We start from the raw sequence: 56,064 nt of genomic DNA on the forward strand, positions 1-56,064 counted from the left end.
GGAGAGTAGGACGCCGCCGAACAATTGTTGTGGGTATGCCCCGTGTTGAAGGAGCCTGTGGTTTCTTCGGTGCGGGGCATACCTGCGTTTACAGGACGGTACGGCGCGGCCCGCTACGGACGGTCCGCCTTCACCAGGCCCGTGTCGTAAGCGAGGATGACCGCTTGCACCCGGTCCCTCGCACCCGTCTTGGCGAGAATCCGTGAGACATGCGTCTTCACCGTAGATTCCGCGAGATGCAGGCGCTCGGCGATTTCCGTGTTCGTCAAGCCCTTGCCGATGACGGTGAGGACTTCTCGTTCGCGTTCCGTCAGCGGGGCGAGTCGGGCGTCGAGGACGGCGGGCTCGGTGGTGTCGGCCGTCGCCTCTGCTGCCGGGGCAGGCAAGTGCCGTACGTACGCGTCGAGCAGACGGCGGGTGAGACCGGGGGCGACCACCGCGTCCCCGCTCGCCACGGCGCGGATACCGGACAGCAGCTCCTCCGGGAGCGCGTCCTTGACCAGGAACCCGCTGGCTCCCGCCCGTAGGCCCGCGTAGGCGTACTCGTCCAGGTCGAAGGTGGTCAGGACGAGGACGCGGGTACGCTCCCCGGCCGCCAGGATCCTGCGGGTGGCCTCGATGCCGTCCATGCCCGGCATCCGTACGTCCATCAGGACGACGTCCGGACGGTGGCGGGCGGCGAGCCGCACGGCTTCCGCGCCGTTGCCGGCCTCGCCGAGCACCGTCATGTCGTCCTGGCTCTCCAGCAGCATGCGGAAGCCCAGACGTTGCAGGGGCTGGTCGTCGGCGATGAGGACGGTCGTCACTGTTCTTCCGTGTCCTTCGGGAGGTGGAGGCGTACCCGCCAGCCGACGCCCGGCGCGGGCAGCGGTCCGGCTTCCAGTGTGCCGCCGTACAGTTCCGTTCTCTCCCGCATTCCGGTCAGCCCCCGGCCCGTCGGCGGAACCGGGGTGTCGACGGCCCGGCCCCGGCCGGTGTCGGTCACCGAGACCGAGACCGCTTCGGGACCGTAGGTGACGTCCACCGTGGCTGTGGCGGAGGGGCCCGCGTGTTTGAGCGTGTTCGTCAGCGCCTCCTGGACGATCCGGTAGACCGTGAGCTGTCTGCCCGCCGGTACGGACCGAGGTGCGCCGTCGACCGTGAAACGTATCGGCAGGCCGGCCGCTCTGGCGCCCTCGACCAGGCGGTCCAGGTCCGAGAGACCGGGCTGCGGAGCGAGTCCGGCCGAGGTGGCCGCCCTGGGATCGGCGGCCGCCGTGGGGGTCTCGCGCAGTACGTCGAGGAGGCGGCGCAGCTCCGCGAGTGCCTGGCGGCTCGTAGTGCCGATGGCCTCCAGCGCCTGGGCCGCGCGCTCGGGTGACTTGGCCGCCGCGTACGCGCCTCCGTCCGCGAGGCCCGTGATGACGGACAGGTTGTGTCCGATGATGTCGTGCATCTCGCGGGCGATCCGGGCGCGTTCGGCCGCGGTGGCGAGCTGCGCCTGCTGGTCGCGTTCCAGTTCCAGTTGGCGTGCTCGTTCCACGAGCGAGGCCAGGTGCTCCCGCCGGGCGCGGACGGCCAGGCCGATGAGCGCGACGATCAGGTAGCCGTTGAGCTGCGGTACGAACTGCTGGTCCCAACTGCCCACGGGGAAACGGGTCGCGCCCACCGCGATCGGTATCGTCACCAGGACGTACGAGGCCACCAGCGTGCGCAGCGGCAGCCGCAGGGCGATGCCGTAGACGGAGACCAACTGGACGAGCGACGCCTGGAGGTGGGCGCCGCTCCAGCTGTTCACCAGCGCGCACGGCAGCTGCGCCAGCAGTACGGTGAGCGCGTGGCGGCGCCGCCAGAACAGCGGTATGGAGAAGCCGAGGCTCAGGGTGAACACGAGCCACACCGGGACGTCTTGGTTGAACGTGGTGTTCCGCCAGCCGCCCGAGGCGTCCACGAGCGCGGCGACCACGAAGAAGCCGGTGAGGAGGAGATCCCACACCAGCGGGTGGCTGTCGTCGAAGCGCCGCGAACGCAGGGAGAGGCGGTTCAGGCGGTCGGTGAGCGGCCTGGCTCCCGCCGACCAGGCCGACGGCCCCGAGTCGTTCATACGTCGCGTCGCCGGAGCGTGAGTGCCGCCAGCGCCAGCGACCCGGCCGCCCACAGCGCCAGCGCGAGCAGCGCGGCCCCCGGGGACGCGGCGTCCGGGATCGGCCGGGCCGAGGTGACGGCGTCCAGTGCGCGGATCGGGAAGTACCGTACGGCGTTGCCCACGAAGTCGTACGGGAGCATCCCCAGCACCTCGGGCAGGATCATGACACCGCCGACGACGGCGCCGATGGCGGCCGGTACCGAGCGGGTCGACGCGCCCAGGCCGAGGGCGAGCAGCCCCAGCAGGGTCAGGCCCACGGCGTTGCCCGCCAGGCCGCGGGCGATCCCCGGGTCGCCCAGGGACGCCTGCTGACCGGTGCCGGCCAGGAAGAGCTGTGCGCCCAGGAAGGTGGCGAACGCGGTGGCGAGCGCGACGGCGAGGACCACCGCCGCGAAGACCGCGGCCTTGGCCCACAGCGCCGGCAGGCGCCGTGGCACCGCGGTCATCGAGGCGCGGACCATGCCGGTGCCGTACTCGCCCGCGGTGACGAGGATGCCCAGGACGACATAGGCGATCTGGGCGAGCTGGATGCCGATCAGGGTCATGATGACCGTGTCGAGGCCGGCGTCGTCGCCCTCTGTCCCGTAGGTCGCCCCCATCGTCAGACCGATGGCGAGGGTCAGCGCGCTCGCCGTCAGCAGGGTGATCCAGGTCGAGCGCACCGACCAGAGCTTGTGCCACTCGGAGCGCAGTACGCGGGCCTGGGTGACCTCGTAGGTGCGGGGGTGGCGCGGCAGCGGGAAGGCGGCGCCCTCGCCCGTACCGGGGGGCGCGCTCGTGCCTGTGCCTGTGCCTGTGGGGCTGTCTGTGCCTGCTGTGCCCGTGCTCATGCCTTGGCTCCTTCGAGGGCGGTGCTCGTCCGGTACTCGACGGCGTCGCGTGTGAGGTCCATGAACGCCTGCTCCAGCGAGGCGATCCGCGGGGTGAGTTCGAAGAGGGGAACGGAGTGGGCGGCGGCGGTGCGGCCTATGTGGGCGGCGTCCATGCCGCGGATCTCGAGCGTCTCCGCCAGCGCTTCCGCGGACGTCCGCGCTCCGGCCGCGGCGCTGCCCGAAGAGCCGATCTCCACACCTGGGGCGGCGAGGAGATCCCGTAGGCGCGCGGCTTGCGGCGTGACGACCGTGACGAAGTCCTGCCCGGACGCCCGTACGAAGTCGGTGACCGACGTGTCCGCGAGGAGCCTGCCGCCTCCGATGATGACCAGGTGGTCCGCCGTGAGCGCCATTTCGCTCATCAGGTGGGACGAGACGAAGACCGTACGGCCCTCCGCGGCGAGGGACTTGAGCAGGTTGCGGATCCACAGGACGCCCTCCGGGTCGAGCCCGTTGACGGGTTCGTCGAGGATGACCGTCCCAGGGTCGCCGAGCAGCGCCGCCGCGATGCCGAGGCGTTGGCCCATGCCCAGGGAGAAGCCCTTCACCCTGCGGCGGGCGACCCCGGACAGGCCGGTCAGCTCCAGCACCTCGTCGACGCGCCGACGCGGGATCCCGTGGGTGTGGGCGAGCGCCAGCAGGTGGTCGTGGGCGCTGCGGCCGGGGTGCACGGAACGCGCCTCCAGCAGGGCGCCGACCTCCTGGAGCGGGGCGGGATGCGCGGCGTAGGGCCGGCCGCCGATGGTCGCGCGGCCCCGGGTGGGCGCGTCCAGGCCCAGGAGCATCCGCATGGTGGTGGACTTGCCCGCGCCGTTGGGACCGAGGAAGCCGGTGACGGTGCCGGGGCCGACGGTGAAGGTGAGGTCGTCGACCACAGTCCTGTCGCCGTAGCGTTTGGTGAGGCCCGTCGCCATGATGCCGGGAGAGGAAGAGCTGGTCATGTCCTCGACGGTAGGCAGCGGGCCGGGGCGGATCGTCGGACCGCGGTCGGGTTGTGCGTACGGGGCGTAGTACCGGGGAAGTACGGCGGGCGCGGAGGGGGATCAGGGGGCCGTACGCGTGCTCGGTGGTTCAGCGGGGCGCCGCGGACGTCGGCGGGACGGGCGGCGGCTCCGGCAGGTCGTGCTGGGGCCAGCGGTCCTTGGCCTGTTGGCGGGAGCGGAGCAGGGCCAGCGTCGGCAGGCCTCGGTCCTGACCGGTGGCCAGCAGCTCCGGAAGGCGGGGGAGCGGGGCGACGGCGGCGACATCGTCCAGGACGAGCGTCATTGGTGGGTCGAGCCGACCGTCAGATGACCGTGCGGCCATGCGGCGGCCGTGCTCGACCACGTACGAGGCGAGTGCGGTGAGCAGCGGCATCGCACCCGGGCGGGAGCGCGGATCCTCGATCGGCTCGCCCACCACATAAAGCGTGCCCCCTTCGCGCGCGAAAGAATCCAACGCGAGCGAATCGGTTCGGTTTGTCGTACAGGCCTCCCGGACGTGGACCGAGGACAGCGCGGACAGCGCACGGGCCGTCAGCTGCTGGGCCTGGTCGCGCCGTTCGGGATAGGCCGTGAGCGCGGACTCCAGCAGGCCCGCCAGTCCCGACGCCGCCTTGGGGTGGGTGCGCAGGATCCGTACGGCGTCCCGCGTCCCGGTGCCCTGCGCCCAGCGGTGCACCTGTTTGAACGGCCGCCCGTCCACGGCCGCCGCGTGCAGCCAGCAGCGCAGGAGGGTCTCCGCGGTGTCGGCGACGGCCGCGTCGAGAAGGGCGTGCGGGCGTACGGGGGCGAGCAGCGCGACCGCGCGCTCGCCCGCCGCGCCGGGGTCCTCGCAGCCGGTGGCGGGAGACCAGTGGAGCCGGGCCGGCGTGTCGCACCGGTGGCCGGGGTCGTGGAGGAGCACGGGGCCGAGCTTGGCCCGCGCGTCCTTCGTCTCCGCCCAGAGCGTGGGGTCGGAGGTGACGACGAGGGCGGGGCCGGCGGCGTCCAGCACGGCCTGGAGGGCGGTGGGACGGCGGGCGGCGGCATCGCCGTAGCGCACACCGGGCAGGGGCGGGAAGGAGGCGGCGTTCCCGAAGGGCTCGGAGGAGGGAGAGGCCGTGGGAGACGCGGCAGGGATGGCGGCGCCAGGAGTGGTGTGCGATACGGGAGATACGTGTGACACGGGGGGCACGAGGGGTGCTGGATGTGCGACGGATGTGGGGGTGACGGGGGGCACGGGACTTGCGGAGGGTGCGGCGGACGCGCCGGTCACGGAGGAGGCGGTCGTGGCGCTGGTGACGGTCGTGGGTGGGTCGGTGGCGGTACGCGGCCCCGCCGTCCCCGCCGTCCCCGCCGACTCCGGTCCCGTCGGCCCCTGCCATGTCGGCTGCGCGGCGGGCGCCGCCTCCCATGCCGTCCCGTGCGGTGGTTCCGCCGCCTTCGCCGGTCTTCCCCGCGTCATCGCCGCCGCGGCCGCCTGTTCCCGGCGACGTGCCCGTACGACGCGGTAACGGGCCGTCACGCCCAGGACGAACACCGTCAGCACGGTCAGCACCATCAGCTGGCTTATCAACAGGCCCCAGAAGAGCCCGTATCCGGACAGCTCTCCCGGTGGGGTCTCGGGCCAGGCCGCCGGCAGGTCGTGCGGGGCCGACGCGAGTTCGCGCATGGCCATCGGCGTACGGGTGAAGGTCACGTTCTCCGGCCAGCCGCCGTGCGTGAGCAGGCCCGCCAGACCGGTGGCCGTCCAGACCAGCAGCGTCAGGCCGAGCAGGAAGCCCAGCAGGCCCACCAGCAGCCCGTCCGGCACCCCGCCGCCTTGCCGCCCGCCCCGGCCGTCGGCGGCGGAGCCGGCACCGGGCCCGGTGCCGTCGTGGTGGCGCGCCATCTCACGCCACCGTCGACTCGGTGGACTCGTTCAGCCTCCGTTGCCGCTCCAGCAGGGCCGTCCGCTGCTCCGCCTCCCAGTCCGCGGCCCGTAGGTCCTCGGGCAGGCCGTCACCGCCCAGGCCCCTGGCCTCCTGCGGTCGGTGCGCACCCGGTGTCCCCGGTGTTCCCGGCATCCCCGGGGCCCCTGCGGCGGCCGACGGGCCCGAACTCTCCGTCATGGCCCGGTCGGTGAAGACCAGCGGCCGTTCCGCCTCGGTCACCAGGTGCTTGACGACCTGGACGTTGCCGTTGACGTCCCAGACCGCGATACCGGGGGTGAGCGTCGGAATGATCTCCACCGCCCAGCGGGGCAGGCCCAGCACGAGCCCCGTCGCTCTGGCCTCGTCCGCCTTCTGGGCGTAGATCGTGCGGGTGGAGGCCATCTTGAGGATGGCGGCCGCCTCCTTGGCCGCCGCGCCGTCGACCACGTCGGACAGGTGGTGCACGACGGCGACGAAGGACAGACCGAGGCGCCGGCCGAACTTCAGCAGCCGCTGGAAGAGCTGTGCCACGAAGGGCGAGTTGATGATGTGCCAGGCTTCCTCGACCAGGAAGATGCGCTTCTTGCGGTCGGGGCGGATCCAGGTGTGCTCCAGCCAGACGCCGACGATCGCCATCAGGATCGGCATCGCGATCGAGTTGCGGTCGATGTGCGAAAGGTCGAAGACGATCAGCGGGGCGTCCAGGTCGATCCCGACGGTGGTCGGCCCGTCGAACATGCCCCGCAGGTCACCGTCCACCAGCCGGTCCAGCACCAGCGCCACGTCCAGGCCCCAGGCCCGTACGTCGTCCAGGCCCACGTTCATCGCCTCGGCCGACTCCGGCTCCGGGTGGCGCAGTTGCTCGACGATGTCCATCAGCACGGGCTGGCGCTCGACGATGGTCGCGTTGACGTAGGCGTGCGCGACCTTGAGGGCGAAGCCGGAGCGCTCGTCCAGGCCGTGGCCCATGGCGACTTCGATGATCGTACGGAGCAGGGCGAGCTGCCCGGTCGTGGTGATCGCCGGATCGAGGGGGTTGAGGCGGATACCGCCGTCGAGCGCCGCCACCGGGTCGAGCCGGATGGGGGTTATGCCCAGCTGCTCGGCGATCAGGTTCCACTCGCCGTGGCCGTCCTCGCCCTGTGCGTCGAGGACGACGACCTGGCGGTCGCGGAACCGGAGCTGGCGCAGGACGTAGGTCTTCTCCAGCGCCGACTTGCCGTTGCCTGACTCGCCGAGGACCAGCCAGTGGGGGGCGGGGAGCTGCTGCCCGTACAGCTGGAACGGGTCGTAGATGTAGCCCTTGCCGCTGTAGACCTCGCGGCCGATGATCACACCGGAATCGCCGAGGCCGGGGGCCGCGGTGGGCAGGTAGACGGCCTGGGCCTGGCCGGTCGATGTGCGGACGGGCAGCCGGGTGGTCTCCACCTTCCCGAAGAGGAAGCTGGTGAAGGCGTCCGTGAGGACGGACAGCGGGTCTCGCACGGCAGGCCCCTTTCGGCTGGTCGGTCAGGCGGGCGGGTCGGTCAGGCGGGCGGTAGGTCGGGCGGGTCGTCGGTCGGGCGGGCCGGCCACGGGGCGGGCGGTCGGGCAGTGGCCGGTGGCCTCCGCGACGGATACGGACGCGGATGTGGCCGCGGGTACGGTCGACGCGTACGGCTATGGCACGGCAACCGCTACCGGCGGATACCGGTCGCGAACGGCAACGTGTTCACGAAAGCCCGGTGGTGCTCACGATCGCACCACTCCAGCTTCAGGTACGACTTGCCGGCCGAGGCCCTGATCGTCCGTTTGTCCCTGGCCAGTGCCTCCGGTGACCTGGACGACACCGTGATGTACCCGACGAGGTTGACGCCCGCCGCACCGCTGGCGAGGTCCTCGCCGCGCTGGTCCAGCCGGCCGTGGGCGGCGACGTCGCGGGGGTCGACGGTGCGGTTCATCTTGGCGGCGCGGCTGGCTTCCGCGTCGTCGTTCGTCTTCTCCGTGAGCATCCGCTCGATGGCGATCTCGGTGGGTTCGAGATCCATGGCGACCGAGACCGTACGGATCACGTCCGGGGTGTGGACGAGCAGCGGCGCGAGGAAGTTCACGCCGACCGGGGTCAACGGCCATTCCTTGATCCACGCGGTGGAGTGGCACCAGGGCTCGCGCGTGGCCGACTCGCGCGTCTTGGCCTGGAGGTACGTCGGTTCCATCGCGTCCAGCTCGGCCGGCCAGGCGTTGCGTTTCGTCATGGCCTGGATGTGGTCGATGGGGTGGTCGGGGTCGTACATCGAGTGTACGAGGGAGGCCAGCCGGGCCTGGCCGAGCGGCTGCCGTACCCGGATGTCCGCCTCGGCGAGACGGGCGCAGATGTCGGTGAGCTCACGGGCCATCACGACGGCGAGCCCCGCGTCGCGGTCGAGCTTGCGCGGGCCGCCGGCCGCGCGCGCGGCGCGGGCCATGGCCTGGCCCTCGGCGGCCAGCTCGCGGGTGTAGTGCATGCAGGCGACCAGGTACGCGCGGTGCTGCTCGCTGGAGGTGGAGACCATCGACTGGAGCTGGTCGTAGGAGTCCTGGAGCCAGGCGGGCGCGGTGGAGTCGCCGCGCTGGGCCACGTCCTTGGCGTGCGCGTCGGGGTCGGCGGGCAGCGTACGGGCGAGCATCTGGAGGCGGGTGACGAAGCCGTCGCCGTTGGCGACGTGCTTGAGGAGCGTGCCGAACCGGTCGACCAGGGCCTCCTGGTCCTCGCTGTCGCGCAGCCCGACGCCGGGGCCCTCGATCTCGATGGCGGCGGTGACGGTACGGCGGTCGGCGTGCAGCAGGACGGCGATCTCGTCCGGACCGAACGGCGCGGACAGCCAGTTGATCCGCCCGATGCCCGGCGGCGGGCCGACCTCGACCTCCCGGCCGTCGAGCGTCGTACCGGCCTCCATGGCCCCGGAGCGGTAGGCGGTGCCGGCGCGCAGGGTGCGCTTGAAGCTGCGGTTGATCTCGAACCACTTGTAGAACGTGCGGTGCTTGTACGGCACGTACACCGCGGCCAGCGCGAGCGCCGGGAATCCGGTGAGCGTCACGATCCGCAACGACAGTACGGGCACCAGCAGGCCGCACATCATGCCGAGGAACGCGCCCGCGATGATCAGGGCGATCTCGCCGGTCTCACGGTTCTTGCCGACGATCGCGTTGGGCCGGGCGCGGCCGATGAGATACGTACGGCGGGGAGCGAGCGGATGGGACTGGGTGGTCAACGCCCTCCACCTCCTGTGCTGTTGTTGCCGGTGCTCGACGCGGACCCGCGGGAGCCGTGCGGGGTGCCGCCGGTGGGACTGCTACGGGGCGGGGGCGCGGACGGCAGGGGGCTGCCGCCGCCACCGGCCGGGCCGGAGGCGCCGCGCGAGCTGTGCGCGGCGACACCCCCGGAGACCGCGTTGGCGGGCCGGGCGCCGCCTCCGCTGCCCGTCTGCTGCTGGCCGCCGCGGCCGCTGTGGGCCTTGATGCCCTGGGAGACCAGCGCGGCGGGAGAGCTGATGACGGCGGCGGCCTTCGCCCCGTCGGTGGCCTGCTTGCGGTTGCTGCGGGAGGCGGCGATCTCGTCGCCGAAGCCGGGGACGAAGCGGTAGATCATCGCCGAGGCGAAGATCGCCAACAGGATGATGGCGAGTCCGGAGACGACGGCGGAGAACGCGTCGGGTCCGTCGTCGGCGGAGAGCGCGCCCGCGAGGCCGAGGACGATCACGATGACGGGTTTGACGAGAATGACCGCGATCATGATGCCGGCCCAGCGGCGGACGTGGCCCCACATGTTCTTGTCGACGAGCCCGGCGTAGACGACCGTGCCGAGCAGCGCGCCGACGTAGAGCAGCGCGGCCCGGATCACCAGCTCCAGCCAGAGGATCCCGGCGGCGAGGATCGACACGAGCGCGACGACGATCAGCATGATCGGCCCGCCGCCGATGTCCTCCCCCTTCTTGAGGGCCTCGGCGAAGCCGCCGAAGAAGACGTCGGTCTGGCCGCCGGTGGCGGTCGAGATGACCTCCGTGACGGAGTCGGTCGCGGAGACGACGGTGTAGAGGATGAGCGGCGTGAAGGCGGAGGCGAGGACGGTCAGCCAGAGGAACCCGATGGCCTCGGACAGCGCGGTGGTCAGCGGCACGCCGCGGATGGCGCGCTTGGCGACGGCGAGGAGCCAGAGGACGAGGGTGAGGATGGTGGAGGCGGCGAAGACGACGGCGTACTGACGCAGGAAGGCGTCGTTGGTGAAGTCGACGTTGGCGGTCGACTCCACGGCGTCGCTGAGCTTCCCGACGATCCACGCGGCGGCGTCGGCGCAGCCGCGGGCGAGGGAGGAGAGGGGATCGAGGGCGCCGGCGGGGTCGTCGACTCCGCTGGTGCGCGAGGTGCCGGAGGATCCTCCGTCGCTCTCGCAGTAGTCCTTGGCCCTGCCGGGGATGAGCTCGCACACGTTGTCGCTGGGGCTGGGCGACGGGTCGGGGGCCATCGGAGCGGCGGCGGCGCGCGCGGACAGGGCGAGGACCATCGCGAACGCTCCGGTCAGGGACAGGGATACGGAGCGGGCGGCCGCGCGGAGGCGGTGCGGGGCCGCCACCCCTGACGTTCGGCGGGGCGCGTCGTGGTGACGGCCGGCGTGCGGGGGGCGGCCGGTGAACAGCCGTCGGCTACCGGGCATAGGTGAAGCCTCCAAATCCCTCAACGGCCTTGGCGATCTCGTCGGCTGTGGAGGCTCGGTCGCCGCCGCTGACCGGCGTGGGGCCTTGGGACTGGGTCGACGAGGCGATCCTCCAGTCACCGTCGATCCACTTGAGCTTCTCCGTGATGGTGAACCAGCTCTCCGTCACCGGCTTGGTCGAGCCCTCCCCGGCGAGCCCCATGAGGCCGGTCGACCAGACCTCGACCGTGGCCGCGTCCCCGCTGATGTCCGTGACCTTGGTCCCGATCGGCACGGTCCGGGAGATGAAGGTGAGACCCGTGGGCGCGGTGCCGTCCTCGTTGAGCCCGACGCTCTGGAAGAAGGACGGCGAATAGGCCTCTTCCATCCTGCTCAGCAGACTGTCGGCCGTGGCGGGGTCGTGTGTGGCGCGGATGATCTCCTGCCGGGTGCCGGCGTCGAACATGCCGTCGGAGCCGAGCGCCACCGCGTAGTTGGCCGCCGCGCTCGCCGCGCCCTGTTCGTTCCGGGCGAAGCCCGACGGTATCGAACCGTTCTTGCCCGTCACCGGCTTGACGCCCGTCGCCGCCGTGGAGTCGGAGCCAGGGCGGGACGACGCGTCCTTGGGGGCGTCCGACGCGCCGCCTCCGCCGCCTCGGTTCGCGAACGCGATGGCCGCGATGAGGAGGACCACCACGCCGACCACGGTGATCAGGGACCGCGAGGAGCGGGCCGGGCGGCGGGGGGTGCCGTGGCCGTCGCCGGTTCTGTCCGGCAGGCGGGTACGCGTCTGGCCCGAGCCGCCGAAGCTCTCCTCCGTGCGGCCCGGGTCGCCCCCGTAGCCGTGCTCGTCGCCGAAGCTCATGCCGCGTACGCTCCCTCAGCCGAATGCGGATCCGCCACCGGTCCCGCGTGGTCCGCGTAGTACGACGGTAGCCGTGCTGGTTGCCGCGCGGGCGCGGTGTGGTGACTCGACATCAGGGAGACGCAACCTCAGCCGTTGGGCGCGACGGGCGGGTGGTGTTGGAGGTGGTCCGGCGCGGACAGCCGGTGCCGGGCGAGAACAGTTCGGTGCGGATGGGCAGCCGGTGCGGGCGGGACGCGGTGCGGTGCGAACGGTGCGGTGCGTACGTACGGTCCGTACGGCTCCCGCGGCGGGAACGCGCGCGTACCGCGAACCGCTCGCTCAGACCGCCATCCCGTACACGATCGTGAAGAGCGTGCCCAGCGAGCCGATGATGAAGACCCCGGTCAGCCCCGCGACGATCAGTCCCTTGCCCTGTTCCGCGCTGAAGGTGTCCCGGAGGGCCGTCGCGCCGATGCGCTGCTTCGCCGCCCCCCAGATCGCGATCCCGAGGCAGAGGAGGATGGCGACGGCCATCACCACCTCGATCATCACCCGAGCCTCGTTCCCCAGTGTCCCGAAGGGCCCCCAGTTTGGGGCGATGCCACCGATAATGGTAGTGATGTCGCCTTTTTCGGCTGCCAGGTACATGTAACTCACCGCCCCTGTATGGGTCGTTCACGCCTATGCCCCCATGGCACAGGTCCCGCTCTATCTTCGCTGATGGAACCGCCCGCGTATGCCGCTTGGCTGCTCTCTTTACCCGATCCCCGCACATATGACCGGCGTCACCGCCCTGACCAGGGTCGGAGTTTCCTGCTTCCGTCCCCGCTCCTTCGCTTCGTACCCCTCCCCCGGTGGGGCTTACACGTGCGCGCGAGCGTATGTCCGAAGGTGCGCGCGGTCTCTGACGTGCCCTTCCCGGCCACCTTCAAGTACCCCTGCTGAACAGCGCCTTGTCCGCCTACACTGGCGCAGGACGGAGCGCGTCCCCCGGACCCGGAGGGTGTTTGACGGTGCGTAAGGCATGGGTTGTGGCTTCCGCCGTCTGTGGGACCTGTGTCGGGTTCGTCGCGTTGCTGGTGGTCGGTACGTATTCCGCCGCGGCCGGACTGGCCGGCGGGGGCGGGGGCCGGGCGGTGGGGCTGGCCAAGGGGGCCGTGCCCGCCGCGTACCAGCCGCTCGTGCAGCGGTGGGGCAACCTGTGCCCCGCCATCAACCCCGCCCTGCTCGCCGCGCAGCTGTACCAGGAGAGCGGCTGGAACCCCAGCGCGCAGTCCCCCGCCAACGCCAAGGGCATCGGGCAGTTCATCCCCGGGACCTGGGAGGCGCACGGGATAGACGGGGACAAGGACGGGGACCGGGACATCTGGGACCCCGCCGACGCGATCCCCTCCGCCGCGACGTACGACTGCGAACTCGCCGGTTACGTCAAGGACGTGCCCGGTGACCAGACCAGCAACATGCTCGCCGCGTACAACGCCGGCGCGTACGCCGTCATCAAGTACGGGGGCGTGCCGCCGTACCGCGAGACGCAGAACTACGTGAAGATCATCCGAACGCTGGAGAAGAGCTTCGCCGCGCCCGTCGCCGGGGTCGAGCCGTCCAGGCAGGCGGCCGGCGCCATCACCTACGCGCAGGAGAAGCTCGGGACGCCGTATCTGTGGGGCGGGAACGGCACGGCCGCCCAGGGCGGACGGTTCGACTGCTCCGGGCTGACGCAGGCGGCGTACCGCAGGGTGGGCATAGAGCTGCCCAGGGTGGCCAACGACCAGTACAACGCGGGGGAGCATCCCTCCCGGGACGAACTGCTCCCCGGTGATCTCGTCTTCTTCTCGGACGATCTGACCAACTCACGGGCCATCCGGCACGTGGGCATATACGTCGGCGGCGGATACATGATCAACGCGCCGTACACAGGAGCCGTGATCCGGTTCGACAAGATCGACACCCCGGACTACTTCGGGGCGACCCGGGTCACCGAGGACGGCGCGAAATCGCTGCCGACCGATCTGCCCGGCAGCCGGCCCGGGGCCTGAGGCCAGGGGTCTTTGCCCCGGCGACCGGTCGGGGGAGGGCCGGCGGAAACGCGCGGCGCCCGGCCGGTGGCCGGAACCCTTCCTCGGAACGAGGCTCTGAGCTGCGACGATGTGTCACTCTTCGATAACGTCATGGTGATCGTTCGGTAGAGAGTGGAACGCTCATGGGGCACAGGCCGTTGCCTGAGCGACAGCTGCGGTGGAGAGCCAGCAGCATGTTCCGTACCGACCACGGGGGTTGGTGGAAGCCGCGCGCGGGCACGCGCCGCGGCGGGTGACAAGGCAAGGGGCCGCAGCAGATGGCTGGACTCTCAGCTGGACTCTCACTGGAGGGGGCGAACCCCGATGTCGGCCTGCTCTACGACATCAACGGCCTGGCCAAGGACGCTCCGGCGTGGTCGGACCGGGTCATGGAGTTCGTCGGCGAGTACGGGATCATGCTCGCGATGGTGCTCGTCGCGCTCTGGTGCTGGTGGAGTGTGCGCCGGCGCGGGTCGGCGGAGGACTCGGTCACGGCCGTCGCCGGGCTGGTCTGGGCACCCCTGGCCGCCGGCGTCGCGCTGCTGATCAACATCCCCATCCGGGGGTTCGTCGGGCGCCCCAGACCCTTCGTCGACCACAAGGGCCTGGAGGTCCTGGTGGACGGGAAGACGGACTTCTCGTTCGTCAGCGACCACGCCACGATGGCGATGGCCATCGGCGTCGGCGTCTTCGTGGTCCACCGGAAGTTCGGCCTCGTCGCGATCGGCCTGGCGCTCCTCGAAGGCTTCTGCCGGATCTACATGGGGGTCCATTACCCGACGGACGTGATCGGCGGGTTCGCGCTCGGTACGGCCGTGGCGCTGCTGCTCACGCCGCTCGCGACCGCCCTGCTCACGCCGTTGATGTGGGCGGTCGCGCGCTCCGAGCGCCTCGCTTGGTTCGTACGGTCACGGGCCGCGCGCGAGGCGGACCGGGACCGTACGCACGACACGGGGCGGCTCGACCCGGTCGCCGAGGGCGGGGCTCGTTCGCTCGACGTGTCCGAGGCGCGTCCCGACGACAACAATCTCGCTGCCTGACCTGCCTGACCTGCCTGACCTGCCTGGGGCGCGTGGGTCGCTGAACCGCCGAGGGCGCCTGAACCGCCCGGCCGAGCGGGTCAGACCGGCGTCCCTACGGCCCCTCCCGCACCGCGGACACCACCACGTTCGAATCCCAGTGACCGTGCGCGTCGATCAGCCCGCCGCAGGTGATCAGCCGGAGCTGCGGGTCCGGCACCGGGCCGTAGACCCGCGCCGTGGGGAAGTCGCCCGTCCGGTACGTCTCCACGGCCGTCACCCGGAAGGGCAGCCGCCGCCCGTCACCGCGCTCCGCCTCGACCAGGTCGCCCGGACGCAGCCGGCCCAGCTTGGCGAAGACCGCGTTGCGGATGTTGTCGCGACCGTTGCGAACGGGAACCGTACCGGGGTTGGCCGGGGCGTCCCGGTGGCCGACCAGGACGGCGGGGCCGGGCTCGCCGGGGCGCGGGCCCAGGGCGTACCAGCCGACCTTCATCGCGTCGCGGAAGCCCGGTGCGTCCAGCGAGCCGTTCTCGTCCAGCCCGAGCGGGAGGACGTCGGCGGTGAGGCGGAGCACCGGGATCCGCAGGCGTACCGGCGCGGACCCCGCGTCCGCCACCCGTACGGGCCGGGGCTCGGCCGCGGGCGCGGACGCGGAGGACGGCCGCGCGGGAGGCGGCGCGTACCACTGGGGGAACAGGTGCAGCAGTACGGCGGCCACGCCGCACAGCCCCGCGATCGTGAAGAGAAGCGCGATCGCCGCGTCGGCGGCGCCCGTGGCGCCCGCGCCTTCCCCTGCCGCCCTGTTTCTTCCGGTCAGTGGTGGTCCAACGGGGCACGGCGCCGGTAGCGGCGCGCCACGAGGACCGTGCCGGCGGAGGCCGCCGCGGTGGCGCCGACGGCCAGGGTGAGTTCCGCCGCGCCGGTCTGCTCCCGGGCCTCGTCCGGTGGGCCGGCGGCCACGTGCCGTGTGCCGTGAACCGCGCCGCCCCGTGCCGCGCCCGAGGGCGTCGCTCGCAACTGGCCCGCGGGGGAGGCCACGGCGGACCGGGGCGCGGCGGGCGCTGAGGTCGGGGGCACTGAGGACGGGGGTGCGGCGGCGGGGGCCGTACCCGTCGGGGGCGGGCTCGGTTTCGGCCGCGACGTCGACGAGATCGTCCCCGACACGGACGGGCTCGGCGGGGCCGTGGCGCCCCGTGGCGCCGCGGGCGGGGCCGCCGGTGCGCCGGCCAGCGGACCGGGTGGGCCGGCCGGCGGTGGGTCCGATTCCGGTGCGGCGTCGGCGATTACGGCGAAAAGAGTGGTGGCGGTGACGACGGCGAGTGTGCCGAGCGTGGCTATGCGGGAGGGGTGCGGGTGCGCGAGCCGGTGCGTGAAGCGGTGCATGAGGACGCCCCTGGAGGTCTGAGGGTCTGAGGTCTGAGGGTCGGGAACCGAGGCTGTCGGTGGCCGATGCCTGGTCGCTGTCGGCTATGTACAGGCCATCGCCCGTCGGTCCGTACGGCCACCTCGGTGGGCCGTACGGCCTACAGCGACCACTCCGCGCCCCGGCCCCCGGCCGGCCGCTCCGCGCACCCGCCGCCCCTGACCGCCGCCCCGCCCTGTCGCGGAGCGTCCGTGTCCGTGTCCGCGTCCGCATCCGTGTCCGCGCTCGCGTCCGTCAGAGCGCCTGCGGGAAGTCGAACAGCCGGTCCGGGTCGTATCTCCTCTTCAGCCGCGTCAGCCGGTCCGCCGCCGTCCCGTAGTACGACGAGCGCCAGTCGGACAGTTTCGGGTCGGTGTAGTTCTGGTACGCCCGGCCGGACGCGTGCCGACGCATCGAGGTATGAGCGTTTTTGAGCCAATCCTGGTGTGCCGTGCCGGAGGTTCCCGGCTGCCAGGAGGCGATGTACTGCGCCAGCAGCCGCGCGCGCCGGTGCACGAAGGCCGTCGCGGCCGGGTCCGTGCGGTTGATCGCGCCGCCCAGCGCCGTGAGGATGACCGAACCGCCACCGCCCCGGTAGGCCGGGAGCCGGGTGAACTCCTCGGTGGCGGAGACCAGGGCGCGTACGCCCGCGGGCGTCAGGGACCGGTCGTAGAAGTCCGAGGTGCCCGCGTACGTCTCGCGGCGCAGGGCTCCCCGAGGGCTCCGGCCGGGCGTCGTGCCGGGCAGCCGGCACTGCTCGTCGCTCAGCCCGGAGCAGCCGCCGAACAGCCGCATCGCCTCCTCGTACCCGCGCCGGCGGACCGAGACCGAGCGCGCGGACCCCGGACCGCCGGGGCCGTCGGCGAGCCGGTCGAGGGCGTTCTTCAGCTCCGTCTCACCGCCGAGCGAGAAGGCGGAGAGGGAGACGGTGGGGGCCACGCCGCCGGGCCCGGCGGACAGGTGGAGCGAGGACCAGATCTCGTCCGGCTGCTCGGGTCCCCACGCCTGCCACGCCCGGACCAGGGTCTCGGCCTTGGACCAGGGCCAGGAGGCGAACGCGGTGACGGCCTCGGGCGCCGGGTGGGTTCGGAAGCGCAGCTCGGTGACGACGCCGAAGTTGCCGTTCCCGGCGCCGCGCAGTGCCCAGAAGAGGTCCGCGTGCCGCTCGGAGTCGGCGGTCAGCCGCTTGCCGTCGGCCGTCACGAGGGTGGCGGACAGCAGGTTGTCGCAGGTCAGCCCGTACGCCCGGGATACGACCCCATGGCCGCCGCCGAGGGTGAGTCCGGCGATGCCGACGGTGGGGCAGGAACCGGCGGGGATCGTACGGCCCCGGCGCGCGAGCGTCCGGTAGACGTCGCCGAGCCGGGCGCCCGCGCCGATGACGGCGTCCGGCCCGGCCCGGTCGATCGCGTCGAGGCGCGAGACGTCGATGACGAGCCGGCCGTTGCCGCTGGACCAGCCCGCGTAGGAGTGGCCGCCGCCGCGGATGGAGACGGGGACGCCGCCGGAGCGGGCGAAGGCGAGGCACTCCCTTATGTCGTCCTCGCCGGAGACATAGGCGATCGCCGCGGGCTTCAGGTCGTCGAACCGGGTGTTGTAGAGCTGACGCGCGGTCGCGTACGCGGCGTCGTCGGGGCGTACGAGCTCACCGTCCAGGCCCTTGCCCAGGGCGTTCCAGGCGGCGGCGCCGACAGGCCGGGCGGAACCGGAGGCGGCGGCCGTACCGCCTGTCCCGGCCGAGGGGGAGGCGCCGGTCCTGTCCGGCGTGCTCTTCCCGTCGACGCCATCGGCGCCGTGCGTGCCGGAACCGCCGGAGCCGCCGGAGCAGGCGGTCGCCGTCGTGGCCGTGAGGGCTCCGGCCGCGGCCGTGAGCAGCGTGCGCCGTTCCATGCGGCGACCTCCTGAGGAGCGATGCCGGGGAAGGGCCTTCCCCGGGGAACGCGCGGTCGACGTCCTGGGAAACGGGACGAGACGCGCGGGCCGTCGGGTTCCGTCAGGCGGGCGGTGTTTCGTGTCATCGGTGGACGCGGGGCGGCGGTCGGCGGGGACGGCGGGAGCAGCGGGAACAGCGGGCCTGGTGGTGCGCGAGTGGTGTCAGCACGACGGGACGACAGCGCGACGGGGCAACCGCACGACGGGGCGACAGGGGCGACAGGCATCGCGGTACCGCGCGGGGTCTCACGGCGCCCGGGCCGTCAGCGTGCGCGGGCCGTCAGGGCGTTGCCGTGTCCGACTCGGCAGCGGCCGCCGCGTGCGCCCGCGCGTCCGTACGTGCCCGGTCACGCGCCCGGCGCGCGGGGCCCGACCAGCCGCACGAACAGCGGGCCAGGCAGAACGAGCCGCGTTCGACGGTGGAGGCGGTGTGGCCGAGGGGGCCGAGGGGTCCGGCGGGACCGGGGGAGTCGGTGGAGCTGACGGTGCCGGCAGGTCCGGGGGTGGTGCCGGCGCGGCGCTCGGGGATGTCGGTGCGGCGCTCGCGGGTGTCTGTATCGCACACGCCTCCACCGTACCGGCGGGGCGGCGGCCGTTGACCCCGACGGTCGGCCGGAATCCGTCCCGGCGTGACGGGGGACGCGGGCGGTCGTTATGGGGAACGGGCGGACTCGGACAAGCGGCGGCCAACTGCAGGGGGTTTGGCAGGCGATGGTGGTGCGGGAGCACAGACGCAGAGGCGCGGCGTTCGCCGCCGTGGCCGTGGCGGGTGTCGTGGCCACCGGCACCGGCTGCTCCACGAGCACGGGCGCCTCGGCCGACGACCGGCCGGGCCGGGACCCCGCGGCCGTGCGCGGCGCGGCGGATGTGCTGATCGCGGCCGGGAGTTCCAGGGCCCGCACGTCCATGGAGATGGCGGCCGGCGGGACGCGCGTGACGATCCGGGGCGAGGGCGGCTACGACTTCGCCAAGCGGATGGGGCGGCTCCGGGTCGTCCTGCCCAAGGACCCGGCGGGCACGAGCGAGCACCGGCCCATCACCGAACTGCTCTCGCCCACCGCCCTGTACATGAAGAACCGGGGCGCCGGGGTGCCCGCCGACAAGTGGGTACGGGTCGACTCGACCGACCTGCGAGACGGGAACCTGGTCACGGGCGGGGCGACGGATCCGCTGACCGCCGCCGAACTGCTGCGCGGCGCCCGGGACATCACCTTCGTCGGCGAGCAGGACCTGGCCGGCACGCGCGTCCGGCACTACCGGGGCGTCACGGACATCGGCCGGGCCGCGAAGTCGGCGGCGTCGTACGCGCGCGAGGCGCTGGCCGCCGCGGCGGACGGGTTCGGCGAGGACGCGGTGCCGTTCGACGCCTATCTGGACGAGGCCGGGCGGCTGCGCAAGGTCAGGCACCGGTTCAACTACGTGAACCAGGGGCGGACGTTCGAGGTCGCCTCGACCACGCTGCTGTACGCGTTCGGGGTGGGCGTCGCCGTCGCGCTGCCGCCGGAGGAGGACATCTTCGCCGGCGAGATCAAGATGTGACCTTCGGCGGGCGGCGGCCGGGGCGGGAGCGCACACCATCGGCCACCGCCGTGCGCGGGGCCCGGAACAGACGCCCGTACCTGCGCCGATGCCGGTGGCGGACGCGGGTAGACGCATCGCCGGGCAAGGGGCGGCAAGAACGGATCAAGCCGTAACCCCCGAGGGCCAAGACGGAAATGGTCCGGACGTGCCATGCGCGCGCGTAGCACGCTCCCTAGGCTGGAGACGAGACCGGCAGGGAGAGGTGACAGCACGTGGGTGCGTTGCGTACGCCGACCGTCCAGGACCACGTGGCCCTCGCCGAGATCGAGCTGTGCGGGGAGTTGATGATCGCGGCGTCCGCCGCGGACGGGGAACGGCTGAGTCCGGACCGTATCGACGAGGTACTGAACGTGACGGCCGAGCGCCCCGGAGCGGAGCTTCCCGGCCGGGCCGGGGTGGCCGGGCCGCCCCGGGTGGCGGCTGTCTCGTCCTGTCCCTCCCGTCCCGCCCGGCTCGTTCGACGGACAGGGGCCCACGGGGAGTGAGCGCGCCGGCACGGGGGCCACGGTGCTGTGACCATGCCCCCGGCCGGCGCTTCCGCCCAATAGCGCCGGCGGTCGCTTCCGCGACGTTCCGGCGGTCAGAGGACTTTCAGGTGCGGAGCAGGCGCGCGATCGCCTTGGTCGCCTCGTCCACCTTCGCGTCGATCTCGTCGCCCCCCTTGACGGCCGCGTCCGCCACGCAGTGACGCAGGTGCTCCTCCAGGAGCTGGAGGGCGAAGGACTGGAGGGCCTTGGTGGAGGCCGAGACCTGGGTGAGTATGTCGATGCAGTAGACGTCCTCGTCGACCAGCCGCTGGAGTCCGCGGATCTGGCCCTCGATCCGGCGCAGCCGCTTGAGGTGCTCGCCCTTCTGTTTGTGGTAGCCGTGCACCCCGTGGTCGTGGTCCGTGGCGCCGGCGTCGTCGTCGGACGATCCCGCGGAACCGGCAGCTCCGGCCGCTCCGGCCGGGTCGGGCGTACCGGCCGGTACGGTCGCTCCCGCCGTCGGCACGGAAGGCGCGTCCTCCGCCATCGCGCCGGCCGCTTCAGTGGTCGTCATCGCGTCCTCCCGGTGGTGCCGCGTTCCTGGTGAGCCCGAAAGGGCGGTCATACCGGTGTTTATACCCCACCTGGGTATAGGGTACCGGTTTGTGCGGTCTGGTACAGGGCCCTGTGTCGAGCCCGTGGCCGATGGGCGACACTGGGATGCCGGTTAGCTGTGGCCGGATGATGCGCCTAGCATCACCCTGACCGAATCCCATGTAACCCGAGGACCCCACGTGCGTTTTCGTCTGACCCCCAGGGAGACGAGCTTCTACGACATGTTCGCCGCGTCCGCGGACAACATCGTCACGGGCTCGAAGCTCCTGATGGAACTCCTCGGTGCGGATTCCTCCGCGCGGGCCGAGATCGCGGAGCGGATGCGGGCAGCGGAGCACGCGGGAGATGACGCCACTCACGCGATCTTCCATCAGCTCAACTCCTCCTTCATCACGCCGTTCGACCGCGAGGACATCTACAACCTCGCCTCCTCGCTCGACGACATCATGGACTTCATGGAGGAGGCCGTCGACCTCGTCGTCCTCTACAACATCGAGGAGCTGCCGAAGGGCGTCGAGCAGCAGATCGAGGTCCTGGCCAGGGCGGCCGAGCTGACCGCCGAGGCCATGCCGCACCTGCGGACGATGAGCAACCTCACCGAGTACTGGATCGAGGTCAACCGGCTGGAGAACCAGGCCGACCAGATCCACCGCAAGCTGCTGGCGCACCTCTTCAACGGCAAGTACGACGCGATGGACGTGCTCAAGCTGAAGCAGATCGTCGATGTGCTGGAGGAGGCCGCGGACGCGTTCGAGCACGTCGCGAACACGGTGGAGACCATCGCGGTCAAGGAGTCCTGACGTCAGTGGACACCTTCGCACTGGTCGTGACCATCGGGGTCGCGCTCGGCTTCACGTACACCAACGGCTTCCACGACTCCGCCAACGCCATCGCGACCTCGGTGTCCACCCGGGCACTGACCCCGCGCGCCGCCCTCGCCATGGCGGCGGTGATGAACATGGCGGGCGCGTTCCTCGGCCAGGGGGTCGCCAAGACCGTGAGCGAGGGGCTGATCGCCACGCCGCACGGTGAGAAGGGGATGGCCATCCTCTTCGCCGCGCTGGTCGGCGCGGTCGTCTGGAACCTGATCACCTGGTACTTCGGGCTGCCCTCCTCGTCCTCCCACGCGCTGTTCGGCGGCATGGTGGGCGCCGCGCTGGCCGGCGGGACCGAGGTGATCTGGACCGGGGTGCTGGAGAAGATCGTCATTCCGATGTTCGTCTCGCCGGTCATCGGCCTGGTCGCCGGTTACCTGGTGATGGTCGCGATCATGTGGCTGTTCCGCAGGACCAACCCGCACAAGGCCAAGCGCGGATTCCGGATAGCCCAGACCGTGTCGGCGGCCGGGATGGCGCTCGGACACGGTTTGCAGGACGCGCAGAAGACGATGGGTATCGTGGTGATGGCGCTGGTCATCGCGGATGTGGAGCAGTCCGGCGACGAGATCCCGATCTGGGTGAAGATCGTCTGCGCGCTGATGCTGTCCCTCGGTACGTACGCGGGTGGCTGGCGCATCATGCGCACGCTCGGCCGGAAGATCATCGAGCTGGACCCGCCGCAGGGGTTCGCGGCGGAGACGACCGGCGCCTCGATCATGTTCGGCTCGGCGTTCCTGTTCCACGCGCCGATCTCCACGACGCACGTCATCACCTCGGCGATCATGGGCGTCGGGGCGACGAAGCGGGTGAACGCGGTGCGCTGGGGGGTCGCGAAGAACATCATTCTGGGCTGGTTCATCACGATGCCGGCGGCGGCACTGGTGGCGGCCCTCAGTTTCTGGGTGGTCCGGCTGGCGTTCGGCTGACAGGCCGCGTCGCGCGCTGTCGCCGTCGTGCCGCGCGCCGCCGCCGTGGTGTCGCCGTGTGTCCGCCGGCGACGGCCCGTGCGCGCGTACGTCGCCACGCAAGTGGGCCCGCCCCCTTGGGAGAGGGGGCGGGCCCTTCGTCGTGCGGTGGCACCGCCATGCAGCACCGCAGGACGCGTCGTCGCCGTCCCGTCAGCCGAAGCGGCCGGAGATGTAGTCCTCCGTCGCCTGTACGGACGGGTTGGCGAAGATCCGCTCGGTCTCGTCGATCTCGATGAGCTTGCCGGGCTGGCCGACGGCGGCCAGGTTGAAGAACGCCGTACGGTCCGACACCCGCGCCGCCTGCTGCATGTTGTGCGTCACGATGACGATGGTGAAGCGTTCCTTCAGCTCACCGATCAGGTCCTCGATGGCGAGGGTCGAGATCGGGTCCAGGGCCGAGCACGGCTCGTCCATCAGCAGGACGTCCGGCTCGACCGCGATCGCGCGGGCGATGCACAGGCGCTGCTGCTGACCGCCGGAGAGGCCGGACCCGGGCTTGTTCAGCCGGTCCTTGACCTCGTTCCACAGGTTCGCGCCCTTGAGGGACTTCTCGACGATCTCGTTCAGCCGGCTCTTGCCGTACTTGCCGTTCAGCCGCAGCCCGGCCGCGACGTTGTCGTAGATCGACATCGTCGGGAACGGGTTGGGGCGCTGGAAGACCATGCCGACCGTACGGCGTACGGCGACGGGGTCGACGTTCGAGCCGTACAGGTTCTCGTCGTCCAGCAGCACCTTGCCCTCGACGCGGCCACCGGGGGTGACCTCGTGCATCCGGTTCAGGGTGCGCAGGAAGGTCGACTTGCCGCAGCCGGACGGGCCGATGAAGGCCGTCACGGAACGGGGCTCGACGGTCATCGAGATGTCGTCGATGGCCCGGTGGGAGCCGTAGAACGCGGAGAGTCCGCTGACGTCGATGCGCTTGGCCATGTCAATCACTGCTTCTTTCGTGGCCCCGGTCGGCGGAGCCGGATGTCGTGGCCTCAGCGGCCGGTCTTCGGGGCCTTCCAGCGGGCGATTCCGCGCGCCACCAGGTTGAGGATCATGACGAAGGCGATGAGCACCAGTGCCGCGGCCCAGGCGCGGTCGATCGACGCGACCTCGCCGGCCTTGTACTGCTCGTAAATGTAGAAGGGCAGCGACGACTGCGCCCCTTCGAAGGGGTTGGAGTTGATCAGCTGGCTGCCGAAGACGAGCAGGATGATCGGCGCGGTCTCACCGGCGATACGGGCGATCGCGAGCATCACACCCGTGGTGATGCCGCCGATCGCGGTCGGCAGGACCACCTTGAGGATCATCCGCCACTTCGGTACGCCGAGGGCGAGCGCGGCCTCGCGCAGCTCGTTAGGGACGAGCTTGAGCATCTCCTCGGTGGAGCGGACCACGACCGGCATCATCAGGATCGCCAGGGCGAGCGAGCCCATCAGACCGGACGGCTCGATCTTGCCCATCAGCATGATCGCCAGGATGAACAGACCCGCGACGATGGACGGGATGCCCGTCATGACGTCCACGAAGAAGGTGACGGCCTTGGCCAGCGCGCCCTTGCCGTACTCGACGAGGTAGACGGCGGTCAGCAGGCCGATCGGCGTGGCGATCACGGTGGCGATGCCGACCTGCTCCAGCGTGCCGATCAGCGCGTGGTAGACACCGCCGCCGGCCTGGGAGCTGGGGACGCCGGCCATGGAGTGGCTGAGGAAGTACGGGTCGAGGACCTTCATCCCGCGGCTGACGGTGACCCAGAGCAGCGAGAACAGCGGGATCACGGCGAGGATGAAGCAGACCCAGACGACGCTGGTGGCGAGGCGGTCCTTGGCCTGCCGGCTGTTCTCCACCGCCGAGGTCACCGCGTACGAGATGACCAGGAACGCGACCACCGCGATCAGGCCCCACTGCACCCGGCTCTGGAGACCGGCGCCGGCGCCGACGGCCACGCCGATCACGATGCCGGCGGCGGCGAAGCCGGCCGGCGCCCAGCGGGGCAGGCCGCGCTGGCTGAGACTCTGCCGGCGCTCGGGGCCGGAGCCGGGGCCGCCGCTCGGGGCCGGGCCGGGGCCGCTGCCGGAGCTCTCGCCCGTCGCCGGGGCGGCGGGCCTGTTCTGTATGGCCGCGCTTCCGGCCGGACCGGCCGCCGGGCCGTTGCCCGCCGCGCCGCTGTGTGCGTTACTCATGCGTTGGCCCCCGAGTACTCCTTGCGGCGGGCGATGATGAGGCGGGCCGCGCCGTTGACCAGCAGGGTGAGAAGGAAGAGCACCAGGCCGGACGCGATCAGCGCGTCCCGCCCGAACTGGTCGGCCTCGTCGAACTTCGCCGCGATGTTCTGGGCGAACGTTCCGCCGCCCGGGTCCAGCAGGTGGAGCGACATCACGAAGTTCGGGGAGAGGACCGTGGCGACGGCCATCGTCTCGCCGAGCGCGCGGCCGAGGCCCAGCATCGAGGCGGAGATGACGCCCGAGCGGCCGAAGGGGAGGACCGACATGCGGATGACCTCCCAGCGGGTGGCGCCGAGCGCGAGCGCCGCCTCCTCGTTCATCCGCGGCACCTGGAGGAAGACCTCGCGGCTGACGCTGGTGATGATCGGCAGGATCATGATCGCCAGCAGGATGCCCACGGTGAACATGTTGCGGGCGACGCCGGGCTGGGTCTGGTCGAAGATGTACGTCCAGGAGAAGTACTGGTCGAGCCAGAGGTTCAGACCGTCGAGGTACGGCACGAGGAAGAGGGCGCCCCAGATGCCGTAGATGATCGACGGCACGGCGGCCAGCAGGTCCACGACGTACGCGAGCGGCGCGGCCAGCCGGCGCGGCGCGTAGTGCGAGATGAACAGCGCGATGCCGACGGCCACCGGAACCGCGATCACCAGCGCGATGACGGAGCTGACGACCGTGCCGAAGAGCAGGACCGCGATGCCGAAGACCGGCGGGTCGCCGGCCGGGTTCCAGTCGAAGGTCGTGAGGAAGTTGCCCTCGTCCTGGGAGATGGCGAGCGTGGCGCGGTAGGTGAGGAAGACCGCGATCGTCGCCATGATGACGAGCAGCAGAATGCCCGAGCCCTTGGAGAGGCCCGAGAAGACCGTGTCGCCCATGCGGCCGGTCGAGCCGCCCGGCGAGGACTTGGCCGGTGGTGCCGGCGGGGTGTCTATCGGTGTGGTGGAAGCCATGGTCTTTCCGGTCTGTGTGGGGGAGAGGGGGCTCCCCTGGCGGCGGTGCACCGGATGGGGTGGACGGCCGCCGGCCCGGAGGTCTTCCGGGCCGGCGGCGTCACGAGAGGGCCCTGGTCAGGAGAGGGCCTTGGTCAGGAGAGGCCCTTCACGGTCTCGCGGACCTTGGCGTTGATCTCGGCGGGGATCGGCGCGTAACCGGCCTCCGAGAGCAGCTTCTGGCCGTCCTCGCTGGAGGTGTAGTTCAGGAAGGACTTGACCGCGGGCAGGGTCTCGGCCTTGTTGCCCTTGTCGCAGACGATCTCGTACGTCACGAGGACGATCGGGTAGGCGCCGTCGGCCTTGGTGGCGTAGTCGAGGTCGAGCGCCAGGTCCTTGCCGGTGCCCTTGATCTTGGCGGCGGCGATGGCCTTGGACGCGTTGGCCGAGGACGCCTCGACCGGCGCGCTGGCACCGGTGTCGATCTTGACCGTGGGGATCTTCTGCGAGGTGGCGTACGAGAGCTCGAAGTAACCGATCGAGCCGTCCACCTGCTTCACCTGCGTCGCCACGCCGGAGGATCCGGAGGCCGCCTGGCCGCCCGGGGCGGGCCACTTCTTCTCGGCCTCGTACTTCCAGTCCGAGGCGGCCGCGGCGCCCAGGTACTTGCCGAGGTTCTGGGTGGTGCCGGAGTCCTCGGAGCGGTGGAACGCCTGGATCTGCTTGTTCGGGAGCTTGGCGTCCGGGTTGAGCTTCTTGATCGCCTCGTCGTTCCAGTTCTTGATCTTGTTGTCGAAGATCTTGGCCAGCGTGGGGGCGTCCAGGACCAGGTTGTCCACGCCCTGCAGGTGGTAGCCGATCGCGATCGGGCCGCCGACCATGGGCAGGTTGATGCCCTGGCCGCCCTTACAGGTCTGCTTCGACTCGGCGACCTCTTCGGGCTTGAGCGCCGAGTCGGAGCCCGCGAAGCCCACGGTGCCCTGGTTGAAGGCGACGATGCCCTCGCCGGACGACGAGGACTTGTAGTTGACCTCGACGCCGGTGCAGGTGGCCATGTAGTTCTTGACCCACAGGTCCATCGCGTTCTTCTGCGCGCTGGAGCCGGACGCCCGCAGCTGGCCCTTGGCGTCCGCGCAGACCTCCTTGGAAGCCGCCGAGGCCTTGGTGCCCGAGTCGCCGGGTGCCGTGTTGTCGTCGGATCCGCACGCCGTGAGAACCAGGGCGCCGGAGACGGCGAGGGCACCGAGCGCGGTGGCGCGCAGCCCGTTCTTGCGCTGAAGCTTCACTTCGGGTGTTCCTTCCAGGAGCCGCCGGTCTCTGCCTGTTGTACGGCGGCGTGCGTCGAGGTGGCTGGTGGCGGTGCTCGGTCCGTCACCTTGTGAGGCCGAAATTAGGCAGATCAGGTGAAGCCGCCGACGGGCGGGAGTGAACGGGAGGTGAACCTCGACGGACACCTGGGTGTGTGGCCTTGCGGAACGGGCCTTCCGGGACGGCTCGGCCGGCCCCGGGCCCACGTGACCGGGCCGGGGCCGGGGGCCGAAGGGTCACTGCGCCGGGAGCGGCGTCCGCAGCAGCTCATCGACCAGGAGCTTGTCCCTCTCTTGCGTCAGGCGTTGCGTTGCCGCGCTGGGGGGGAGCCAGAGGAGCCTGTCCACCTCGCGGTTCGGCTCGAAGGTGCCGCCGGTCGCCTCGGCCGCCCAGTAGCGGACCTCCTTGGGGCGGGCCTCCACCTCGTAACGCAGAGTGGGCAGTTCCGGGCCCAGGACGCATGTCATACCGGTCTCCTCCCGCACCTCGCGGACCGCCGCGTCCCGGGCGTGCTCGCCGCGCTTGAGCTTGCCCTTCGGGTGGGACCAGTCGTCGTACTTGGGGCGGTGGACCAGCGCCAGTTCGATGCCGGAACCGGACGGGGCCCGGCGCCACAGGACGCAGCCCGCCGCCAGGACCTGCGCCCCGGGGGCTGCCGTCATGGCTTTGTCACCGTCGCCTCCTGCCACACCCGCTGGAACGCGTACCGCGCCGCCTCCACCTCGTGGCGCTGGTCCGCGTGCAGGACGCCCAGCGCGTAGGCCGTCGCCGGGGCGATCCGGGGGGTGCGGGCCGCGTTCGCCGCGGCCGCCGCCGCCTCCGCCGCGTCGCGGTGCCGGTCCAGGGCCTGGCCCGCCACCGTCAGCACGGGGTCGGCCGTGCCCGCCGGGCACCAGATCTCCTGGGCGTAGCGGTGCAGCCGCAGCAGCTGCCGTACGTGGTGCCAGGGCGCGTCCTGCGTCTCGCCGTCCGCCGTCGTGGCCAGGCCGCTCACCAGGGCCTCCGCGTTGTACGGGTGCGCGGCGCGGGTCAGCGGGAGCGCGCTCACGGCGTCCAGCAGCCGGCGTTCGGCGTACCCGGCGGGCCCGGGCAGCAGCTCGGCGGCCGGCGCGCTCGCGATCGGGGCCAGCGGCACCTCGGAGGCGAGGACCGCCACCGAGTCCGCCACCGCGTGGAAGCGCGACGAGCCGAGCGCCTGGAGAGCGGCGGAGTGGGCGCGTGTCCTGGCCAGGGTGAGCCGGCGCTCCAGCAGCGCGCCGGCCCGGGAGGCCCCGACGGCCAGGGTTCCGGACGGGCCGGATGGCGGGCCGGATGGAGCGGATGGACCTGAAGGGCCGGACGGGCGGGACGGGATCGAGGTGCCGGAGGTGTCCGAAGGGCCGGGCGCGGCGGACGGCGCGGAAAATCCGCCCCGCGCGGACGGCCCGGCCGCGGTCTGCCGTTCCGTACGGCCGCCCCGTTCAGCCCGTTCGCCCCGCTCCCGTCCCGTACGGCCGCCGCCCGCGGACACCGGCACGGCCGCCGGTGCGGGGACGGGCGCCGGTACGGGGGGCGCGGGCACCGACAGCCGCGCCAGCGCCCCCATCAGCCGGTGCAGCCGGTTCGCGCACGCCTGTTCCTGGGCGAGCGTGCCGGTGAGCCAGCCCAGTTCCGTGACGAGCTGGTCGGCCCAGCCGGGGTCCAGCAGCGGCCGGAACGTGTGCAGCGCCCCGCCGATCCTGCGCGCCGAGCCGCGCAGCGAGCGCGCCGCCGACTCGGCCGCCGCGGCGTCCGCGCCGCTCTCCTCGTACAGCCGCACCCCGCGCAGGAAGTCACCGGCCCTGGCGTGCAGATAGCCCGCCAGGACCTCGCCCGCGGTGAGCCGGTCGCCCGCGGTCACCCGCTGGTCCTCCGGCGCCGGCGCGGGGCCGCCGCCACGGACGCCGGGCGTAAACCCGCCACCGGACGGCGCTCTCCCGGCGCCGCCCGGGGCGCGGGGATCGGAGCCGGGAGCCGAGCCGGGAGGGGAGCCCGCATCAGCGCCGGACCCGGCGGCCCCGTCGGGATCGGAGCCGGACCCACCGGCCCCCTGTCGCCCGGCGGTCCCACGACGGCCGGTGTCCGGGCGCCCGGAGCCGGGGCGACGGTCGGTGTCCACTTCATGGTGCTGCACGCCTGCGCCTCCGGGCGTCTATGAGCATTTCCTGTACGTGCCGCAGCGGCGATCCGTCCGCGTCCGTCGCGTGCCGGGTCCAGTTGCCGTCCGGGCCGAGGTGCCAGGAGGACGTGGAGTCGGACATCCCCGTGTCGAGCAGCCGGATCAGGGACGCGCGGTGCGCCGGGTCCACCACCCTGACCAGCGCTTCGATGCGGCGGTCGAGGTTGCGGTGCATCATGTCCGCGCTGCCGATCCAGACCTCCGGCTCCCCGCCGTTGCCGAACGCGAAGATGCGCGAGTGCTCCAGGAACCGGCCGAGCACGGACCGTACCCGGATGTTCTCCGAGAGCCCCGGCACGCCCGGCCGCAGGGCGCAGATGCCCCGCACCCAGACGTCCACCGGCACCCCGGCCCGCGCGGCCCGGTAGCAGGCGTCGACGATCGCCTCGTCGACCATCGAGTTGACCTTGATGCGGACGTAGGCGGGGCGGCCCGCGCGGTGGTGCGCGATCTCCTTGTTGATCCGGGTGATCAGCCCGTCGCGCAGCGACTTCGGGGCGACGAGCAGCCGGCGGTAGGTCTCCCGGCGCGAGTAGCCGGACAGCCGGTTGAACAGGTCGGAGAGGTCCGCGCCGACCTGCGGGTCCGCGGTGAGCAGGCCGATGTCCTCGTACAGCCGGGCCGTCTTCGGGTGGTAGTTGCCCGTGCCGACGTGGCTGTAGCGGCGCAGCGTGTCGCCCTCCTGGCGGACCACCAGCGACAGCTTGCAGTGCGTCTTCAGCCCCACCAGGCCGTACACCACGTGGCAGCCGGACTCCTCCAGCTTGCGCGCCCATTTGATGTTGGCCTGCTCGTCGAAGCGGGCCTTGATCTCGACGAGGACGAGGACCTGCTTGCCCGAGTCGGCGGCGTCGATCAGCGCGTCGACGATCGGGGAGTCACCGGAGGTGCGGTACAGCGTCTGCTTGATCGCCAGCACGTCGGGATCGGCCGCGGCCTGCTCCAGGAACGCCTGGACGGAGGTCGAGAAGGAGTCGTACGGGTGGTGCAGCAGGACGTCCCGCTCGCGCAGCGCCCCGAATATGTCCGGCGCGGACGCCGACTCCACCTCGGCGAGGTCGCGGTGCGTGCCCGCGACGAACTTGGGGTACTTCAGCTCCGGCCGGTCCAGCGACGCGGTCCCGAAGAGCGCGGTCAGGTCCAGCGGGCCGGGCAGCGGATAGACCTCCGCGTCGGACACCTTCAGTTCGCGGACCAGCAGGTCGAGGACGTACGGGTCGATGGACTCCTCCACCTCCAGCCGTACGGGCGGGCCGAAGCGGCGCCGCATGAGCTCCTTCTCCAGCGCCTTGAGGAGGTTCTCGGCGTCGTCCTCCTCCACCTCCAGGTCCTCGTTCCGCGTGACCCGGAACATGTGGTGCGCGAGGACCTCCATCCCGGGGAACAGCTCCTCCAGGTGCGCGGCTATGACGTCCTCCAGCGGCACGTACCGCTGCGGCGACGCCTCCAGGAAGCGGGACAGCAGCGGCGGCACCTTCACCCGGGCGAAGTGGCGGTGGCCGGTCACCGGGTTGCGTACGACGACGGCCAGGTTGAGGGAGAGGCCGGAGATGTACGGGAACGGGTGCGCCGGGTCCACCGCCAGCGGTGTGAGGACGGGGAAGATCTGCTGCCGGAACAGCGTGAACAGACGCGCCTGCTCCTTCTCGGTCAGCTCGGGCCAGCGGATGATGTGGATGCCCTCGTCGGCCAGGGCCGGGGCGACGTCCTGCTGGTAGCAGGCCGCGTGCCGGGCCATGAGCTCGCGCGACCGGGTCCAGATCAGGTCCAGCACCTCGCGCGGCTGGAGGCCGGAGGCGGAGCGGGTGGCGACGCCGGTCGCTATCCGGCGCTTGAGGCCGGCGACCCGGACCATGAAGAACTCGTCCAGGTTGGACGCGAAGATGGCGAGGAAGTTGGCCCGCTCCAGGAGCGGGGTCGCGGGATCCTCGGCGAGCTCCAGGACCCGCTCGTTGAACGCGAGCCAGCTGCGCTCGCGGTCCAGGAACCGCCCCAGCGGCAGCTCGCCGTCGCCCCCGGGGCCGGCGCCGTCCACCTCGTACGCGTCGAGGTCGGAGTCGAGATCGGGGGCCAGGCCGGAACGGGTGGCGCCGGCGGTGGCGACCGTGTGGGGGCGGTGCGCGGCTATGAAGCCCACGGACGGCTGCTGAGGGGGCTGGGGCTGCTGGACCGGTACCTCGGCGGGCTGCTGGCTCATATCCCCATTGTTCCGCGCGGACGGGACGACGGGCGCGTCGGAAAGGGCGGGGGTGAGGCGGAAGGGGCCGGTGCTCTTGCCGTTCGGTGTGGGGGGCACAGCGGGCTGCATTCAGAGAGACTTACAAGGGTGTCTGAATGCCCGGTAACGGCGACATGACGTGAAGGAAAGCGGGACGGGGCTCCCCGGGGGCGGGGCGGGCCTGATCCCCCGGGGGCGGAACGTGGCTCCCGCGGGCGGGGCCCGGCCTCCGGGGAGCCCCGCCCGCGGGGCGCGGTGCGTACACGGACACGACGTACGAGGTCAGCGTGGCGTACGTGGGCCAGCGGCGTTCGAGAACAGCGTGACGCATGTGGGTCGACGCGACGCACGCGGGTCGGTGCGGCGCGTGCGAGCGCTCCCCGGCTGCGGTCACCCCAGGCGGCGGACGATCCGGAACGCGGCGAACGCGGCGACCGCCGCCAGGGCCAGGACGATGCCCGTCTCCACGAGCTGGAGGGGCCAGAAGTGGGCGGCGGGGTGGTAGTCGACGAAGTGGGTGAGCCCACCGCCGGCATCCGCGCACGGGGACAGGTCGATGGGTAGGCACTCCCCGTAGGACGCCCTGCGGCCGGACGGCGTCACCGCCCCCTGCTGGACGACCCAGGCGTTCTCCTCGAAGTACTGCTGCTTGCCCTCGGCGGTCACCGTCGGCCAGAGACGGCTGCGCAGGTACTGGTTGAAGAGCGCCAGGACCGACCCCACGGCGAGCAGGGCGAGGGACATGGCCACGACCGTACGGCGCGCCAGGAGGCCGATGAGCGCGCCGACCGCGATGCCGAACAGGGCGTACGCCACGGGCAGTGGTCCGAGCCCGGTGAATCCCAGCCGGTCGTACCAGTTCAAGGGGTAGAGGCCCGCCGGAGCCGTGGCCTGGGCCCAGCGGAAGAGGACGACGGCCACGGACAGGAGGGCGACCGCCCACAGCGTCGGCACGGCGAGCCTCGCCGCGAGCCAGCGGGCCGGGGAGACGGACTGTGTCCAGGCGAGTTTGTACGTGCCGGACTCCAGCTCCCGGGCGATCACCGGGCCCGCGACGAACGCGCCGACGAGCCCGGGCAGCACCAGCAGCGCGAGGCCCGCGTAGTTGAGGTACCGGCGGAGGTCGAACAGGCTGTCCACGAAGTAGCGGACGGTGTCCCCGCACTCCTGCGTGGTGCGTTCGACGGAGCAGCCGGTCCCCGCGAAGTCGGCGGCCACGGCGGCGGTGTGGCGCCACTGGTAGAACATGAGCGCGGCCGCCAGCACCAGGAGCGCGGGCAGCGCCCACAGCGTGAGGCGGTGCAGCCGTACGGTCACCAGGACCGGGCCGCGCGGGGCCGGTGGGCGCGGGGCCGGGTTGCCGGAGGCCGGGTCGCCCGGGGCCGGCGGGCGCAGGGTCGGAGCGCTCATGCGGACACCGCCTTCCGGAGCGCGGCCGGCTCTGCCTCGGCGCTCGGGGTGAGCAGCGGCGGCGCGTCGGGGGAGCGCAGGTGCGACAGCAACAGTTCCTCCAGGGACGGGGCATGGGTCTGCCAGGTGTCGTCCAGCGGGCCGTCCGGCCGGACCAGCGCGGTGAGCTGCCGGCCCGTCGTACGGGACTCGACCACCGTGTGCGGTCCCAGGTCGCCCGCCGGCCCCGTCACCACGGTGTGGGCGGTGAGGATGTCGTCCACCTCGCCGCCGAGCCGTACCCGGCCGCCGTCCATCAGCAGCAGGTAGTCGCAGGCGTTCTCCAGCTCGGCGAGGATGTGCGAGGAGATCAGGACGGTGGTGCCGTGCTCCGCCGCGCCGCCCAGCAGGATGCCCATCAGCTGATGGCGGGCGAGCGGGTCGAGGTCGGCCATCGGCTCGTCCAGCAGGAGCAGTTCGGGCCGCTTGCCGAGGGCGAGGGCGAGGGCCACGCGGGTGCGCTGGCCGCCGGAGAGCGTACGGATCCGGGCGCCGCGGTCGAGCGTGCCGCCCTCGACGATCCGCTCGGCCGTCGCCGCGTCCCAGCGCCCGGGGTTCAGCGTGTGCCCCATGCGCAGCGTCTCGTCGACCGTCAACCGCGGGTAGAGCGGCTTTTCCTGGGCCACGTACGCGATGCGCTCGCGGGCGGCCGACGGGACGGCGCCGAGGGTACGGACCGAGCCCTCGGTGGGGAGCAGCAGCCCGGCCGCCTGGGCGAGCAGCGTGGACTTGCCCGCGCCGTTGGGGCCGACGAGCGCGCAGACGCGGCCCGTCGGTATCCGGAAGGAGCAGCCGCGCAGGGCCCAGCGCCCCTTCCATCGGGTTCCGTACCGTTGGCCGAGGCCGGTCGCCTCGATCGCCGAGCTTGTCATGCGCCATCCCCTTTGGATGTCTCGTCTTCGAATGCCTTGTCTTCGAATGTCTCGTCGATCACGGCTGTGAAGAGCGCGGTCACGTCGTCCTTCTCCATGCCTTCCGCCCGCGCGCGGGTCACCCAGGCGGCCAGTTCCGCCCGCAGGGCGCTGTCCGCCGAGCCGTGGCCGAGGGTGCCCCGTACGAACGTGCCGAGCCCGCGCCGGCCCTCGGCCAGGCCCTCGCGCTCCAGTTCGCGGTACGCCTTGAGCACGGTGTTGGGGTTGACGGCCGTTGCCTCGACCACCTCACGGGCGGTGGGCAGCTTGTCCCCGGGCTCCAGCAGGCCGAGGCGCAGGGCTTGTTTGGTCTGCTGGACGATCTGGAGATAGGTGGCGACGCCGCTGCGCCGGTCGATGCGGTACTCGATCACCCCAAACACCCTTTCACTAGGTAAGTAGTGAAAGCATGGCCGAGGGGAGGGGCGGCGTCAATGACGCCGCCCCTTATGCCCTGGAACGGGCGGGTCAGGACTCCGTGCGGTACATCAGGTCGACCTCGTGCGTGGTGAACCCCAGCCGCTCGTACACCGACACCGCCGCCGTGTTGTCCGCGTCCACGTATAGCATCGCCGTCGGCAGCCCCTCCGCCGCCAGGTGCCGCAGGCCGATCGCGGTGAGCGCCTTGCCGAGGCCGCCGCCCTGGGCGTCGGGCCGGATGCCGAGGACGTACACCTCGCCGAGCTGCTCCGCCGCGTGCACCTTGGTCCAGTGGAAGCCGATCAGCTCGCCGTCGCGCTCCGCCAGGAAGAACCCCTTGGGGTCGAACCACGGCTCGGCGGTCCGGTCGTCCAGGTCCCGCTGGGTCAGGGCGCCCTGTTCGGGGTGGTGGGCGAAGGCGGCGGCGTTGACCGCGAGCCAGGCGGCGTCGTCCTGGCCGGGGACGAACGTACGGACGGTGACGCCGGCCGGCAGCTCCGGGTCCGGGACGGTCAGCGGGACCAACGGCATCCGCAGCTGGCGCAGTTCGCGGAAGAGCGTCAGCCCGAGCACCTGGGCCAGATGGCGCGCGGCCGACTTCCCGCCGTGCGCCCAGGCCCGCAGCCGCTTGCCGGAGGCGGCCATCAGCGCGGCCCCGAGCGCCCGGCCGTGGCCCCGGCCCCGGCAGGCGGGGTGGACGACCAGTTCGACGGCCGGGGCCTCGACGGGGTCGGTGTCCTCCAGCTGCCCGTACCCGACGAGTTCGCCCTCGACGGTGACCAGGAAGTGCCGTACCCCCGGGCGGCGCCCGCCGCGCAGCTGGAGCCGGCCCTGCTCGGAGACGGCCTGGACGCCGTCCGACTCGGCGGCTGCCGCCAGCAGGCCGGTGACCTCCTCGGCCTGCTCGGGCGTGAGCGCGTCGAGGGTCTGGATCTGCCGGCCGGGCTCGTGGGCGCTTGCGTCAGTCATGCGTCGAGGGTACGGCGGACGTACGACAGAGCGCGGTACGGACCGGGCGTGGAGGGCCCTGTCGTGGCAGCGCGCACGCCTCGCGGCCGGTCCGGCGGCGGCCCGGCGCCCCCCAACGGCAATCAGCTCGTAACCCGGCACCCCCTGTTGTGCTACGCGCGTCGACCATAGGCTTCGGCTCGCCACCGTCACCTTGCCGGCGACCCGGCGACCCGGCGGCCGGCGGCCATCAGCCGAACGGCGAACGCTTCGACGGGGCGTCCAACTCAGCAAGGGGACCAAGAGGACCGATGTCAGTACCGCAGAAGAACCGCGTGGCCCGGCGAGTGGTCGCCACCGCCGCGGGCCTGGCCACCGTCGGCGCGATCGTCGCGGCGATGCCGGCCGCCGCCAACGAGGACCGGAGCCCGAGCCCGAGCCCGGCTCAGGGGCAGGGCAGGACCGTCGACGTACAGCTGCTGTCCTTCAACGACCTGCACGGCAACCTGGAGCCGCCCGCGGGCTCGGCCGGCAGCGTCACGGAGAAGCAGGCCGACGGCACGACGAAGACGATCCCGGCGGGCGGGGTGGAGTACCTGGCGACCTCGCTGCGCGACGCGCGCAAGGGCCACCCGTACTCGATCACCGCGGCCGGCGGCGACATGGTCGGAGCCAGCCCGCTGCTGTCCGGCCTCTTCCACGACGAGCCGACGATCGAGGCGCTCAACAAGATCGACCTCGATGTGACGACGGTCGGCAACCACGAGTTCGACGAGGGCGCGGTCGAGCTGGCCCGGCTCCAGAACGGCGGCTGCCACCCCACCGCGGGCTGCTACGAGAAGGGGAAGAAGTTCAAGGGCGCGGACTTCCCCTACCTCGCCGCGAACGTCACGTCCGAGAAGACCGGGAAGCCGGTCCTCAAGCCGTACACGGTGTGGAAGAAGAACGGCGTCAAGGTCGGCTTCATCGGGGTGACCCTGGAGGGCACGCCGAACATCGTGACGGCCGAAGGCGTCAAGGGACTGAAGTTCCACGACGAAATCGAAACCGTCAACAAGTACGCCAAGGAATTGGACAAACAAGGCGTCAAGTCGATCGTGACGCTGATCCACGAGGGCGGGGCGCCGGCCTCGTCCTCGTACAACTACGACTGCGACAGCCCGGGCGCCGGGGACGGCATCTCCGGTCCGATCGTCGAGATCGCGAAGGGCATCACGTCCAAGGTCGACGCGCTGGTCACGGGCCACACCCACCAGGCGTACGCGTGTACGATCCCGGACCCGGCGGGCAAGCCGCGACTGGTCACGTCGGCCTCGTCGTTCGGCAAGCTGTACACGGACACCACGCTCACCTACGACCGCCGTACGAACGACATCGTGCGGACGAGCGTGAAGAGCGTGAAGACGGCCAACCACATCGTCAGCCGTGAGCAGCCCAAGGCCAAGGACATGACGGACCTGATCGGCCGCTGGAACAAGCTGGCCGCGCCGATCGCGAACGCCCCGCAGGGCTACATCTCCGCCGACATCAACGGCCGCGGCGCGACCACCCCGGAGACCCCGCTCGGCGACCTGATCGCGGACGCGCAGCTCAAGGGCATGTCCCCGGCGGACAAGGGCGGCGCGCAGATCGCGTTCATGAACCCGGGCGGTATCCGTGCCGACCTCGTCCACAAGGCGTCGGGCAGCGAGGGCGACGGGGTGGTGACGTACGGCGAGGCCTTCACGGTGCAGCCGTTCACCAACATGATGAACGCGGTCGACCTGACCGGCGCCCAGCTGATCACGGCGCTCCGGCAGCAGGTCAGCGGCTCCAACGAGGCCTCCCCGAAGATCCTCCAGGTCTCCGAGGGCTTCACGTACACCCTGGACATGACCAAGACGGGCGCGGCCCGGCTGGTCACGGACTCGGTGAAGCTGAACGGCGACGCGATCGACCCGGCGAAGACCTACCGGGTCGCGATGAACGAGTTCCTGGCGGGCGGCGGCGACGGCTTCCCGGTCTTCGCCGAGGGCAAGAACAAGCTGGTCGGCGCGTCGGACCTGGACATGCTCAACGCCTACCTGGCGGCGAACTCCAGCGCGCAGTCCCCCCTGGCCCCGCCGTCGGCGGACCGGATCACGTTCCTGAGGTAAACGACGTCAGCACACCACCGACGCGGAACGCCCCGGCCAACAGGACCGGGGCGTTCCGTCGTCCGCTCGTCGGACGCTCGTCGTCCGTACGGGGCGAGGGCTGTTCGGGGGCCGCTCGGGTGGATGGTCAGCCGGCCTGGGACGGGGGCTGCTTCATGTCGTCGACGATCGCGCGGGTGACGATGGCGCTGACGAAGGTGACGGTGCCGGGCTTGATCAGGCCGTCGTCGCCGGACGCCCCCTTCACCTGGACGACGCGTTCGCCGAGGAAGGCGTGGGTCTTCTTGTCGAAGATCCACTCTTCGCGCGAGCCGCCGGCCGAGTCCACCCGGGCCACCGCGACGCCGTGCCGGCCCGCCGCGTCCACCGCGTCGTCCACCATGATCACGCCGGGGATCTTCGCCGCCGCCTTGAACAGGGCCGCGTAGAGCTCCGCCGGCGGGTAGCTCTCGCCCAGCAGGTCACCGATGGTGGAGAACGCCTGCTGGTCGGGGCTGTTGCCCTGGCCCTTGGTCTCGTTGTAGATGAGCTTCAGCAGTTCGTCGGGGTCCGTGGTCAGGCCGGCCAGGAAGTCGTACGTCGGGTGGTTGATGCCGGGCTCCAGCGCGTTGCCCTGCTCGTCCGGACCGCTCAGGGGCTCCCCGTCCGGCCGCTCGGAGGTGGGGTCGATCAGCCAGCCCTCGGTGCCGTCGGCGGACATCCACGTCTGGCGCAGGTACGGCTTCTCGCTCACCAGGGTGGACTTGTCGTCGACGGTCTTCACGTACGTGTCGGCCGTCTTGGACGCGATGTAGATGTACTGGCCGGGCTTGACGTCGGGGTGGCCGCCCTCCGCCGCCGCCAGTGAGATCTGGTCGAGCAGCTGGGGGACGCCCTTGGTGGTCCCGGTGCCGATGTCGGTGGTCAGGGCCGGGCCGGTGGCGACGTTGCCGGTTCCGGAGGTTCCGCTTCCGGAACCACCTCCGTTGTACACGGCGGCCCCGGCGACGACCGCTCCGGCGAGGGCGAGTGCCATCGCGGGCAGGGCGATCGCCGGGCGCGGCAGCCGGAAGCGGCGCGTCGTCGTGGCCTCTCGTACCTCCGTCGCCGGGGTGGCGGCGGCCGTCACGTTGTGCTGTTCCTGCTGGATGTGGGCCATCAGACGCTCCTTGTGGAACTGGTGACGGCCCGTCGGCAGATCACGCGCCGGCTGGGGGAGGAGGTGCGCGCTTTCCTCCCACTCGGCCGGGCTCTGCCGGGACGAGTTCGCGTTCATCGGTTTCCCTCCTGGGCGGGCCGGACCGCGTGGATGCGGTCACCTCTTGTCTGTCGGGCGTGGGGGGCGGGTTCCGTTTTTCCGCGCGGGACTTTTCCGCGCGGGATTTTTCCGGGGTCGCGTACGTTTTCGGGAGGTGGCCCCGTCGGCTGCGCCAGTTCCGCCTCGGTCAGCTTCCGCAGCTTCACCCGGGCCCGGGACAGGCGGGAGCGGACCGTGCCGACGGGGATCCCCAACGCCGCCGCGGCGGCCGTGTACTCCAGGCCCTCCCACAGGCAGAGCGTCAGCACCTCGCGCTCGGTTCTGCGCAGCGTGGCGAGCGCGGTGAGCGCCGCGGCGAGGCGCCGGCGGTCGTCGATCCGGCCGGACACCTCCTCGGCGTGGTCGGGCAGCGCGCGTTCCGCCGCCGCGGCGGCGGTGGCCGCCGCTCGGTACCGCCGGTTGCTCCGGACGTGGTTGCGCGCGGTGTTGGTGGCGATGCCCAGCAGCCAGGGGCGCGGCGAGCCGCCCTCGGCGGAGACCTTGTCGCGCAGTCGCCATGCCTCCATGAAGGTCGTGGCCATCACGTCCTCGGCCGTGGACCAGTCGGCGGTGAGGCGGAAGGCGTGGTTGTAGACCGCGCGGGCATAGCTGTCGAACAGCTCCGCGAAGGCGCTCGGCTCCCCAGCCCGTATCCGGGTTCGCATATCAGTGCTCACCTCAATGAGCTGTCCGGGTGAGCCTGCCGGGTTCCGCCTGTTCATTGTGACGCGGGACACACGCTCTGGGGACTCTGGGGACTCTGGGGAGTCAGGGGGCGGTGTTCCTGCCCGGGGCCGTGTCTGTGCCCGTGTCGTCGGCGGTGGGCTTCTTTCGCGGATGGCCCGGGCGGCCCGGGCGGCCCGGGCCGCCCGGGTGGCGCGAGTGACCCGGGTGGAACAGCGCGCAGACGAAGGCGACGGCCAGCGAGATCGCCATGCCGTAGAAGACCGCCCTGTTGGCCTCGGCGAAGTCGAGCCGGAACACGCCGATCGCGTCACGCGTGATCCGGTCGACGGGGCTGGTGCCGGTCGGCACGAGGTGGCCGCCGTTGCCGGTGAACCGTTCCGCGATGTCGTGCCCCACCGAGTGGGCCAGCGGGCTCGGCACGCCCGCTGATCCGAGGGTGCCCGCCATCCGGTCCGTGGTGACGTGCGTGAGGATCGTGCCGAAGACGGCGAGGCCCAGGGCGGCCGAGAAGGTACGGACGGTCTGCGTGAGGGCGGTGACCTCTTCGTACGAGGCGCCGGCGGCCCGGTTGGCCGCGTCCGTCGACGCGGGAACGAGCAGGAAGCCGATGCCCGCGCCGGCGAGGGCGACGTAGGGCCACTGGTCGTGCATGGAGTGGTCCGTCAGTTTGCTCGCCCACAGCGCGAATCCGAGCGTGCCCAGGGCCGTGCCGAGCAGGATGGCCGGCTTGGCGCCCCGGACGTCCAGGAACCGGCTGCCCCACTGGTACGTGATGACGAAGCCGACGAAGAAGTACAGGAGGTAGAGCCCGGCCTGCTGGGGCGAGGAGGCGAGCGAGACCTGGGCGTAGACCGAACCGAAGAAGAACACGGGGACGAACGCCGGCATCGCGAAGAACAGCACCGCGGCGTCGACGGCGAACGCCCGGTCCTTGAAGAGCCGCAGAGGGACGAGCGGATGGTCGCCGGGGCCCCGTTCGCTCAGCTTGCCGAGCCGCGGTCGCCCCGAGGCTCCGGGCGGCTCCGCCTCGCCCGGCCCGTGTCGTTCGCCCGGCGCACGCAGCTTGCCGAGATCGCTCAGACCGTACAGCTCGTACCGGCAGAACAGCGCCAGCACCAGCAGGCCCAGACCGACGCAGAGCCATGTCAGGGCCGAACTCCACCCCCAGTTCGCCGCCTGCTGGAAGCCCAGCACGGTCAGCGCCGTCCCGACGGCCACCAGCACCGCGCCCGGCACGTCGACGGGTTCGCGGCGCGCGACGTGGGGGACGCGGGCCTTCGCCATCAGTACGAGGGCGACGGCCGCCACCGGCACATTGATCCAGAAGATCGCCCGCCAGGTCCAGGCGGTGAGCCAGCCGCCCAGCAGCGGGCCGAGCACCGTGAGCACGGCGGACCACCCGAAGAACAGGGCCAGCGCCCGGCCGCGCCGTTCCGCCGGGAACGTCTCGGTCACCACCGCCAGCGCCGCCGGGAACAGCAGCGCCGCCCCCACGCCCTGGGTGGCGCGGAACGCGATCAGCCAGCCCTGGGCGACGTCGCCGCCGGCCGGGACCACGGCGCACAGGATCGAGGAGACGACGAAGACCAGCGTTCCGGCGATCACCATCAGCCGGTGCCCGAAGACGTGTGCCAGCCGCCCGCCGAGGGCGAAGAACGCGGCCAGCGTGAGGAGGTAGGCGTTGACCACCCACTGCATGCCGGAGGCGGTGAGACCCAGCTCATGGACGATGGTGGGCGCGGCGATGGCCACGATGGTCTGGTCGATGAACGTCATCGAGGCGGCGACGACCATCGCCGTCAGGGTCAGGGCATCGGCCCTCCGCCCGGCCCCGTCCCCGCCCGCGCGTATGCGGCTTTTGTCGTCCATGCCGGAATCTTCTCCCGGGCGTGAACATCCCGCATGTGCGGCGCCGGGAACGCGTGGGCCAGGCGTACGAAGTCGGGCGTACGAAGTCGGGCGTACGAAGTCGTTCCCGCGTCAGTCCCGCGTCAGGTGCTCGAACGCGTCCAGGTTCCGCGTCGGCTCACCCCGCGACACCCGCCACGCGTACTCCTTGCGGATCGCGCTCGCGAACCCCAGCTCCAGCAGCGTGTTGAACGACCCGTCCGCCGCCTCCAGCACCGACCCCAGCAGCCGGTCGATCTCGTCCTCGGTGACGGCCCCCAGCGGGAGTTTGCCGGTGAGGTAGACGTCGCCGAGGTGGTCGACCGCGTAGCCGACCCCGTACAGCTTGAGGTTGCGCTCCAGCAGCCAGCGGTGGACGCCCTCGGCGTTCTCGTCCGGGCGCCGGATCACGAAGGCGTTGACGGAGAGCGCGTGCCGGCCCACGCGCAGGGAGCAGGTCGTGGCCAGCTTGCGGGTGCCGGGGAGGGTGACGACGTACGAACCGGGCTCGGGGCTCTCCCACTCCAGCCCGGCGGAGGCCAGCGCCTGTTCGACGGTTTCCCGTACGTTCCGGAGGAGGTCGTCTCCGCCGTGTCGGCCACCTCGGCCATGCTGTGGGTCGTGTGGGTCGTGTGGGTCGTATTGGTCACGTCGGTCGCGCCGTGCGTCGGTCCGTGCGTCCTGCGGCGCGTTCGCGTCTCCGTCATCAGGCACGGGCGTGGGGCGAGCGTCAGCCATGGTGCGAGCGTACGCGACGGCGGTAGGCCTGGACGGCCGCCGTGTACACGTCCGCCGTGGCCGCCGCCGCCGTGTCCCAGCCGAACGACCGCGCGTGCCGCGCCGCCGCCTCGCCCATCCGGTCCACCAGCTCCGGGTGGTCGAGGAACTCGCGCAGCGCCCGCGCGTACGCCTCCGGCTCGTGGCCCTGGACCAGCACGCCGGTCACCTCGTCCCGTACCGCCACCGGCAGCCCGCCCACCGCGGCCGCCACCACCGGCGTGCCCGCCGCCTGGGCCTCTATCGCGACCAGGCCGAAGGACTCGCTGTACGAGGGCATGACCAGCACGGACGCCGCCCGGAACCAGTCCGCCAGCCGTGCCTGATCCACCGGCGGCCGGAACTGGACCACATCGCCCAGGCCGAGCCGTGCCGCCAGTTTCTGGAGCCCTTCCGGCTTGGCCAGGCCCGTACCGCTCGGGCCGCCGACCACCGGCACGACCAGTCTCGTCCGCAGCGACGGCTCCTGGTCGAGGAGTACGGCCACGGCGCGCAGGAGCACGTCAGGAGCCTTCAGCGGCTGGATGCGGCCCGCGAAGAGCGGGATGAACGCGTCCTGCGGCAGCCCCAGCCGGGCGCGCGCGGCGGCGCGGCCGTCCGCCGGGGAGAAGCAGTCGAGGTTGACGCCCGGGTGCACCACGGCGGCCTTCGAGGGCTCCGCGTCGTAGAAGCGGACGAGGTCCTCGGCCTCCTCCGCCGTGTTGGCGATCAGCCGGTCGGCGGCGCGCACGACCTGGCTCTCGCCGATCACGCGGGCCGCCGGCTCAGGGGTGTCGCCCTCGGCCATCGAGGCGTTCTTCACCTTGGCCATCGTGTGCATGGCGTGGACGAGGGGGACGCCCCAGCGCTCGGCGGCGAGCCAGCCGACGTGTCCGGACAGCCAGTAGTGGGAGTGCACCAGGTCGTAGTGGCCCGGCCGGTTGCCCGCCCACGCCTGCATCACGCCGTGCGTGAAGGCGCAGAGCTGCGCGGGCAGCTCCTCCTTGGCGAGGCCCTCGTACGGTCCGGCGTCCACATGCCGTACGAGGACACCGGGAGCCAGTTCCACGGCGGGGGCCAGCCCGCCGGTCGTGGCGCGGGTGAAGATCTCGACCTCGACGTCGATGGCGGCGAGCCGCTTCGCCAGTTCGACGATGTAGACGTTCATGCCGCCCGCGTCGCCCGTGCCCGGCTGGTGCAGCGGGGAGGTGTGGACGCTGAGCATGGCGACCCGGCGGGGCTTGCGGAGCTGGCCGGGGAGGCGGCGGAGGCGGGACGTCCGGGGCGCGCGCGGGGGGCCCGCCAGCGTGCCGGTGATACGGGACACGTACTGGCTCACGTCTACGGTCCTCTCGCTCACGACAACTGAGCACGACGAAAACGCGCGGTGAAGCGCACGACAAAGAAGAGGGTGTGGGACGCCCTCCGGCACCGTTCAACAGCGGAGGGTCCGTCCGCATTTCCGCTTTGCCAAAACGTTGCAGTTCACGGCTCAACCGGCTCAGCCGTGATGGGTGGAGCCGGGGCTCGTTACGCTCACCCTTATGGCGTATCGGCCCCCTTCATCCCACGCTGCCCATGCTGCCCACGCCGCGGGAACGGCCCGTCCCGTGGGCACGGTCACGCGCGGCACGACCCACCAGAACCGGCTGCGCCGCATGGACCGCTGGATCACCGCCGTACACGGTCCCGCGCTGCGCCGCGCGGCCGATCCGGTCGTGGTGGACCTCGGGTACGGCGCCGCTCCCTGGACCGCCGTCGAACTGCTGCGCCGACTGCGTACGGCCGAGCCGCGCACCGAGGTCGTCGGCGTCGAGATAGACCCGGCCCGGGTCGCCGCGGCGCTGCCGTACGAGCGGGACGGGCTGTGCTTCCGGCACGGCGGGTTCGAGATCCCGCTGGCCGGCGGGAGGCGGCCGGTACTGATCCGGGCGGCCAATGTCCTGCGGCAGTACGAGGAGGACGAGGTCGCCGCCGTCTGGGCGCGGCTGTGCGCCCGGCTCGCGCCGGGCGGGCTGCTGGTGGAGGGGACGTGCGACGAGATCGGGCGGCGGCACGTCTGGGTCGCGCTCGGGCCGGAGGGGCCCCGTACGGTCACGTTCGCGGCTCGCCTCGGTTCCCTCGAGCGTCCCTCCGACCTGGCGGAACGGCTGCCGAAAGCGCTGATCCACCGCAATGTGCCCGGTGAGCCGGTGCACGCGTTCCTGCGCGACTTCGACCGGGCGTGGGCGGCGGCGGCCCCGTACGCCTCGCTGGGCGCGCGGCAGCGGTGGATCCGGGCGGTACGGGACGTGGCGGCCGACTGGCCGCTGGCGGACGATCCGCGCCGGCGGCGGCAGGGTGAGGTGACGGTGAACTGGGCGGCGCTCGCGCCGGGTTCGGCGAGCGGGAACGGGTGAGGTGCGGAATGTGTGAGGTGCGGAACGCGTGAGGCGCGGAACCTGTGAGGTTCTGAGGGCGTCTGTCGTTCTGGTGCCGGACATGGCACGATCACATCGGTAATACGAAGTTACTGACGTTGCATCAGAAGTGGTCGTCTCGCGTTCTGGTGTGTTCTGACGCCTTCCGGGCTGGGCGTCTTGGGGGTGGGTCCGTGAACCGACGTCGCTGTGCGGCCGCGACGGTCACTCTGGTGTGCGCGCTGGCGGTACTGGCCTCGCCGGACCTGACGATCCAGGCGTACGCGACGCCCCGGGCCGCCCCGGCGGCTCCGCCCGTACCGTCCTCCTCGGCTGTACCGTCGCCGCCGGCCGTGGCCCCGCCGCCGGTCGAGTTGCCGCCGGGCGCGCCGGGCGGCGCCGGCGGGTCGAGCGACACGGGGGCGGCCTCCGACGCCGCCCCCGACCCCCTCGAAGAAGTACGGCGGGAGATCGACGACCTCTACCGCAAGGCCGCCTCCGCCACCGACGCCTACAACCTCGCCGAGGAACAGACCGCCAAGCAGTCGGCCGAGGTCGTCAGGCTCGCCGAGAAGATCGTCCGGAACCAGCTGCGTCTGGAGGACCTCAAACAGCGCGCCGGAGCCGCCGCCCGTGCGCAGTACCGGAGCGGCGGGCTGCCGCCCGAGGCCCGGCTGATGCTCACCGGTGACCCGCAGGGCTTCCTGGACGGCGCGGGCAGGGTCAGGCAGGGCATGAAGGCGACCAACGACCTCCTCGCCGAACTGACCCGGACCCAGGACGACTTGAAGACGTACACGGCCGACGCCGGTACGCAGTGGGGGAAGCTCGAAGCCGGTCGGCTGAAGAAGGAGAAGGCGAAGAAGGAGATCGAGCGGCGGATCGCCGCCGCCGAGAAGCTCGAGGCGGGTCTGGAGAAGGAGGAGCGCGCCCGGCTGGCCCGGTTGGAGAGCGACGCGGCGGCCAAGGCGCAGGCGGCCTGGCTCGGCTCCGGCGCGCTCGAAGAGATCAACCGGGCGTCGAGCGCGCAGGGCAGGAAGGCGATCGAGTTCGCGACCCGGCAGATCGGCAAGCCGTACGTGTGGGGAGCGGAGGGGCCGGACTCGTACGACTGCTCCGGGCTGACCTCCCAGGCGTGGGCGGCGGCCGGGCGGACCATCCCCCGTACCTCGCAGGAGCAGTGGCGGCTGTTGCCGCGGATCGACATCAAGGACATGCGGCCCGGCGACCTGATCATCTACCACGACGACGCGAGCCATGTGGGCATGTACATAGGCGACGGCGCGATCGTGCACGCGCCCCGGCCGGGGCGGAACGTGACCTTGGCGGGGGCGGGCTCGATGCGGATCCTCGGGGTCGTCCGGCCGGACAGGTAACGGACCCGGGGGCGGGCGCGGACGGAGAGGCGGCGCGGGCGGAGACGCGGCGCGGGCGGGGGCCGACCGTGCCGAACGCGCGCCGACCGGCGCGGTCCGCCCGCCCTTCCGCGCCCGCGCCGCCTTCCGTTTCCGTCAGACGCTCTTCCCGTCGGTCTCCGACTCGAAGAGCTCCTCGGCCTCGGAGACCGAGAAGGCCCGGTCCAGCCAGCGCGCCAGGATGTCCAGATCGGCGCAGCCCATGACGCGCTCGTGGACGCTTTCGGGCACGCGGACACCACGGTGCTCCAGCACCAGCAAACGGGCGACGGACGACGGACGAACGTGGCGCGGGCCGGCGCCGGACCCGCCCCGCAGGGATCCGCAGGACATGCCCGGGAGGGGCGGGCAGGTGCAGCATGGGAAAGGAAAAGGACACCTCTTTCTCTGTGGGAGCAGTGAGTCCGATGGCCACATTCATGGACGTCCATCACGGCATGCGGGGCATGACCGCCGAGCAGTTCCGTCAGGCGCATGACGCGGATCTCGCGGTCGAGGGCGAGGAAGGCGTCCACTTCGAGCACGCCTGGGCCGATCCCGAGTCCGGTGACGTCTTCTGCCTCTCGGAGGCGCCTTCGGCGGACGCCGTACGGCGTGTCCACGAGCGCACCGGGCACGCGGCGGACGAGGTCCACCCGGTGGCGTACAGCGCCTGAGGCGCGGGCCGCCCGTTCCTGCCCCTGCCGCTTTCCTACCGCTGGAGTTCCCGGACGTCGGCGACCACGCAGCTGACGTTGTCCGGGCCGCCGGCGCGGTTGGCGCGGTCGACGAGTTCGCGTACCGCCTGCTCGGGGTCGCTGACCGTCGTGACCACCTGGCGTACCTCCGTCGTCTGTACGACCGTGGACAGCCCGTCGGAGCAGAGCAGGTAGCGGTCTCCCGGCCGGACGTCGTGCAGGCGCATGTCGGGGGCGGCTTCGCCCTCTCCGCCCAGGGCGCGGACGAGCAGCGACCGCTGGGGGTGCACGGTGGCCTCCTCCGGGCTGATGCGCCCCTCGTCGACCATCGACTGCACGACGGTGTGGTCGTGGGTGATCTGGAAGAACTCTCCGTCGCGCGCCAGATAGCAGCGGGAGTCGCCGATGTGGACGAGGGCCAGCTGCGAGCCGGTCCAGAGCAGCGCGGTGAGCGTGGTGCCGACCTCCTGTGGTGAGGATTCGGTTTCGGCCGCGACCACGTGCACGGCTCGACCGGCCTGTTCGACGGCGTCCTCGAGGATGTTGAGGAGGTCGCCCGCGGGGATCTCGCGGGTTTCGAGGTGCTTGAGGGCGTCGACGGCGGCCGCGCTCGCGGGGGCTCCGCCGCCGCCGAAGCCGTCGGCGACGGCGAGCAGGCGAGAACCGGCGTAGGCGGTGTCCTGGTTGCTCTCGCGGACCAGGCCGGCGTGGGACAGCGCGGCGTAACGGATTTCCAGGGGCTTGGCGGTCGCTGACATGACGGAGTCCTTCCGGGCCAGGTGGTCGATGAGGAAGGCGGCCAGGTCCCGCCGCGCGCCGGTGTCGGCCTCGACCTGCGCCCAGAACGCGCGTACCTCCTGGGCCGCCGCGGTCGCCTCCAGCGTGCGGACGCGCTGGATACGGGCCAGCGGCATACCCAGCCGCCGGAGCCAGGCGACCAGCCTGGCCTGCTCCAGCTGTTCCGGGGCGTACAGGCGGTAGCCGGTCACCGGATCGACGCGGGCGGGGGGCAGCAGGCCGAGTTCGTCGTAAAGGCGCAGTGCCTTCGGCGACAGCCGGGACGCCTTCGCGAACGCCCCGATGGTCAGCAGCCCCATGCCCGCCCCTCGTCCCTCTTCCTCATGCCGAGCGCGTCGCCCGGCACCACCGATGCTGTGGCCTCCCCCGAGGTGAAGGTCAACCGAGGATTTCGGACCGAGGATTTCGGACCGAGGAGGGGTGTTCACAAGTAGCGCTGGCCTGCGGCGTGTCGGTCCTCTGAAGATCGCTTCCCGTTCGGTGGCTGATCGTTTCCCGGCAGAAGGTGTAGCCCGGTCACGCCTTTGGGTTCCAGGCCGAGGGCGCTACTGAGCTGATGCAGTCGGCGTTTCTCCACGCTGCGCCTGCTGGAGGCGCTTGACGACCATGGTGGTGATCGACATCAGTCTTCCCGAGGGGATGTAGGTGCCTTGCTTCCAGGTGTACTGGATCTTTCCGATCACAGCCCCTTGCCGGACGTTGATGCCGTGGCCGGTCCAGTCCGGGGCTCCGTTGGGGTTTTCGATGTCGAACTTGTCGATCTGGTCTCCGGGAGGGTTTTCGCCTACCTCGTCCGTGGTTCCCTTACCGTCGAACAGCGCTGCTGCTGTCTTGGCGTCCGGGAACGAGATCAGCCGGATGGCCAACTCCTGGTCCTCCAGGTTGGTGAACGCCGCCAGCCCGACGAAATCCGCTCTGGCGCAAAATTCATCCGGCCACTCCTCTGACTGACAGGAGATGGGATCGGTGGTGTCCCAGGTCTTCCTGCCTCGCTCCTCTGAGACGTCCACCGGGACATTGAACGGATTGGGAAGCGCAGCTTTCAGTGCGTCTTGGCTCAGAGGCACCGGTTGTGCGGTGTCGGCCTTGCCGGAATCGGCTGCTGGTGATCCCGTGCTCTCGCGTTCAGAGTCGCAGCCTGTGCTCAGTGCGACAGCCACCGCGACAGCGGCAAGTGTTGCGGTGGCCCGAGCACGTGTCTGTCCAGCGGTGATCATTCTGCTCCTGCGTCCAGTCGCTGTTGTTGTCGTGATCGCTTCACGATAGGTGGCCGTTGTGCTCGGCGAGTTGTCCGTGCTGCGGGAGAAGGTCGCGGTGACGGAGGGGCGGCTGGCGCGGTTGACGATTACGCGGGAGACCGCCCGGGGATGGCTGGGCGGCCCCGGCATCGCCCGGCACGACGACCACGCCCGCATCGCGTTCTCCCGCCGTGTCTACCGCGCCTTCGACCGGCTGACCACAGTCCTCGACCCCTACCGCTGCGACCGTCGCCGGCGCCTGCCCCAAGATGAAGCGGCCCAGGTGACCGCGGCTTGGGAAAACACGGATGTCGAACGCGTCCGGGGTCTGTTGCAGGAGATCAGTGACCGTCTGCTGCTGGTCACCATCCGCCTCGCGCATCGCCGCGGCCTGTTCCAAGGCCGGCTGGGCGACATCGGCGCGGACACCACCCCCATTCCCGCCTGGCACCATCCGCCCAGCCAACACCGCAACCTGGCCTCCATCGAATCCACAGCGGGCCGGCACTACTGCGGCGGCTCCGAGGAAGGCATCTTCGGGCACAGCGCCACCCCGCTCGTCGCCGCCAGCCGCCGCCACCCACCAGCCACGCGCGAGCGGCCAGCGCGTCAGCCGACACCCGCACTCACGCTCGAACCTGCACGTCCTCTTCGCCTGGGAGAAGGCAACCACGCAGAACACCGGCAGCAGTGAGCCCGCCGAGATCAGCGAGTCCATTCGGCGCGCACCGCAGCCCATCGCAACGACCGGACTTCCACCACCCACCCGAGCCGCAGTCCACCCGAGTCTCTGACACCCCGGCACCACACAAAGAACGTTCACGCGCCCGGCAAACGAAAACCCGCCCGATCAAAAGATCGGACGGGACCTCGTCAACACCCCCGAGCCAACCCAAGAACAGTCGCGAGGTTCGGACCGGGGATTCAAAAGCGGCCGTCGACGGAGACGCCGTGGTCCGTGAAGCCGCCCTGCCCCCGGAAGGCCAGCTCCGCGAAGCGTTCGCCCATCAGGCGGTGGGTGGCGGCGTCCGGGTGGAGTTCGTCGGGCAGCGGCAGCTCGGCGTAGTCGGCCTTGCCGTAGAGGGCGAGGCCGTCCAGGTAGTGGAGGTTCGCGTCCTCGGCGGCCCGCTGCTCCACGATCCGGGCCAGCTCGTCCCGTACGACGCCCAGGGTCAGTTTCCCGCTCGCGCGTTCCGCCGGGTCGCCCGTCGCCCGGAACCGGAGCCGGCCGTCGCCCAGACCGGAGAAGTCCGGAGCGCTCGGACCCGGCGTGTCCTCGTGGATGGGGCACAGGATGGGCGAGACGACCAGCAGGGGCGTGGTGGGGTGGCCTTCGCGGATGGTGTCGAGGAAGCCATGGACGGCGGGGGTGAAGGCACGCAGGCGCATGAGGTCGGCATTGACCAGGTTGAGGCCGATCTTGATGCTGATCAGATCGGCGGGAGTGTCCCGCAGGGTACGGGCGGTGAACGGGTCGAGCAGGGCGCTGCCGCTGAGGCCCAGGTTGATCAGTTCCACACCGCCGAGGCGGGCGGCGAGTGCGGGCCAGGTGGAGGTGGGGCCGGCCGCGTCGGAGCCGTGGCTGACCGAACTGCCGTGGTGCAGCCACACCCTGCGGCCCGGGTCCCGCGCGGGCTCGACGGGGGCGTTGGTGCGCAGGGCGATCAGTTCGGTGGTCTCGTTGTGCGGCAGCCAGATCTCGATGTCCTTGAGGCCGTTGCCGTTGTCGTCGCCCTTGTCGTTGCCGTCGGGCAGGTCGGTGAAGCGGAGGGTGCCGGCCGGGCCTGGCCGGTGCTCGGCGGTCCCGGTGGTCATGTCGATGGTCAGGGTGTTGCCGCCCGCGACGCTCGCCCGTGCGGCGGGGCGGCCGTCGACGAGCAGTTCGTACACGCCGTCCGGGCGGGGCGGGGCGCCCACGTAGACCCGCTTGGTGCGCCGTGTGTCCAGTTCGACGGCGGTGGCCCGGGTGCGGAAGACCAGCCGTACGCCGGAGGGCTGGGACTCGGCCATGGCCAGTTGCCCGTCTGTGTACTGGGCGCGGGCCCGGGCGGGCAGCCGGTGCGGCAGGACACCGTGCTCGGTGTGCTCCACGTCGAGGGCGCCGCGCAGGAGGGTCGCGGTGATGGGGGTGGTGATCCAGTTGCTTTCGGTGTGCATTGCCTCAACCTGTCGTTCCATGTGGTCCGGGTGTGACCGGCTTCGCCGGTTCCGCCGAGTCCGCCGGTTCCGCCGACTCTGCCGGTTCCGCCGAGTCCGCCGGCCAGTTCCGCAGCAGGGCGTCGAGGGCGTCCAGGATCCGCGACCACGTTTCCCGTGAGTCGGGCGCGCTGTGGCTGAAGCCTCCCCCCAGCTCGAGGGTGACGTAGCCGTGGAAGACGCTGCCCAGCAGCCGGACCGCGTGCGTGACGTCCGGTTCCGTCAGGTCGTAGCCGCGCAGGATCGCCCGCGTCATCCGTGCGTGTCTGCCGCCGGCGCTGGCGGCGGCCGCTTCCGGGGTGAGCCTCATCTGGGCCGCGGCGTAACGGCCGGGGTGCTCGCGGGCGTAGTCGCGGTAGACGTTCGCCAGGGCGGCGAGGGCGTCCTTGCCGGCCCGCCCGGCCAGGGCCGCGTCGCCCCGGTCGGCGAGTTCCTCCAGCGCGAGGAGGGCGATCCGGGTCTTGAGGTCCTGGGAGTTCTTCACGTGCGAGTACAGACTCGCGACCTTGACGCCGAACCGCCTGGCGAGTTCCGAGACGGTCACCCGGTCGAAGCCGACCTCGTCGGCCAGCTCCGCACCCGCCCGGGTCAGGCGTTCCGTGGTCAGTCCTACGCGCACCGTGCCCTCACTCTCGTCAGCCGACAACGATTATGTAGTTGCCTAATAGATTTAGGCAACTTAGCATCTCGTTTATGAAGCCGCTGACTGAGCGCGAGATCCGCGCCGCGTTCGTGAACTGCACCAAGGGCGCGGCGAAGCGCCTCTCCGTCCCCCGGGACCTGGCCGAGCGGCCCTGGGGCGACCTGGATTTCCTCGGCTGGCGCGACCCTCAGGCCCCTGACCGGGCCTATCTCGTCATCGAGCTGGAGGGCCGGCCGAAGGGGCTCACGCTCCGGTGCCCCGGTCCTTCCTCCTGGCAGATGCGGCGCAGCATGTGCACGATGTGCCTGACCACGCATGGCGGCGGGGTCTCCCTGATGGTCGCGCCGAAGGCGGGCAAGGCCGGGCAACAGGGCAACTCGGTGGGCGCGTACATATGCGGCGACCTCGCCTGCTCGCTGTACGTGCGGGGCAAGCGGGACGCGGGGGCCGGCTCACGGCTGCACGAAACGATCACTCTGGAGGAGAAGATCGAGCGGACGGTGGTGAACGTGGCCGCGTTCGTGGCCAAGGTGACCGCGTGACGCGGATCGCGTGACGCTGATCGGGTGACGCTGATCGGGTGACCCCGGCCCCGGCCCCGGGGGGCCACGGATTTGCGGCCGAGGCCGGAGGCCGGAGCCTTCGAAGCCGGGCCAGGCCGGAGTTTGAGGCTCGGGAGACGAGGGCCGGGGACCCTGCCTCGGGCCGGGGGCCCGAGGCAGGGTCCGTCAGTCGACCGGTGCCACCCGGATCAGGTTGCCGTCCGGGTCCGCGACGACGAAGGTGCGGCCGAAGACCTCGTCGTGGGGTTCCCGCACGGTCGTGACACCCTGCTTCGTCCAGTCCTGGTACTGGCGGTCGATCCGTTCCGGGCCGCCGTCCAGAGTGACGCACAGCTCGCTGGTGCGCGGCGGAGTCAGGTCGTGCGAGGGCCTGCTCCACAGGGCGAGTTGAACGCCTCCGGCGAGTTCGAACGCGACGAAGCCGGGCGTTTCGAAGCTCGGCCGCATGTCGAACAGCTCCGAGTAGAAGCGCGCGGACGCCGGTGCGTCGGAGACGTGGACGATGAACATGTTCGGGACTGCCATGAGCGGTCTCCCTCAGTCGGTCTTTCGCGAGTCGGTCGTCGCGAGTCGGTCTTTCCGGGGGCCCGGTCGGCTGACCCGGGTGGCCCGGTTCTGAGGAGCCTGGCTGCCATACATGACGGATCCCGTCGTGTTTGCTGAGATTCTGGTGTCGTGACGCCAGATCGGTTCTTCGCCCTCTTGCTGGCACTCCAGACGCGGGAGGCAATCACCACCGGTGACCTCGCCGGCCGGGTCGGGGTCTCGGTGCGCACCGTGCTGAGAGACCTGCGCTGGCTGCAGGAGGCGGGCTTTCCGGTCCTCGTCGAGCGGGGCCGCTGGGGCGGAGTGAGGCTGTTGCCCGGTGGTGCGCTCGACACGTCGCGGCTCACCCCGGCCGAGCGGGACCACCTCGCGCTCGACGGGCTCGACGACGACCAGCGCCGTCAGCTGGGGGCCGGCCCCGACAGCCGCCGAGCCCGCGAGAAGGTCGCGGTGCGTCGACAGCCGGCGGCATCCCCGCTGCCGCTCAGTGCCGTCGTCACGACCGACAACAGGCCGTGGTTCGGGCCGGACACCCGGGGAACCGATCCGAGTGCCATCGTCGGTGACGTGCGCCGGGGCGTGCGGCTGCGCATCCGCTACCGACGGTCCGAGGACGTCGAACCGGCCTGGCGCGTGGTCGACCCCTACGGACTGCTGGCCAAAGCGGGCCGGTGGTACCTGGTCGCCGACTGCGCGAGCGTCCCTCGGCTGTACTCGCTCGAACGGCTTGCCGACTGGCGGCCGACGCGAGTCCCCCGACGATTGCGGCCCGGGACCACCCTCACCGAGGTGGCGGCGCAACTCACGTCGAGCTGGGAGACGATCGAGGCCCTCCAGGTGCACGCGGTGCTCGAAGCCCGCTTGCTCGACCGGGCCCGGCGCATCCTCGGCTCCCGCCTGACCGTCCGGGGCCCGCGATCCGAAGGGGGAGACAAGGTCCCCGTCGTTGGGCGAGACGAGGTCCCCGTCACGGTGGCGTGCCGAGAGCTCGAGGACGTACGCCAGCTCCTGCAATTCGCGGACGGCCTCACCGTGACCGATCCCCCCGAAGCCCGCGACCGGATGCGCGAACTCGCGACGCGGACCCTCTACCGGTACGCGTAGGGCGGGCGAGCCCGCCGTCGCCCCCGTACGCCGAGTAGGGGCTGACGCGGCCCGTCACAGCCGCCCCTAGGGTGTTCGTCGTCGAAGTACCGGTTGGACCGGAGGTGTCATGCCCCTGCAAATGAAATTGAGCGCGGTCACACTCGACTGCCCTGACCCGCCGGCTTTGGCGGCGTTCTATCAGCAAGCCACCGGCCTCGAGCCGCACCCGGAGTCGAACGCCGACTTCGCCGGTCTCAGCCGTGAGGACGGACTCGGACTCTTCCTCGGCTTTCAACGGGTCGCCGACCACCGGGCTCCGAGCTGGCCCGGCCAGACCGTTCCCCAGCAGCTTCATCTCTGCTTCAAGGTCGAGGAGGGTTTGGACGACGCCGAGGCCCGCCTGCTGGAACTGGGCGCGGGCAAGCCGGATCACCAGCCGAACGAGGACAGGTGGCGGGTCCTCACCGACCCGGCCGGACATCCCTTCTGCATCGTCCGTGGCTGAACGAGGGATTCAGGGGGCGGGAGTCACCGATGTCCTGCGTCGCGTGTTCGTTCCGCGCGCGTTCGCCGGCTCGTCAACCGGCTTCCGGTGCCGTGTTTGAGAAGTCGTACGCCGCCCAGTCGGCGAGCGGGCGATAGCCGAGGCGTTGGTAGAGGGCGTTGCTGGTGGGGTTGGACCGGTCGGCGAACAGCACGACCTCCTTCGCGCCCGCGGCCAGCGCGGCCCGGCTCACCTCCGCCGACACGGCGCCCGCGTAGCCGCGACCGCGCAGGTGGGCGGGGGTGTAGACGATGTCGACCTGGACCTGGCCGCCGATCACGGGGTTCATGCCCGCGATGGAGACGGGGGTGCCGTCCGGCGTCTCCCAGAGCGTGTAGCGCTTGTCGGCGTACCGCGTGTCCGCCCACGAGTCGGCGTCGATGGTGACGTCTTCCCCGACAGCCCTGGCGAACTCGCCGCACCAGTACATGACTTGCTCGAGGTCCTGTTCGCCCAGGACGCGGCTCCGGCCCGCCGGCAGCGGGTCCGGCGGGGTGAGCGTGCCGAGGCGGTACAGCCGGACCTGCGTATCGCGGAGTTTCGGCGTCGCGCCGGTGCGGCGCTGCCAGGCCTCGGCGAAAGCGGTGGCGGTGTCGTGGTCCGCGCTGACGGAGGGGAGGGGGTGCCCGAGGGCGGACAGACGGGCGGCGAGGGTGTCGGCCTGTTCGGGCGTGAGCGGGGTGGGGCTCAGGCCACGGGGCGGGAGGAGGTAGAAGACGGCGTGAACCTCGCCCGCCCGCTCCAGCACGCCGAAGACGGGGGCCTCGAAGCCGAACGCGGCCGCCCCGCGCGTTCGCAGTCTCTCGGTCCACGTCAGCGGCATGACGTGCAGGCCGGGGCGCGAGCGCAGGAAATCTCCGGCCCGGTCGAGGAAGTCGTCGACGTCTTCGGTGAGGTGCCAGTCGTCTGGTCGCATGTCACATGGTCCCCCATGCCACGAGTGCGCCCCGTGCTTTTCCGCCAGGGCGAGGCCGCGGAGCCGTAGGCCGCGGTCCCGCGGCTCCGCGGGACCTCCTCACGTTGTCCGGGTCTCCACTCAGGACGGCGGACCATAGCGGGCGGCGATCGCGACGACGGCGCGCGTCCTTCATCGAGTCGCATCACCTCGGGGGCTGCCCCAAAAACTATTGCAAGCGTTCGCTTGCAATAGTTAGCAAGCTGGCGCACCATGGGGCCATGGCATCACTCAACGTCGGCAACCTCGGCGAGTACCTGCGCGAGCAGCGGCGCACCGCGCAGTTGTCGTTGCGGCAGCTCGCCGATGCGGCCGGGGTGTCCAATCCGTATCTCAGCCAGATCGAGCGCGGCCTGCGCAAGCCGAGCGCGGACATCCTCCAGCAGCTGGCCAAGGCGCTGCGGATCTCCGCCGAGACGCTGTACGTGCAGGCCGGGATCCTGGACGAGCGGGAGCGGGAGGAGCTGGAGACGCGGGCCGTCATCCTCGCCGACCCCTCCATCAACGAGCGGCAGAAGCAGGTGCTGCTCCAGATCTACGACTCCTTCCGCAAGGAGAACGCGTCGGCCGCGGACGGCACCGCCGACGGTGCCGCGCCGGCCCCCGGCGGGGGCGTGCGAGCGGAAGGCCGTACGGAGGACGCCGCGGCCGCGGAACCCTCGGCCGGTGCCACGGAACCCGTCGCCAGTGCGGACGGCGACGGGGGCCGGGCGGCCGGCGGGCGGGCCGGCGACGGTGCCGCCACCCCACCCTCACTCTGAAATCCAGGAGGACCCACAGTCATGGCCATCACCGATGACCTGCGCAAGAGTCTCACCGACCCGAAGCCGCTCTACTTCGCGGCCGGCGCCGCCGACCTCGTCGTCGAGCAGGCCAAGAAGGTGCCCGAGCTGATCGAGCAGCTGCGGGTCGAGGCGCCGTCGCGCATCGAGGCCGTACGGAACTCGGACCCCAAGGCCGTCCAGGACCGGGTCGCCGGTCAGGCCAAGGAGGCTCAGGCGACCGTGCAGGCCAAGTTCAACGAGGTGATCGGGGTGCTGGACACCGATCTGAAGAAGCTGGGCGAGACCGCCCAGCACGTCGCGCTGCGCGGTGTGGGCGTGGCCGCCGAGTACGCGGTCAAGGCCCGGGAGACGTACGAGAAGGTCGCCGAGCGCGGCGAGCAGACCGTACGGTCCTGGCGCGGTGAGGCCGCCGACGAGATCACCGAGATCGCCGTCGCCGTCGAGCCCGAGACCTCCGCGAAGCCGGAGCCCGCCAAGCCGGAGGCCGTGAAGACCGAGCCCGTGAAGACCGAGCCCGCGACGGGCGCCGCCAAGCCGGCGACCGCCAAGAAGCCCGCCGCGCGCAAGAGCACGGCGAAGAAGAGCACCCCGCCGTCCTCCGCCAC

At 71.6% G+C, this 56,064-nt stretch carries 53 protein-coding genes and 1 pseudogene (1 of these 54 only partly in view); 16 read left to right on the forward strand and 38 right to left on the reverse strand.

What is annotated here, in order from left to right; genetic code table 11:
• Positions 1–113: 113 nt before the first annotated feature.
• From IG02_RS0132540 to IG02_RS0132585, 10 genes are all read right to left on the reverse strand, one after another.
• Entirely contained in the window at positions 114–806 is a 693-nt protein-coding gene (locus tag IG02_RS0132540; protein ID WP_030756210.1) for a response regulator, read from the reverse strand.
• A complete protein-coding gene (locus tag IG02_RS0132545; RefSeq protein WP_030756213.1) occupies positions 803–2,083 on the reverse strand; it encodes a sensor histidine kinase in 1,281 nt (426 codons plus the stop codon). Before IG02_RS0132545 ends, IG02_RS0132540 begins: the two co-directional genes overlap by 4 nt.
• A complete protein-coding gene (locus IG02_RS0132550) occupies positions 2,080–2,955 on the reverse strand; it encodes an ABC transporter permease (protein WP_234314999.1) in 876 nt (291 codons plus the stop codon). The genes IG02_RS0132545 and IG02_RS0132550 overlap by 4 nt, the downstream gene beginning before the upstream one ends.
• Positions 2,952–3,938, reverse strand: coding sequence for an ABC transporter ATP-binding protein (locus IG02_RS0132555; protein ID WP_030756219.1), 987 nt, complete (start codon positions 3,936–3,938; stop codon positions 2,952–2,954). Before IG02_RS0132555 ends, IG02_RS0132550 begins: the two co-directional genes overlap by 4 nt.
• Before the next feature lie 130 nt (positions 3,939–4,068).
• Positions 4,069–5,847, reverse strand: a complete 1,779-nt coding sequence (locus tag IG02_RS0132560) for a type IV secretory system conjugative DNA transfer family protein (RefSeq protein ID WP_051766039.1) — start codon at positions 5,845–5,847, stop codon at positions 4,069–4,071.
• 1 nt (position 5,848) lies between these two features.
• Complete coding sequence (locus IG02_RS0132565; protein ID WP_030756223.1) at positions 5,849–7,354, reverse strand: ATP-binding protein; 1,506 nt, start codon at positions 7,352–7,354, stop codon at positions 5,849–5,851.
• Between the two features lie 191 nt (positions 7,355–7,545).
• Positions 7,546–9,099: an SCO6880 family protein gene (locus tag IG02_RS0132570; protein WP_030756225.1), complete on the reverse strand. Its 1,554-nt coding sequence runs from the start codon at positions 9,097–9,099 to the stop codon at positions 7,546–7,548.
• Positions 9,096–10,388 carry a hypothetical protein gene (locus tag IG02_RS0132575; RefSeq protein WP_030756227.1) on the reverse strand — a complete coding sequence of 431 codons (1,293 nt, stop codon included), beginning with the start codon at positions 10,386–10,388 and terminating at the stop codon, positions 9,096–9,098. Before IG02_RS0132575 ends, IG02_RS0132570 begins: the two co-directional genes overlap by 4 nt.
• A gap of 139 nt (positions 10,389–10,527) precedes the next feature.
• Positions 10,528–11,382, reverse strand: a complete 855-nt coding sequence (locus IG02_RS0132580) for a hypothetical protein (protein WP_030756229.1) — start codon at positions 11,380–11,382, stop codon at positions 10,528–10,530.
• A gap of 321 nt (positions 11,383–11,703) precedes the next feature.
• Positions 11,704–12,012, reverse strand: a complete 309-nt coding sequence (locus IG02_RS0132585; RefSeq protein ID WP_003985768.1) for a hypothetical protein — start codon at positions 12,010–12,012, stop codon at positions 11,704–11,706.
• Between the two features lie 365 nt (positions 12,013–12,377).
• On the opposite strand from IG02_RS0132585, the gene IG02_RS0132590 reads away from it, so the two are divergent.
• Entirely contained in the window at positions 12,378–13,400 is a 1,023-nt protein-coding gene (locus IG02_RS0132590) for an NlpC/P60 family protein (RefSeq protein WP_051766041.1), read from the forward strand.
• A gap of 299 nt (positions 13,401–13,699) precedes the next feature.
• Entirely contained in the window at positions 13,700–14,461 is a 762-nt protein-coding gene (locus IG02_RS0132595; protein ID WP_078855019.1) for a phosphatase PAP2 family protein, read from the forward strand.
• A 94-nt stretch (positions 14,462–14,555) separates the two neighbouring features.
• Here IG02_RS0132595 and IG02_RS41860 read toward each other — a convergent pair whose 3' ends face one another.
• From IG02_RS41860 to IG02_RS0132615, 4 genes are all read right to left on the reverse strand, one after another.
• Positions 14,556–15,161: a sortase domain-bontaining protein gene (locus IG02_RS41860; protein WP_051766042.1), complete on the reverse strand. Its 606-nt coding sequence runs from the start codon at positions 15,159–15,161 to the stop codon at positions 14,556–14,558.
• 95 nt (positions 15,162–15,256) lie between these two features.
• On the reverse strand, positions 15,257–15,403 hold the full coding sequence (locus IG02_RS41865) for a hypothetical protein (protein ID WP_158712415.1): 147 nt from the start codon (positions 15,401–15,403) through the stop codon (positions 15,257–15,259).
• 697 nt (positions 15,404–16,100) lie between these two features.
• Entirely contained in the window at positions 16,101–17,735 is a 1,635-nt protein-coding gene (locus tag IG02_RS0132610; RefSeq protein ID WP_030756247.1) for an FAD-binding oxidoreductase, read from the reverse strand.
• 322 nt (positions 17,736–18,057) lie between these two features.
• Positions 18,058–18,342, reverse strand: a complete 285-nt coding sequence (locus tag IG02_RS0132615; RefSeq protein WP_107055760.1) for a hypothetical protein — start codon at positions 18,340–18,342, stop codon at positions 18,058–18,060.
• Positions 18,343–18,488: 146 nt separating this feature from the next.
• On the opposite strand from IG02_RS0132615, the gene IG02_RS0132620 reads away from it, so the two are divergent.
• Together IG02_RS0132620 and IG02_RS37195 are read left to right on the forward strand one after the other, a co-directional pair.
• The gene (locus tag IG02_RS0132620) at positions 18,489–19,316 is read left to right on the forward strand and encodes a hypothetical protein (protein WP_030756253.1); all 828 of its coding nucleotides are present in this window, start codon (positions 18,489–18,491) and stop codon (positions 19,314–19,316) included.
• A 254-nt stretch (positions 19,317–19,570) separates the two neighbouring features.
• The gene (locus tag IG02_RS37195; protein ID WP_037804982.1) at positions 19,571–19,843 is read left to right on the forward strand and encodes a hypothetical protein; all 273 of its coding nucleotides are present in this window, start codon (positions 19,571–19,573) and stop codon (positions 19,841–19,843) included.
• Between the two features lie 106 nt (positions 19,844–19,949).
• Here the strand turns inward: IG02_RS37195 and IG02_RS43255 are convergent, their stop codons facing one another.
• Positions 19,950–20,399, reverse strand: a complete 450-nt coding sequence (locus IG02_RS43255) for a metal-sensitive transcriptional regulator (protein ID WP_030756256.1) — start codon at positions 20,397–20,399, stop codon at positions 19,950–19,952.
• A gap of 220 nt (positions 20,400–20,619) precedes the next feature.
• Between IG02_RS43255 and IG02_RS0132635 the strand changes: the two genes are divergently transcribed.
• Both IG02_RS0132635 and IG02_RS0132640 read left to right on the forward strand, forming a co-directional pair.
• Positions 20,620–21,240 (forward strand): DUF47 domain-containing protein, encoded by a 621-nt coding sequence (locus IG02_RS0132635; protein WP_030756258.1) that lies wholly within the window; start codon positions 20,620–20,622, stop codon positions 21,238–21,240.
• A gap of 5 nt (positions 21,241–21,245) precedes the next feature.
• Entirely contained in the window at positions 21,246–22,244 is a 999-nt protein-coding gene (locus IG02_RS0132640; protein WP_030756260.1) for an inorganic phosphate transporter, read from the forward strand.
• A 192-nt stretch (positions 22,245–22,436) separates the two neighbouring features.
• On the opposite strand, the gene pstB is transcribed toward IG02_RS0132640, so the two are convergent.
• The 11 genes from pstB to mshD all read right to left on the reverse strand — a co-directional run bounded on the left by pstB (position 22,437) and on the right by mshD (position 34,894).
• Positions 22,437–23,213 (reverse strand): phosphate ABC transporter ATP-binding protein PstB, encoded by a 777-nt coding sequence (gene pstB / locus IG02_RS0132645; RefSeq protein ID WP_030756263.1) that lies wholly within the window; start codon positions 23,211–23,213, stop codon positions 22,437–22,439.
• 53 nt (positions 23,214–23,266) lie between these two features.
• Positions 23,267–24,454 (reverse strand): phosphate ABC transporter permease PstA, encoded by a 1,188-nt coding sequence (pstA, locus tag IG02_RS0132650; protein ID WP_078855021.1) that lies wholly within the window; start codon positions 24,452–24,454, stop codon positions 23,267–23,269.
• Positions 24,451–25,443, reverse strand: a complete 993-nt coding sequence (gene pstC, locus IG02_RS0132655) for a phosphate ABC transporter permease subunit PstC (protein WP_030756268.1) — start codon at positions 25,441–25,443, stop codon at positions 24,451–24,453. Before pstC ends, pstA begins: the two co-directional genes overlap by 4 nt.
• Before the next feature lie 134 nt (positions 25,444–25,577).
• Entirely contained in the window at positions 25,578–26,708 is a 1,131-nt protein-coding gene (gene pstS / locus IG02_RS0132660) for a phosphate ABC transporter substrate-binding protein PstS (RefSeq protein ID WP_030756270.1), read from the reverse strand.
• A gap of 258 nt (positions 26,709–26,966) precedes the next feature.
• Positions 26,967–27,392 (reverse strand): NUDIX hydrolase, encoded by a 426-nt coding sequence (locus tag IG02_RS0132665; RefSeq protein WP_030756275.1) that lies wholly within the window; start codon positions 27,390–27,392, stop codon positions 26,967–26,969.
• A complete protein-coding gene (locus IG02_RS0132670) occupies positions 27,389–28,528 on the reverse strand; it encodes a CHAD domain-containing protein (RefSeq protein ID WP_420707814.1) in 1,140 nt (379 codons plus the stop codon). The genes IG02_RS0132665 and IG02_RS0132670 overlap by 4 nt, the downstream gene beginning before the upstream one ends.
• Positions 28,529–28,868: 340 nt before the next feature.
• Complete coding sequence (locus IG02_RS0132675) at positions 28,869–31,124, reverse strand: RNA degradosome polyphosphate kinase (protein WP_030756283.1); 2,256 nt, start codon at positions 31,122–31,124, stop codon at positions 28,869–28,871.
• A gap of 411 nt (positions 31,125–31,535) precedes the next feature.
• On the reverse strand, positions 31,536–32,555 hold the full coding sequence (locus IG02_RS0132680) for a hypothetical protein (RefSeq protein WP_030756286.1): 1,020 nt from the start codon (positions 32,553–32,555) through the stop codon (positions 31,536–31,538).
• Positions 32,552–33,466 carry an ABC transporter ATP-binding protein gene (locus IG02_RS0132685; protein WP_030756289.1) on the reverse strand — a complete coding sequence of 305 codons (915 nt, stop codon included), beginning with the start codon at positions 33,464–33,466 and terminating at the stop codon, positions 32,552–32,554. The genes IG02_RS0132680 and IG02_RS0132685 overlap by 4 nt, the downstream gene beginning before the upstream one ends.
• Entirely contained in the window at positions 33,463–33,879 is a 417-nt protein-coding gene (locus IG02_RS0132690) for a GntR family transcriptional regulator (protein WP_030756292.1), read from the reverse strand. Before IG02_RS0132690 ends, IG02_RS0132685 begins: the two co-directional genes overlap by 4 nt.
• A gap of 94 nt (positions 33,880–33,973) precedes the next feature.
• The gene (mshD, locus tag IG02_RS0132695) at positions 33,974–34,894 is read right to left on the reverse strand and encodes a mycothiol synthase (protein ID WP_030756296.1); all 921 of its coding nucleotides are present in this window, start codon (positions 34,892–34,894) and stop codon (positions 33,974–33,976) included.
• A 290-nt stretch (positions 34,895–35,184) separates the two neighbouring features.
• Here mshD and IG02_RS0132700 point away from each other — a divergent pair, with 290 nt between their 5' ends.
• The gene (locus IG02_RS0132700; protein ID WP_051766044.1) at positions 35,185–37,008 is read left to right on the forward strand and encodes a bifunctional metallophosphatase/5'-nucleotidase; all 1,824 of its coding nucleotides are present in this window, start codon (positions 35,185–35,187) and stop codon (positions 37,006–37,008) included.
• A 127-nt stretch (positions 37,009–37,135) separates the two neighbouring features.
• Here the strand turns inward: IG02_RS0132700 and IG02_RS0132705 are convergent, their stop codons facing one another.
• From IG02_RS0132705 to mshA, 5 genes and pseudogenes are all read right to left on the reverse strand, one after another.
• On the reverse strand, positions 37,136–38,263 hold the full coding sequence (locus IG02_RS0132705) for a CU044_5270 family protein (RefSeq protein WP_030756302.1): 1,128 nt from the start codon (positions 38,261–38,263) through the stop codon (positions 37,136–37,138).
• Complete coding sequence (locus tag IG02_RS0132710) at positions 38,260–38,949, reverse strand: RNA polymerase sigma factor (protein WP_030756305.1); 690 nt, start codon at positions 38,947–38,949, stop codon at positions 38,260–38,262. The genes IG02_RS0132705 and IG02_RS0132710 overlap by 4 nt, the downstream gene beginning before the upstream one ends.
• Positions 38,950–39,052: 103 nt before the next feature.
• A complete protein-coding gene (locus tag IG02_RS40080; RefSeq protein ID WP_078855024.1) occupies positions 39,053–40,840 on the reverse strand; it encodes an MFS transporter in 1,788 nt (595 codons plus the stop codon).
• 111 nt (positions 40,841–40,951) lie between these two features.
• Positions 40,952–41,413 (reverse strand): annotated as a pseudogene (locus tag IG02_RS0132725) (YbjN domain-containing protein); the annotation flags it as partial.
• Between the two features lie 175 nt (positions 41,414–41,588).
• Positions 41,589–42,953: a D-inositol-3-phosphate glycosyltransferase gene (gene mshA / locus IG02_RS0132730; protein WP_030756311.1), complete on the reverse strand. Its 1,365-nt coding sequence runs from the start codon at positions 42,951–42,953 to the stop codon at positions 41,589–41,591.
• A gap of 205 nt (positions 42,954–43,158) precedes the next feature.
• Between mshA and IG02_RS0132735 the strand changes: the two genes are divergently transcribed.
• Both IG02_RS0132735 and IG02_RS0132740 read left to right on the forward strand, forming a co-directional pair.
• A complete protein-coding gene (locus IG02_RS0132735) occupies positions 43,159–44,013 on the forward strand; it encodes a class I SAM-dependent methyltransferase (protein WP_078855026.1) in 855 nt (284 codons plus the stop codon).
• A gap of 194 nt (positions 44,014–44,207) precedes the next feature.
• Positions 44,208–45,389 carry a C40 family peptidase gene (locus tag IG02_RS0132740; protein WP_030756317.1) on the forward strand — a complete coding sequence of 394 codons (1,182 nt, stop codon included), beginning with the start codon at positions 44,208–44,210 and terminating at the stop codon, positions 45,387–45,389.
• Positions 45,390–45,524: 135 nt separating this feature from the next.
• Here IG02_RS0132740 and IG02_RS43565 read toward each other — a convergent pair whose 3' ends face one another.
• Positions 45,525–45,659 carry a hypothetical protein gene (locus IG02_RS43565; RefSeq protein WP_267958555.1) on the reverse strand — a complete coding sequence of 45 codons (135 nt, stop codon included), beginning with the start codon at positions 45,657–45,659 and terminating at the stop codon, positions 45,525–45,527.
• Between the two features lie 176 nt (positions 45,660–45,835).
• On the opposite strand from IG02_RS43565, the gene IG02_RS0132750 reads away from it, so the two are divergent.
• Positions 45,836–46,084: an SCO4226 family nickel-binding protein gene (locus tag IG02_RS0132750; RefSeq protein WP_030756319.1), complete on the forward strand. Its 249-nt coding sequence runs from the start codon at positions 45,836–45,838 to the stop codon at positions 46,082–46,084.
• A 35-nt stretch (positions 46,085–46,119) separates the two neighbouring features.
• On the opposite strand, the gene IG02_RS0132755 is transcribed toward IG02_RS0132750, so the two are convergent.
• Positions 46,120–47,202 carry a MerR family transcriptional regulator gene (locus IG02_RS0132755; protein ID WP_030756321.1) on the reverse strand — a complete coding sequence of 361 codons (1,083 nt, stop codon included), beginning with the start codon at positions 47,200–47,202 and terminating at the stop codon, positions 46,120–46,122.
• 246 nt (positions 47,203–47,448) lie between these two features.
• Positions 47,449–48,120, reverse strand: a complete 672-nt coding sequence (locus IG02_RS0132760; RefSeq protein ID WP_158712416.1) for a hypothetical protein — start codon at positions 48,118–48,120, stop codon at positions 47,449–47,451.
• 58 nt (positions 48,121–48,178) lie between these two features.
• Between IG02_RS0132760 and IG02_RS0132765 the strand changes: the two genes are divergently transcribed.
• Positions 48,179–48,835 carry a hypothetical protein gene (locus IG02_RS0132765; protein WP_030756325.1) on the forward strand — a complete coding sequence of 219 codons (657 nt, stop codon included), beginning with the start codon at positions 48,179–48,181 and terminating at the stop codon, positions 48,833–48,835.
• A gap of 230 nt (positions 48,836–49,065) precedes the next feature.
• Here IG02_RS0132765 and IG02_RS0132770 read toward each other — a convergent pair whose 3' ends face one another.
• Together IG02_RS0132770 and IG02_RS0132775 are read right to left on the reverse strand one after the other, a co-directional pair.
• Positions 49,066–50,298: a GDSL-type esterase/lipase family protein gene (locus IG02_RS0132770; protein ID WP_030756329.1), complete on the reverse strand. Its 1,233-nt coding sequence runs from the start codon at positions 50,296–50,298 to the stop codon at positions 49,066–49,068.
• A gap of 4 nt (positions 50,299–50,302) precedes the next feature.
• Positions 50,303–50,956 (reverse strand): TetR/AcrR family transcriptional regulator, encoded by a 654-nt coding sequence (locus IG02_RS0132775; protein WP_078855027.1) that lies wholly within the window; start codon positions 50,954–50,956, stop codon positions 50,303–50,305.
• Positions 50,957–51,030: 74 nt separating this feature from the next.
• On the opposite strand from IG02_RS0132775, the gene IG02_RS0132780 reads away from it, so the two are divergent.
• Positions 51,031–51,522: an FBP domain-containing protein gene (locus IG02_RS0132780; RefSeq protein ID WP_030756335.1), complete on the forward strand. Its 492-nt coding sequence runs from the start codon at positions 51,031–51,033 to the stop codon at positions 51,520–51,522.
• Positions 51,523–51,708: 186 nt separating this feature from the next.
• On the opposite strand, the gene IG02_RS0132785 is transcribed toward IG02_RS0132780, so the two are convergent.
• Positions 51,709–52,068 carry a VOC family protein gene (locus IG02_RS0132785; RefSeq protein WP_030756338.1) on the reverse strand — a complete coding sequence of 120 codons (360 nt, stop codon included), beginning with the start codon at positions 52,066–52,068 and terminating at the stop codon, positions 51,709–51,711.
• 150 nt (positions 52,069–52,218) lie between these two features.
• Between IG02_RS0132785 and IG02_RS0132790 the strand changes: the two genes are divergently transcribed.
• Together IG02_RS0132790 and IG02_RS0132795 are read left to right on the forward strand one after the other, a co-directional pair.
• Entirely contained in the window at positions 52,219–53,193 is a 975-nt protein-coding gene (locus tag IG02_RS0132790) for a helix-turn-helix transcriptional regulator (protein ID WP_030756341.1), read from the forward strand.
• Positions 53,194–53,302: 109 nt separating this feature from the next.
• Entirely contained in the window at positions 53,303–53,680 is a 378-nt protein-coding gene (locus tag IG02_RS0132795) for a VOC family protein (protein ID WP_030756343.1), read from the forward strand.
• A gap of 73 nt (positions 53,681–53,753) precedes the next feature.
• Here the strand turns inward: IG02_RS0132795 and IG02_RS0132800 are convergent, their stop codons facing one another.
• Positions 53,754–54,635, reverse strand: coding sequence for a GNAT family N-acetyltransferase (locus tag IG02_RS0132800; RefSeq protein ID WP_030756345.1), 882 nt, complete (start codon positions 54,633–54,635; stop codon positions 53,754–53,756).
• 260 nt (positions 54,636–54,895) lie between these two features.
• Here IG02_RS0132800 and IG02_RS43260 point away from each other — a divergent pair, with 260 nt between their 5' ends.
• Together IG02_RS43260 and IG02_RS0132810 are read left to right on the forward strand one after the other, a co-directional pair.
• Positions 54,896–55,435, forward strand: coding sequence for a helix-turn-helix domain-containing protein (locus tag IG02_RS43260; RefSeq protein WP_037804986.1), 540 nt, complete (start codon positions 54,896–54,898; stop codon positions 55,433–55,435).
• Positions 55,436–55,456: 21 nt separating this feature from the next.
• Positions 55,457–56,064 carry the 5' portion of a hypothetical protein gene (locus IG02_RS0132810; RefSeq protein ID WP_030756349.1) on the forward strand. Its footprint extends 4 nt past the window's final position, so only the first 608 of its 612 coding nucleotides appear in the window; it begins with the start codon at positions 55,457–55,459; its stop codon lies beyond the right edge, outside the window.

Origin of the sequence: Streptomyces sp. NRRL F-5135, from assembly GCF_000719775.1 — a bacterium.
Classification (GTDB): domain Bacteria; phylum Actinomycetota; class Actinomycetes; order Streptomycetales; family Streptomycetaceae; genus Streptomyces; species Streptomyces hebeiensis.

What these genes read in the sequence shown, in the direction of transcription:
- IG02_RS0132545 (WP_030756213.1), bottom strand. Translation starts at nt 2,083, where the DNA reads ATGAACGACTCGGGGCCGTCGGCCTGGTCGGCGGGAGCCAGGCCGCTC.
- IG02_RS0132550 (WP_234314999.1), bottom strand. Translation starts at nt 2,955, where the DNA reads ATGAGCACGGGCACAGCAGGCACAGACAGCCCCACAGGCACAGGCACA.
- IG02_RS0132555 (WP_030756219.1), bottom strand. Translation starts at nt 3,938, where the DNA reads ATGACCAGCTCTTCCTCTCCCGGCATCATGGCGACGGGCCTCACCAAA.
- IG02_RS0132560 (WP_051766039.1), bottom strand. Translation starts at nt 5,847, where the DNA reads ATGGCGCGCCACCACGACGGCACCGGGCCCGGTGCCGGCTCCGCCGCC.
- IG02_RS0132575 (WP_030756227.1), bottom strand. Translation starts at nt 10,388, where the DNA reads ATGGTCCTCGCCCTGTCCGCGCGCGCCGCCGCCGCTCCGATGGCCCCC.
- IG02_RS0132580 (WP_030756229.1), bottom strand. Translation starts at nt 11,382, where the DNA reads ATGAGCTTCGGCGACGAGCACGGCTACGGGGGCGACCCGGGCCGCACG.
- IG02_RS0132585 (WP_003985768.1), bottom strand. Translation starts at nt 12,012, where the DNA reads ATGTACCTGGCAGCCGAAAAAGGCGACATCACTACCATTATCGGTGGC.
- IG02_RS0132595 (WP_078855019.1), top strand. Translation starts at nt 13,700, where the DNA reads ATGGCTGGACTCTCAGCTGGACTCTCACTGGAGGGGGCGAACCCCGAT.
- IG02_RS0132610 (WP_030756247.1), bottom strand. Translation starts at nt 17,735, where the DNA reads ATGGAACGGCGCACGCTGCTCACGGCCGCGGCCGGAGCCCTCACGGCC.
- IG02_RS0132620 (WP_030756253.1), top strand. Translation starts at nt 18,489, where the DNA reads ATGGTGGTGCGGGAGCACAGACGCAGAGGCGCGGCGTTCGCCGCCGTG.
- IG02_RS43255 (WP_030756256.1), bottom strand. Translation starts at nt 20,399, where the DNA reads ATGACGACCACTGAAGCGGCCGGCGCGATGGCGGAGGACGCGCCTTCC.
- pstB (WP_030756263.1), bottom strand. Translation starts at nt 23,213, where the DNA reads ATGGCCAAGCGCATCGACGTCAGCGGACTCTCCGCGTTCTACGGCTCC.
- pstA (WP_078855021.1), bottom strand. Translation starts at nt 24,454, where the DNA reads ATGAGTAACGCACACAGCGGCGCGGCGGGCAACGGCCCGGCGGCCGGT.
- pstC (WP_030756268.1), bottom strand. Translation starts at nt 25,443, where the DNA reads ATGGCTTCCACCACACCGATAGACACCCCGCCGGCACCACCGGCCAAG.
- IG02_RS0132665 (WP_030756275.1), bottom strand. Translation starts at nt 27,392, where the DNA reads ATGACGGCAGCCCCCGGGGCGCAGGTCCTGGCGGCGGGCTGCGTCCTG.
- IG02_RS0132675 (WP_030756283.1), bottom strand. Translation starts at nt 31,124, where the DNA reads ATGAGCCAGCAGCCCGCCGAGGTACCGGTCCAGCAGCCCCAGCCCCCT.
- IG02_RS0132680 (WP_030756286.1), bottom strand. Translation starts at nt 32,555, where the DNA reads ATGAGCGCTCCGACCCTGCGCCCGCCGGCCCCGGGCGACCCGGCCTCC.
- IG02_RS0132685 (WP_030756289.1), bottom strand. Translation starts at nt 33,466, where the DNA reads ATGACAAGCTCGGCGATCGAGGCGACCGGCCTCGGCCAACGGTACGGA.
- mshD (WP_030756296.1), bottom strand. Translation starts at nt 34,894, where the DNA reads ATGACTGACGCAAGCGCCCACGAGCCCGGCCGGCAGATCCAGACCCTC.
- IG02_RS0132700 (WP_051766044.1), top strand. Translation starts at nt 35,185, where the DNA reads ATGTCAGTACCGCAGAAGAACCGCGTGGCCCGGCGAGTGGTCGCCACC.
- IG02_RS0132705 (WP_030756302.1), bottom strand. Translation starts at nt 38,263, where the DNA reads ATGAACGCGAACTCGTCCCGGCAGAGCCCGGCCGAGTGGGAGGAAAGC.
- IG02_RS0132710 (WP_030756305.1), bottom strand. Translation starts at nt 38,949, where the DNA reads ATGCGAACCCGGATACGGGCTGGGGAGCCGAGCGCCTTCGCGGAGCTG.
- IG02_RS40080 (WP_078855024.1), bottom strand. Translation starts at nt 40,840, where the DNA reads ATGGACGACAAAAGCCGCATACGCGCGGGCGGGGACGGGGCCGGGCGG.
- IG02_RS0132735 (WP_078855026.1), top strand. Translation starts at nt 43,159, where the DNA reads ATGGCGTATCGGCCCCCTTCATCCCACGCTGCCCATGCTGCCCACGCC.
- IG02_RS0132750 (WP_030756319.1), top strand. Translation starts at nt 45,836, where the DNA reads ATGGCCACATTCATGGACGTCCATCACGGCATGCGGGGCATGACCGCC.
- IG02_RS0132755 (WP_030756321.1), bottom strand. Translation starts at nt 47,202, where the DNA reads ATGGGGCTGCTGACCATCGGGGCGTTCGCGAAGGCGTCCCGGCTGTCG.
- IG02_RS0132760 (WP_158712416.1), bottom strand. Translation starts at nt 48,120, where the DNA reads ATGATCACCGCTGGACAGACACGTGCTCGGGCCACCGCAACACTTGCC.
- IG02_RS0132770 (WP_030756329.1), bottom strand. Translation starts at nt 50,298, where the DNA reads ATGCACACCGAAAGCAACTGGATCACCACCCCCATCACCGCGACCCTC.
- IG02_RS0132780 (WP_030756335.1), top strand. Translation starts at nt 51,031, where the DNA reads ATGAAGCCGCTGACTGAGCGCGAGATCCGCGCCGCGTTCGTGAACTGC.
- IG02_RS0132785 (WP_030756338.1), bottom strand. Translation starts at nt 52,068, where the DNA reads ATGGCAGTCCCGAACATGTTCATCGTCCACGTCTCCGACGCACCGGCG.
- IG02_RS0132795 (WP_030756343.1), top strand. Translation starts at nt 53,303, where the DNA reads ATGCCCCTGCAAATGAAATTGAGCGCGGTCACACTCGACTGCCCTGAC.
- IG02_RS0132800 (WP_030756345.1), bottom strand. Translation starts at nt 54,635, where the DNA reads ATGCGACCAGACGACTGGCACCTCACCGAAGACGTCGACGACTTCCTC.
- IG02_RS43260 (WP_037804986.1), top strand. Translation starts at nt 54,896, where the DNA reads ATGGCATCACTCAACGTCGGCAACCTCGGCGAGTACCTGCGCGAGCAG.